Annotated in this window: 55 protein-coding genes, 1 other RNA gene and 1 pseudogene (1 of these 57 running past the window's edge); 17 read left to right on the plus strand and 40 right to left on the minus strand. The window is 54.8% G+C overall.

Annotated elements, in window-relative coordinates:
* Positions 1–301: 301 nt before the first annotated feature.
* Positions 302–1,591, plus strand: coding sequence for an MFS family transporter (locus IBT54_RS14905; RefSeq protein WP_013358807.1), 1,290 nt, complete (start codon positions 302–304; stop codon positions 1,589–1,591).
* 5 nt (positions 1,592–1,596) lie between these two features.
* On the opposite strand, the pseudogene IBT54_RS25200 reads toward IBT54_RS14905, so the two are convergent.
* The 5 genes and pseudogenes from IBT54_RS25200 to trxC all read right to left on the minus strand — a co-directional run bounded on the left by IBT54_RS25200 (position 1,597) and on the right by trxC (position 7,339).
* A pseudogene (locus IBT54_RS25200) lies at positions 1,597–1,820 on the minus strand (YfiM family protein).
* Between the two features lie 70 nt (positions 1,821–1,890).
* Positions 1,891–3,246, minus strand: coding sequence for a CDP-diacylglycerol--serine O-phosphatidyltransferase (gene pssA, locus IBT54_RS14910; RefSeq protein ID WP_201252392.1), 1,356 nt, complete (start codon positions 3,244–3,246; stop codon positions 1,891–1,893).
* Positions 3,247–3,363: 117 nt separating this feature from the next.
* The gene (locus IBT54_RS14915; RefSeq protein WP_201252393.1) at positions 3,364–6,021 is read right to left on the minus strand and encodes a bifunctional acetate--CoA ligase family protein/GNAT family N-acetyltransferase; all 2,658 of its coding nucleotides are present in this window, start codon (positions 6,019–6,021) and stop codon (positions 3,364–3,366) included.
* Positions 6,022–6,160: 139 nt separating this feature from the next.
* A complete protein-coding gene (locus IBT54_RS14920; RefSeq protein ID WP_147789554.1) occupies positions 6,161–6,838 on the minus strand; it encodes a tRNA-uridine aminocarboxypropyltransferase in 678 nt (225 codons plus the stop codon).
* Positions 6,839–6,919: 81 nt separating this feature from the next.
* A complete protein-coding gene (gene trxC, locus IBT54_RS14925; RefSeq protein ID WP_013358802.1) occupies positions 6,920–7,339 on the minus strand; it encodes a thioredoxin TrxC in 420 nt (139 codons plus the stop codon).
* Between the two features lie 159 nt (positions 7,340–7,498).
* Between trxC and IBT54_RS14930 the strand changes: the two genes are divergently transcribed.
* Positions 7,499–8,683 (plus strand): tRNA/rRNA methyltransferase, encoded by a 1,185-nt coding sequence (locus IBT54_RS14930; RefSeq protein WP_033733581.1) that lies wholly within the window; start codon positions 7,499–7,501, stop codon positions 8,681–8,683.
* A 165-nt stretch (positions 8,684–8,848) separates the two neighbouring features.
* Here the strand turns inward: IBT54_RS14930 and emrB are convergent, their stop codons facing one another.
* The 9 genes from emrB to IBT54_RS14975 form a co-directional block, all read right to left on the minus strand.
* Complete coding sequence (emrB, locus tag IBT54_RS14935; protein ID WP_201252394.1) at positions 8,849–10,384, minus strand: multidrug efflux MFS transporter permease subunit EmrB; 1,536 nt, start codon at positions 10,382–10,384, stop codon at positions 8,849–8,851.
* Positions 10,385–10,400: 16 nt separating this feature from the next.
* A complete protein-coding gene (emrA, locus tag IBT54_RS14940) occupies positions 10,401–11,573 on the minus strand; it encodes a multidrug efflux MFS transporter periplasmic adaptor subunit EmrA (protein WP_013358799.1) in 1,173 nt (390 codons plus the stop codon).
* 150 nt (positions 11,574–11,723) lie between these two features.
* Positions 11,724–12,254 (minus strand): transcriptional repressor MprA, encoded by a 531-nt coding sequence (gene mprA, locus IBT54_RS14945; RefSeq protein WP_003850381.1) that lies wholly within the window; start codon positions 12,252–12,254, stop codon positions 11,724–11,726.
* 303 nt (positions 12,255–12,557) lie between these two features.
* Positions 12,558–13,745 carry an MFS transporter gene (locus IBT54_RS14950; RefSeq protein ID WP_041457253.1) on the minus strand — a complete coding sequence of 396 codons (1,188 nt, stop codon included), beginning with the start codon at positions 13,743–13,745 and terminating at the stop codon, positions 12,558–12,560.
* Between the two features lie 294 nt (positions 13,746–14,039).
* Complete coding sequence (gene nrdF, locus IBT54_RS14955) at positions 14,040–14,999, minus strand: class 1b ribonucleoside-diphosphate reductase subunit beta (protein ID WP_201252395.1); 960 nt, start codon at positions 14,997–14,999, stop codon at positions 14,040–14,042.
* Positions 15,000–15,008: 9 nt separating this feature from the next.
* Positions 15,009–17,147, minus strand: a complete 2,139-nt coding sequence (gene nrdE / locus IBT54_RS14960) for a class 1b ribonucleoside-diphosphate reductase subunit alpha (protein WP_201252396.1) — start codon at positions 17,145–17,147, stop codon at positions 15,009–15,011.
* On the minus strand, positions 17,117–17,530 hold the full coding sequence (nrdI, locus tag IBT54_RS14965) for a class Ib ribonucleoside-diphosphate reductase assembly flavoprotein NrdI (RefSeq protein WP_013358795.1): 414 nt from the start codon (positions 17,528–17,530) through the stop codon (positions 17,117–17,119). Before nrdI ends, nrdE begins: the two co-directional genes overlap by 31 nt.
* 4 nt (positions 17,531–17,534) lie before the next feature.
* Entirely contained in the window at positions 17,535–17,777 is a 243-nt protein-coding gene (gene nrdH / locus IBT54_RS14970; RefSeq protein ID WP_033783939.1) for a glutaredoxin-like protein NrdH, read from the minus strand.
* A gap of 297 nt (positions 17,778–18,074) precedes the next feature.
* Positions 18,075–18,392, minus strand: a complete 318-nt coding sequence (locus IBT54_RS14975; protein ID WP_033733577.1) for a DUF883 family protein — start codon at positions 18,390–18,392, stop codon at positions 18,075–18,077.
* Between the two features lie 154 nt (positions 18,393–18,546).
* Between IBT54_RS14975 and IBT54_RS14980 the strand changes: the two genes are divergently transcribed.
* The 4 genes from IBT54_RS14980 to IBT54_RS14995 all read left to right on the plus strand — a co-directional run bounded on the left by IBT54_RS14980 (position 18,547) and on the right by IBT54_RS14995 (position 21,858).
* A complete protein-coding gene (locus IBT54_RS14980; RefSeq protein ID WP_003850360.1) occupies positions 18,547–18,882 on the plus strand; it encodes a DUF2002 family protein in 336 nt (111 codons plus the stop codon).
* A 136-nt stretch (positions 18,883–19,018) separates the two neighbouring features.
* Complete coding sequence (gene mmuP / locus IBT54_RS14985; RefSeq protein ID WP_013358792.1) at positions 19,019–20,428, plus strand: S-methylmethionine permease; 1,410 nt, start codon at positions 19,019–19,021, stop codon at positions 20,426–20,428.
* A complete protein-coding gene (gene mmuM / locus IBT54_RS14990; RefSeq protein WP_201252397.1) occupies positions 20,418–21,353 on the plus strand; it encodes a homocysteine S-methyltransferase in 936 nt (311 codons plus the stop codon). The genes mmuP and mmuM overlap by 11 nt, the downstream gene beginning before the upstream one ends.
* An 85-nt stretch (positions 21,354–21,438) precedes the next feature.
* Positions 21,439–21,858, plus strand: a complete 420-nt coding sequence (locus tag IBT54_RS14995) for a hypothetical protein (protein ID WP_003850357.1) — start codon at positions 21,439–21,441, stop codon at positions 21,856–21,858.
* On the opposite strand, the gene speG is transcribed toward IBT54_RS14995, so the two are convergent.
* The 6 genes from speG to IBT54_RS15025 all read right to left on the minus strand — a co-directional run bounded on the left by speG (position 21,859) and on the right by IBT54_RS15025 (position 27,581).
* On the minus strand, positions 21,859–22,404 hold the full coding sequence (gene speG, locus IBT54_RS15000; RefSeq protein WP_003850356.1) for a spermidine N1-acetyltransferase: 546 nt from the start codon (positions 22,402–22,404) through the stop codon (positions 21,859–21,861). It abuts the gene before it with no gap.
* Between the two features lie 212 nt (positions 22,405–22,616).
* On the minus strand, positions 22,617–23,294 hold the full coding sequence (locus IBT54_RS15005) for an ABC transporter ATP-binding protein (RefSeq protein WP_013358790.1): 678 nt from the start codon (positions 23,292–23,294) through the stop codon (positions 22,617–22,619).
* Complete coding sequence (locus IBT54_RS15010) at positions 23,287–24,117, minus strand: ABC transporter ATP-binding protein (RefSeq protein ID WP_061063185.1); 831 nt, start codon at positions 24,115–24,117, stop codon at positions 23,287–23,289. The genes IBT54_RS15005 and IBT54_RS15010 overlap by 8 nt, the downstream gene beginning before the upstream one ends.
* Positions 24,107–24,964 (minus strand): ABC transporter permease, encoded by an 858-nt coding sequence (locus IBT54_RS15015; protein WP_033733571.1) that lies wholly within the window; start codon positions 24,962–24,964, stop codon positions 24,107–24,109. The genes IBT54_RS15010 and IBT54_RS15015 overlap by 11 nt, the downstream gene beginning before the upstream one ends.
* Positions 24,961–26,013, minus strand: coding sequence for an ABC transporter permease (locus IBT54_RS15020; RefSeq protein WP_110330788.1), 1,053 nt, complete (start codon positions 26,011–26,013; stop codon positions 24,961–24,963). Before IBT54_RS15020 ends, IBT54_RS15015 begins: the two co-directional genes overlap by 4 nt.
* Positions 26,013–27,581: an ABC transporter substrate-binding protein gene (locus IBT54_RS15025; protein WP_201252398.1), complete on the minus strand. Its 1,569-nt coding sequence runs from the start codon at positions 27,579–27,581 to the stop codon at positions 26,013–26,015. The genes IBT54_RS15020 and IBT54_RS15025 overlap by 1 nt, the downstream gene beginning before the upstream one ends.
* A 658-nt stretch (positions 27,582–28,239) precedes the next feature.
* On the opposite strand from IBT54_RS15025, the gene mgtA reads away from it, so the two are divergent.
* The gene (mgtA, locus tag IBT54_RS15030; RefSeq protein WP_201252399.1) at positions 28,240–30,942 is read left to right on the plus strand and encodes a magnesium-translocating P-type ATPase; all 2,703 of its coding nucleotides are present in this window, start codon (positions 28,240–28,242) and stop codon (positions 30,940–30,942) included.
* A 10-nt stretch (positions 30,943–30,952) separates the two neighbouring features.
* Positions 30,953–31,039 (plus strand): magnesium transporter protection protein MgtU, encoded by an 87-nt coding sequence (gene mgtU / locus IBT54_RS25480; RefSeq protein ID WP_368656836.1) that lies wholly within the window; start codon positions 30,953–30,955, stop codon positions 31,037–31,039.
* A gap of 56 nt (positions 31,040–31,095) precedes the next feature.
* Here the strand turns inward: mgtU and IBT54_RS15035 are convergent, their stop codons facing one another.
* The 7 genes from IBT54_RS15035 to IBT54_RS15065 form a co-directional block, all read right to left on the minus strand.
* On the minus strand, positions 31,096–31,950 hold the full coding sequence (locus tag IBT54_RS15035; protein WP_013358784.1) for a PA4780 family RIO1-like protein kinase: 855 nt from the start codon (positions 31,948–31,950) through the stop codon (positions 31,096–31,098).
* A gap of 316 nt (positions 31,951–32,266) precedes the next feature.
* Positions 32,267–32,755 carry a cold-shock protein gene (locus IBT54_RS15040; protein WP_013358783.1) on the minus strand — a complete coding sequence of 163 codons (489 nt, stop codon included), beginning with the start codon at positions 32,753–32,755 and terminating at the stop codon, positions 32,267–32,269.
* Positions 32,756–32,949: 194 nt separating this feature from the next.
* Positions 32,950–33,195 carry a YmjA family protein gene (locus tag IBT54_RS15045; RefSeq protein ID WP_033783932.1) on the minus strand — a complete coding sequence of 82 codons (246 nt, stop codon included), beginning with the start codon at positions 33,193–33,195 and terminating at the stop codon, positions 32,950–32,952.
* Positions 33,196–33,309: 114 nt separating this feature from the next.
* Positions 33,310–34,038, minus strand: a complete 729-nt coding sequence (locus IBT54_RS15050; protein ID WP_201252400.1) for a proteasome-type protease — start codon at positions 34,036–34,038, stop codon at positions 33,310–33,312.
* A 73-nt stretch (positions 34,039–34,111) separates the two neighbouring features.
* Positions 34,112–34,894 (minus strand): transglutaminase family protein, encoded by a 783-nt coding sequence (locus tag IBT54_RS15055; protein WP_095706780.1) that lies wholly within the window; start codon positions 34,892–34,894, stop codon positions 34,112–34,114.
* Positions 34,891–35,817: an alpha-E domain-containing protein gene (locus IBT54_RS15060; protein WP_013358779.1), complete on the minus strand. Its 927-nt coding sequence runs from the start codon at positions 35,815–35,817 to the stop codon at positions 34,891–34,893. The genes IBT54_RS15055 and IBT54_RS15060 overlap by 4 nt, the downstream gene beginning before the upstream one ends.
* Complete coding sequence (locus IBT54_RS15065; protein ID WP_013358778.1) at positions 35,811–37,247, minus strand: circularly permuted type 2 ATP-grasp protein; 1,437 nt, start codon at positions 37,245–37,247, stop codon at positions 35,811–35,813. The genes IBT54_RS15060 and IBT54_RS15065 overlap by 7 nt, the downstream gene beginning before the upstream one ends.
* A 164-nt stretch (positions 37,248–37,411) precedes the next feature.
* Here IBT54_RS15065 and IBT54_RS15070 point away from each other — a divergent pair, with 164 nt between their 5' ends.
* Positions 37,412–37,666, plus strand: a complete 255-nt coding sequence (locus IBT54_RS15070; RefSeq protein ID WP_236263266.1) for a hypothetical protein — start codon at positions 37,412–37,414, stop codon at positions 37,664–37,666.
* Positions 37,667–38,075: 409 nt separating this feature from the next.
* On the opposite strand, the gene oxlT is transcribed toward IBT54_RS15070, so the two are convergent.
* The 7 genes from oxlT to smpB form a co-directional block, all read right to left on the minus strand.
* Entirely contained in the window at positions 38,076–39,350 is a 1,275-nt protein-coding gene (gene oxlT / locus IBT54_RS15075) for an oxalate/formate MFS antiporter (protein WP_201252402.1), read from the minus strand.
* 454 nt (positions 39,351–39,804) lie between these two features.
* Positions 39,805–40,101, minus strand: coding sequence for a contact-dependent growth inhibition system immunity protein (locus IBT54_RS15080; RefSeq protein WP_095706782.1), 297 nt, complete (start codon positions 40,099–40,101; stop codon positions 39,805–39,807).
* A gap of 7 nt (positions 40,102–40,108) precedes the next feature.
* Complete coding sequence (locus IBT54_RS15085) at positions 40,109–40,930, minus strand: RNase A-like domain-containing protein (RefSeq protein ID WP_201252403.1); 822 nt, start codon at positions 40,928–40,930, stop codon at positions 40,109–40,111.
* Positions 40,931–41,416: 486 nt separating this feature from the next.
* Positions 41,417–41,890 (minus strand): hypothetical protein, encoded by a 474-nt coding sequence (locus IBT54_RS15090; RefSeq protein WP_095706784.1) that lies wholly within the window; start codon positions 41,888–41,890, stop codon positions 41,417–41,419.
* A gap of 2 nt (positions 41,891–41,892) precedes the next feature.
* Positions 41,893–42,615, minus strand: a complete 723-nt coding sequence (locus IBT54_RS15095; RefSeq protein ID WP_201252404.1) for a hypothetical protein — start codon at positions 42,613–42,615, stop codon at positions 41,893–41,895.
* A 405-nt stretch (positions 42,616–43,020) separates the two neighbouring features.
* Positions 43,021–43,382, minus strand: a transfer-messenger RNA (tmRNA) gene (ssrA, locus tag IBT54_RS15100).
* Between the two features lie 43 nt (positions 43,383–43,425).
* Positions 43,426–43,908 (minus strand): SsrA-binding protein SmpB, encoded by a 483-nt coding sequence (gene smpB / locus IBT54_RS15105; protein ID WP_010257694.1) that lies wholly within the window; start codon positions 43,906–43,908, stop codon positions 43,426–43,428.
* Positions 43,909–44,066: 158 nt separating this feature from the next.
* On the opposite strand from smpB, the gene IBT54_RS15110 reads away from it, so the two are divergent.
* Positions 44,067–44,501 carry a type II toxin-antitoxin system RatA family toxin gene (locus tag IBT54_RS15110; protein ID WP_013358774.1) on the plus strand — a complete coding sequence of 145 codons (435 nt, stop codon included), beginning with the start codon at positions 44,067–44,069 and terminating at the stop codon, positions 44,499–44,501.
* Positions 44,494–44,787, plus strand: coding sequence for an RnfH family protein (locus tag IBT54_RS15115; protein ID WP_013358773.1), 294 nt, complete (start codon positions 44,494–44,496; stop codon positions 44,785–44,787). The genes IBT54_RS15110 and IBT54_RS15115 overlap by 8 nt, the downstream gene beginning before the upstream one ends.
* Positions 44,788–44,878: 91 nt before the next feature.
* Here IBT54_RS15115 and bamE read toward each other — a convergent pair whose 3' ends face one another.
* The 3 genes from bamE to nadK form a co-directional block, all read right to left on the minus strand.
* Positions 44,879–45,226, minus strand: a complete 348-nt coding sequence (gene bamE, locus IBT54_RS15120) for an outer membrane protein assembly factor BamE (RefSeq protein WP_013358772.1) — start codon at positions 45,224–45,226, stop codon at positions 44,879–44,881.
* Positions 45,227–45,412: 186 nt separating this feature from the next.
* The gene (recN, locus tag IBT54_RS15125; RefSeq protein ID WP_033783915.1) at positions 45,413–47,074 is read right to left on the minus strand and encodes a DNA repair protein RecN; all 1,662 of its coding nucleotides are present in this window, start codon (positions 47,072–47,074) and stop codon (positions 45,413–45,415) included.
* Between the two features lie 84 nt (positions 47,075–47,158).
* A complete protein-coding gene (gene nadK, locus IBT54_RS15130) occupies positions 47,159–48,037 on the minus strand; it encodes an NAD(+) kinase (RefSeq protein ID WP_003848582.1) in 879 nt (292 codons plus the stop codon).
* Between the two features lie 122 nt (positions 48,038–48,159).
* On the opposite strand from nadK, the gene grpE reads away from it, so the two are divergent.
* Positions 48,160–48,741: a nucleotide exchange factor GrpE gene (grpE, locus tag IBT54_RS15135; protein ID WP_003848585.1), complete on the plus strand. Its 582-nt coding sequence runs from the start codon at positions 48,160–48,162 to the stop codon at positions 48,739–48,741.
* Positions 48,742–48,798: 57 nt separating this feature from the next.
* On the opposite strand, the gene ung is transcribed toward grpE, so the two are convergent.
* A complete protein-coding gene (gene ung, locus IBT54_RS15140; protein ID WP_147789542.1) occupies positions 48,799–49,479 on the minus strand; it encodes a uracil-DNA glycosylase in 681 nt (226 codons plus the stop codon).
* 242 nt (positions 49,480–49,721) lie between these two features.
* On the opposite strand from ung, the gene grcA reads away from it, so the two are divergent.
* Positions 49,722–50,105 carry an autonomous glycyl radical cofactor GrcA gene (gene grcA, locus IBT54_RS15145; protein WP_013358769.1) on the plus strand — a complete coding sequence of 128 codons (384 nt, stop codon included), beginning with the start codon at positions 49,722–49,724 and terminating at the stop codon, positions 50,103–50,105.
* A gap of 217 nt (positions 50,106–50,322) precedes the next feature.
* Here the strand turns inward: grcA and srmB are convergent, their stop codons facing one another.
* Entirely contained in the window at positions 50,323–51,651 is a 1,329-nt protein-coding gene (srmB, locus tag IBT54_RS15150; protein ID WP_033783912.1) for an ATP-dependent RNA helicase SrmB, read from the minus strand.
* Between the two features lie 165 nt (positions 51,652–51,816).
* Between srmB and IBT54_RS15155 the strand changes: the two genes are divergently transcribed.
* A complete protein-coding gene (locus IBT54_RS15155) occupies positions 51,817–52,566 on the plus strand; it encodes a tRNA1(Val) (adenine(37)-N6)-methyltransferase (RefSeq protein ID WP_107320026.1) in 750 nt (249 codons plus the stop codon).
* On the opposite strand, the gene nadB is transcribed toward IBT54_RS15155, so the two are convergent.
* The gene (nadB, locus tag IBT54_RS15160) at positions 52,551–54,173 is read right to left on the minus strand and encodes an L-aspartate oxidase (protein ID WP_095707698.1); all 1,623 of its coding nucleotides are present in this window, start codon (positions 54,171–54,173) and stop codon (positions 52,551–52,553) included. The genes IBT54_RS15155 and nadB overlap by 16 nt on opposite strands.
* Before the next feature lie 411 nt (positions 54,174–54,584).
* On the opposite strand from nadB, the gene rpoE reads away from it, so the two are divergent.
* The 3 genes in view from rpoE to rseB are tightly spaced (at most 30 nt apart) and all read left to right on the plus strand, a layout consistent with a single transcriptional unit that may run on beyond the window.
* Positions 54,585–55,160: an RNA polymerase sigma factor RpoE gene (gene rpoE, locus IBT54_RS15165; RefSeq protein ID WP_013358764.1), complete on the plus strand. Its 576-nt coding sequence runs from the start codon at positions 54,585–54,587 to the stop codon at positions 55,158–55,160.
* Positions 55,161–55,190: 30 nt separating this feature from the next.
* On the plus strand, positions 55,191–55,844 hold the full coding sequence (gene rseA, locus IBT54_RS15170; protein ID WP_013358763.1) for an anti-sigma-E factor RseA: 654 nt from the start codon (positions 55,191–55,193) through the stop codon (positions 55,842–55,844).
* Positions 55,844–56,435: the 5' portion of a sigma-E factor regulatory protein RseB gene (gene rseB / locus IBT54_RS15175; protein ID WP_013358762.1), read on the plus strand. 365 nt of this gene lie beyond the right edge of the window; 592 of the gene's 957 nt are visible here — the first part of the coding sequence; its start codon is at positions 55,844–55,846; its stop codon lies off the right edge, out of view. Before rseA ends, rseB begins: the two co-directional genes overlap by 1 nt.

Consider the following 56,435-nt stretch of genomic DNA (forward strand, 5'->3'; position numbering starts at 1 on the left):
TGCGAGAGTAGGGAACTGCCAGGCATTAAATAAGTGAAGAAGCCCCGCACGCGAGTGCGGGGCTTTTTTACGTCAAGATTTTGCGATATTAAGTAGAAATAGTGACCGCAGTTCCACTTCCAGCAGCCCTCGTAACCCCCATGCTTCTCTCAAGAATCGCCAGCAACTCGCTGATTTTTCGCTAATTGGCGATATGGCTCACAATATTAATCTCAGATTACCCCGCCTTTACCTTCAGTAGACTTAAATGCTTTACTCAATCCTTTAAACGCTGTTGATCAGCAAGGAACAGAGGTAAGGCATGACAACAACAAATAATAAAATTCAGCCGGATGATACAAGGAAACGCATCTGGGCTATCGTCGGCGCGTCATCGGGCAACCTGGTTGAATGGTTCGACTTCTATGTCTATTCATTCTTCTCGCTCTACTTTGCGCACATCTTCTTCCCGCAGGGCGATACCACCACGCAGTTATTACAGACGGCTGGCGTTTTTGCGGCAGGATTTCTGATGCGTCCGATTGGTGGCTGGCTGTTTGGCTATATCGGCGACAAACATGGCCGAAAAAATTCGATGCTGGTTTCAGTCTGCATGATGTGTTTCGGGTCGCTGGTTATTGCCTGCCTGCCGGGTTACGCAACGATCGGCGTGGCGGCTCCCGTCATTCTGCTGCTGGCGCGTATGTTTCAGGGATTATCGGTGGGTGGGGAATATGGGACCAGCGCCACCTACATGAGCGAAGTAGCCCTGGAAGGGCGCAAAGGATTCTACGCCTCATTTCAGTATGTCACGCTGATCGGTGGCCAGTTAGCGGCGGTACTGACCGTGGTGGTGCTGCAATTTCTGCTCACTGACGCAGAGCTACGCAGCTGGGGCTGGCGAATCCCCTTCTTCCTCGGCGCACTGCTCGCGGTTGTCGCATTATGGTTACGGCGCTCTCTGGAAGAAACGTCAGACAAGACCAGCCGCGAACACCGCGATGCGGGAAGCGTAATTGGATTGTTGCGCAACCATACCCGTCCTTTCCTGATGGTGCTGGGTTTCACCGCAGGCGGTTCCCTGAGTTTTTATACCTTCACCACCTACATGCAGAAGTATCTGGTTAATACATCGGGTATGGATCCTAAAACAGCCAGCGGGCTGATGACCGGTGCGCTGCTGGTCTTTATGCTGATTCAGCCGATTATTGGTGCATTGTCAGATAAAATCGGTCGTCGCACCTCCATGATGATCTTTGGTGCGGGCGCGGCTATCTGTACCGTGCCAGTTCTGACGCTGCTCCAAAATGTGCAGAGTCCCGGCGTGGCTTTCCTGTTAATTATGCTGGCATTGCTGATTACCAGCTTCTACACGGCTATCAGCGGAATCCTTAAAGCCGAAATGTTTCCGCCGCAGGTGCGCGCACTGGGTGTCGGGCTCTCCTACGCTGTTGCGAATGCCATCTTCGGTGGTTCGGCAGAGTATGTCGCGTTGCTGATGAAGAAGCAGGGGATTGAGACCACCTTTTTCTGGTATGTCTCAGCGATGGGTGCGGTGGCGTTTCTGGTGTCGCTGTTGCTGCACAAGCGTGGTAAGGGGATTAAGCTTTAAAACAGCTACTGACTCAGATTCCACAGGGCAATGCCGCTGGCTGCACCGGCGGCATCCCAGGCGAAATCTTTCCAGCTCCAGCCGCTGCCATTCGGGCGGCTGTCATACAGCTCTTTTCCCGCCCCAGGACTTAACGAAAATAGAATGCCAGACCTGCTTTGCCTGCCAGAACTGCGGAAGCGACAACGTGTTCTGCTTTATCCCGTCCGGTCCATTGATCTTCCGCCATATGGGCACATCCACTACACAACAGCAAAGCAGCACGCTTCGCATAATGGATGCCTTCATGGCCGCAGGGATTAAAGAATACGGCTGATCAGGCGATCGATACGTATCCGGCGCAGACGACGAATCAGTTTCCGCACCTTGGCCGGATAATCAGCAATACTTTCAAGCTCACGGAAATGCGTCACTACCGTGGTGTGCTGACGGATTAGCGTCAGCTCTTTTTCACGCTGCGCTGCTAACTGCTGATGAGGATCGTGGATCAGCACCGCATTCTCCAGGTCGAGCCGCCATGCGCGTGGATTGAGGTTATTGCCGGTAATCAGCTGCCATTCATCATCGACCCACATCCCTTTAAGGTGATAACTGTTCTCGCCATCCTTCCACAGTCTTACAACCAACTGGCCGGTCGTAACGTAGTAGTGCAACCGGCTAAGGAAACGGCGCAGATTGATTTCATACAGGTATGGCAGCGCGCCGATAATTTTGAACGGCTGGTCGGGCGCAATATAGAAATCATTGGCTGTTTTATCACCGACGATAATCTCGACCTGTTTTCCCTGGCGCAGCAGGTTAATGATATTACGCACCAGCAAGGCGGGCAGGTTGAAGTAGGGCGTACAGATAATCAGCTTCTGTTCTGCACAGGGCATCAGATGAAAAATGGTTTTATTAAGCAGACTATGCTTACCCAGACCGACCAGCGGCGTGACCGCCAGCTCATCGTTGCCGGCATTCCCTTCAAAATGATAATTGAAGCCACGCAGATCCTGACGAAACTGGCGCGTCTCGTTTTTAATTTCAGGGCTGGAAGGGCGCTCAGCAAAATCGAGCCGGTTAACCGCTTCTGCTGGCTTCAGATTGAGCGTGATCCAGTCATACATGGTATCGGTCAGCTGCGAATTGCGGATAACCTGGTAGCGATCGTAGCGATACTTGTCATGCTGATGCAGGTAAACATCATTGATGCTGGCGCCGCTGTAGAGCAGCGTATCATCAATAATGAAACCTTTAAGATGGAGTACACCCAGGGCTTCGCGGGTATTAACCGGAATACCATACACCGGGATGGCAATATCGGCATAACGCGTCGCCATTTCGCAATACCAGTCGGCATTGGTTACGCCTCGTACTGCGCCAATTCGCCCACGCTGCGCACGATGCCAGTCTACCAGAATTGAGATATCCAGCTCCGGTCGCGCCTGCTTCGCATGATAAAGCGCATCCATGACGGCACGTCCGGCGTCATCGTTTTCCAGATAGAGCGCAACGATACAGATGCGGGTCTGCGCTGCCGCAATCTTCTCCAGCAACGTCTGACGAAATTCGGCCGGCGAGTAAAGTGTCGACATATCCGCAATGGATTGTGACAGTTTCGGCAGCTCTGCGAGGTGTTGTTGGTGTTTATTACGTTTAAATTTAGACAACATCACAGTGCACTTCTTCTCTGTTCATTGCATGGCCTTTTGCCATCAAATCAGGGTTATAACCATAAATAATAACATCAACTTCGTCGATTCGAACGTTTTTTACCTTTCTCTACAAGGTTAGCTGATCTCATTCTGTAAAGACAATTTCAGGCTGACAATACCGTCATCCAGTTGAATATCAACATGAAAATTGAGTTTTCGGGCCAGGGTAATCATGCCGCGGTTATGAGGCATGGTGATACCGTTTAATTGTTGCAAGCCGTGATGTCGGGTATAGCGGATCATCTTTTCCAGCAGACGACGGCCCATACCTAACCCTTTCAGGTCCGAACGGACCAGCACTGAAAACTCCGCATCAATGTTATCAGCGTCAGAGATGGCGCGTGTGACGCCAATGATTTCGGGGCGCCCCTGATGCTGACGGACCGCCACAATCGCCATCTCGCGGTCATAATCGATCTGAGTCATATTGGCGAGGTCATCATGCGTGAACTCGTTGATCTCACTGAAGTAGCGGTAGTAGAGATCCTCTTTGGTGACCTGACTGATAAAATCGCGCAGTAAAGGCTCATCCTCTGGCAGAATCGGGCGGAACAGGCAGAATTGCCCATCTTTTAACTCTACCTGCTCTTCCAGATGCTGCGGATAAGGGCGAATGGCCAGTCGTGTTTCGTTATCGCCGTGGAACGGGGCCAGCGTCAGAGTGACGTCCAGCAGGGTAAAGTCATTGCCCGCCGCCAGCAGCGGATGAATATCCAGTCGCTGGATCTCCGGGCAATCCACGACCAGATCAGAGACCTGCACCAGCAGCTGACTCAGGCCGGGGATATCCAGCGGATTCAGGGCGCTGCGGCTGCGGATTTTTCCGCTCTTGATCGCCTGAATGACCAGATAGCGTGCCAGCGTCATATTCAGCGGGGGGAGGGCAACGGCAGCCTGTTTATCAGCCTGCCATTCAACTCCGCCTTCACCCAGCATAATGATCGGGCCAAACAGAGCATCCTGTTCGACCACGACCCGCAGTTCCTGCGCGCCCGCACGGCTTGCCATGCTCTGAACCAGCAGCCCCTCAATACGTGCCTGCGGCAGCGTCTGCTTTACCCGATCAAAAATAGCTTCGGCGGCATGCTCCACTTCACTGGCATTGCGCAGGTAGAGCATCACACCCTGAACCTCTGACTTATGGGCGATATCGGGTGAACGCAGCTTCAGCGCCACCGGGTAGCCAATCTGGTCGGCAATGGCTACCGCTGCCGCACTGTCACTGGCGATCCAGGTTGGCAGCGTGGCCAGCCCATAAGCCTGCAGCACCGGCTGCACTTCGTGAGTGTCCAGTGAGGTAATGCCGCGCGCCAGCGCCTGTGACAGCAGCTGGTGAGCATGTGCACTGTCCTGGTTAAGCGTGGCGGGCAGGGCAGGCGTTTCGCGCAGCTGCTTCTGATTACGCCGGTACTCAACCTGATGCATAAAGGCGGTCACGGTGCCTTCCGGCGTACGCCAGGTCGGTATACCCGCCTGCGTAAAGGCACGACGCGCAGCCTGTGAAGAGAACTCGCCGCTCCAGTTGGTCAGCAGCGTCACCAGCTTGCCGCGCGGGTGGCGGGCCACGGTATCGATCAGATGTGCGGCTGTTTCAGTCGCGGGCGCGACCGCGCTTGGGGCATGAATGATCATTAAAGCATCAAGTTCATGGCTGTCGAGCAGGATATCCACACAGGCAGCGTAGCGCTCAGCGGTGGCGTCATCTTTTAAATCCAGCGGATTACCACGACCCGCACCGGCAGGCAAAATAGCCTCAAGCTGCCGACGCGTTTCATCGCTGAGCTGCGCCAGTTTCCCGTTGCGGGCATAAAGCTCATCCAGCGCCAGCGCGGCGGGCGCCGCACCATTACTGATGATCATCAGCCTGTCGCCGCGCAGTGGCCGCATATGACTCAGCGATTCAACGGCGGAAAACAGCTCATGGGTATCCTGTACCCGCAGCAATCCGGCGCGCTGAATGGCCGCATCCCAGGCAGCGTCCAGACCACTGTGGGTGCCAAGCAGCGCCTGCGCTTCACGGCTGCGACCACTCTTGATCACCAGAATCGGTTTATTACGGGAGGCGCTGCGTGAGGCGGAAACAAAGCGACGTGCGTCACTGAGGTGCTCCAGATAAAGGAGGATGGCGCTGGTTTTACCGTCGCGAGCCAGGAAGTCGAGCAGGTCATCAACATCGGTGTCCAGGCTGTCACCCAGTGCGATAAACCACGAAAAACCGAGGTTACGCTGCTGCGCCCAGTCGAGAATGGTATTCGACACGGCGGCGGACTGGGAGATAAACGCGATACGGCCTTTCTCTATGGGTACCGGCGAGAAGCTGGCATTGAGTCCCTGCCAGGGGGCCAGCAGACCAAGACTGTTCGGTCCCAGCAGACGTATCTGCCACTGGCTTGCGCAGGCTTTAAGTTCCGCCGACTGGCTGGCAGGCGCAGAGAGAATAATACAGGCCTTGCAGCCTTTCTCGCCGAGCTGTTGCAGCAATTCGAGGTTACGTTTTGAGTGGGTGCAGATCACCGCCAGGTCAGGCGCGAAAGGTAAGCTGTCGATAGTGGGCCAGGCGAGTACGCCGCTGACCGCTTTGTATTTTGGCGTCACCGGCAGCACCGGTCCGCTAAAACCGCCAGCCAGCAGGTTACGCATCATAAAGTAGCCGGCACGCCCGGGCGTGACCGAGGCACCAATCACTGCAATTGATTTAGGTCGTAACAGCGCTTCCAGTCCGCGTTGGCTCATCTCGCCCTCCAGAGATCGGGATTTGCGTGATTGTAAACGCTTTTTGCTGACAGTGCTTCCGGGCAGATCGCAGGCTGAACATCCGGATCCTGCAAACTGTCAGGGCAGGCTCATGCCTGCCAGCCAGAGAGGGATGCGGTTAAGCCTGCCCGGCGTGATGCGGCTTTCCTGCCAGGTAAGCCGTGCGGAACCGATCGAAATGGTGAGATAGCGCCTCTGCCGCCCGCCGATCGCCCGCCTGTGCCAGCAGCGCCGCTGCCACTTCAGCGGTACAGTGCTGACCTTCGCCGTGGGCCTCACGCAGCGTGTAGCGCGAAGGCGTGCTGACATCCAGCGACATCACCGGCAGGGCATCGAGCCAGGGACTTTTGCGAAACATCTTGCGCGCTTCGGTCCAGGTGCCATCCAGCATAATAAACAGCGGCGGCTTGCCGTTGATGGGTGGCGTTGTCAGCACCTCGCGACCGGGATCGGCATAGGAAGCCGGAAAGACGACCAGCGGCTGATAATCGGGATTACGCACGGCCGCCAGCAGTAGCGGATCCGGTTCGGTGCGTGACCAGCCAAATGCCTGGGTATCCGGCAGAATATCGGCAATCAGACGACCGGTGTTACTTGGCTTCATTGGCTCGGTATCAAACATCACCAGGCAGAAGCGACTACGGGCAGACTGCGGCACGATCTGGCTGCAGAGGCAGTTGGCCTCTGGCAGCAGGCAGCCCTGGCAGCGAATGACTCGATTTCCGCGCGCGAGGAAAGGACGGGTGGCACGGGCCAGGCGTTGGGTGCGCAAGCGCAAAACGGCATTATCAGACATGAGTATTCAGGGCAGGAAAAACGTCAGTGTAATCGAAGCGCAGATGAAAAGGAAAAGGCCAGACTGGCTGGCCTTTGAAGTTTAGAGTGATTCGTCAAGCCATTCGTTAAACGGCGCTTTGGGCATAGCACCGTTCAGCATGTCGACCCGCTCGCCATTTTTAAACAGCATAATGGTCGGGATGCTGCGAATGTTGAAACGGGCGCTCAGGGCGGGCTCCGCTTCGGTATTCACTTTAATAAAGCGGACCTTGCCGCTGCGTTCACTGGCGACATCTTTAAACACCGGCGCAAAATTGACGCAGGGGCCGCACCAGGGCGCCCAGAAATCGATCACTACCGGCAGATCATCCTGCAGATATTTGTCAAAGTTGGCGCTGGTGGCATTCACCACTTCGCCATCGAACAGCTCATTTCCGCAGCGACCACATTTCGCCACGTCGGCAAGGCGTTCGTCAGGAACGCGATTGGTTGCCTGACATGAAGCGCATACCGTATTCATAGGAACCTCTGATGTTGAAAAGTGTCAGTCTGGTAATAGTTGTCCATTATGAAAGGGGGCGGTTTTTCGCTCAATCTGGATTGCTCTATAGGTTCAATAGTTGATAGCTAAGCGCCAGCACATCAGGTAATCTGCGCGCTCTAAATGCAGGAGGAAGACATGAACGACGAATATAAAGGCAAGAGCGGCAAAGTTAAGGTGATGTACGTGCGTGGCGAGGACGATAAAAGCGCGCGCGCGCCGAATCCTCGTACAGGCAAAGGTGGTCACTCTGCTGCCCGCCAGGATGATAATCGTCGTTCATCTGGCCCCCGCACTGAACGCACTCAGGAAGGCGGTCGCTCCGCTGGTCGTCGCGGTGACGACACCGGTCGCAGCAGTTCACCGCGTCGTGATGAAGGCGGACGTGGTGCACCACGCCGTTCAGACGATGGCGCAGGTCGCCGCAACGATCGTGGTGATGACAGCCGCGGCGCCTATGGCAGCAGCGACTCCCCGTGGCGCACCGTGTCACGCGCACCATCCGCCGATCGTGCGTCATCCCCTGAGAGCGATAAGCCGGATCACGGCGGCATCAGCGGCAAGAGCTTCGTCGATCCTGAGCAGATCCGCCGTCAGCGTAATGAAGAGACCCGCGTCTATGGCGAGAACGCCTGTCAGGCGCTGTTCCAGAGCCGTCCGGAAGCGATTGTTCGCGCCTGGTTCGTGCAGGAAGTTACACCGCGTTTCCGCGAAGCGCTGCGCTGGCTGGCGGCTAACCGCAAAGCCTATCACGTGGTAGAAGATGCTGAGATCACTAAAGCATCAGGTACAGAGCATCATGGCGGCGTCTGCTTCCTTATCAAAAAGCGTATGGGCATGGCGGTGTCTGAATGGCTGAGCCAGGCAAATACGAAAGATTGCGTACTGGCACTGGAAGATGTCAGCAACCCGCATAACCTCGGCGCAATTATGCGCAGCTGCGCGCACTTTGGCGTAAAAGGTTTGCTGGTGAATGACGCTTCACTGCTGGAGTCAGGTGCAGCCGTGCGTACCGCAGAAGGCGGCGCTGAGCATGTGCAGGCGATCAGCGGCGCAACCTTCAGCGAAGGTCTGGAAGCGTTCCGTAAAGCAGGTTACACCATCGTGACCACCTCCAGCCATCAGGGCACGCCGCTGGCGCAGGCTCAGCTGCCGGAGAAAATGGTGCTGGTGTTAGGTCAGGAGCGTGAAGGTCTTTCTGACACCGCGTTCAAACAGGGTGATATGAGCCTGTCGATTGGCGGCACCGGTAACGTGGAAAGCCTCAACGTCTCTGTCGCAACCGGCGTACTGCTCGCCGAATGGTGGCGTCAGAACGCATAAAAAAACGGGCCGAAAGGCCCGTTTTTTTTGGCAGGTACGGGTCAGCGTTAAGATCGAGCCTGCGCAGGGAACAGGGTCAGCTCGGAAAGACGCAAAAAACGCCATCCCTCTGTGAACATGTCAGAAATGAAAAACGGGCCGAAAGGCCCGTTTTGCTGTGTGACATCAGTGCGCGCCACCACCACCACCGCCTGCCCCAAACGGCGGACGGGCAAACCAGATCAGCACCAGCAGGATCAAAAATACTCCCGCCGATGCCCAGAAGATCTCATTCGCTGAAACAATCAGTCCCTGATTGGTAATCTGCTGCGCGATATAAGCTGACGCCTGCTGCTGCGTCATCCCCATGCTCTCCAGCTGGCTATACATCTGCTGTGAATTGACGTTATACGGGGTAATCGACTCCGTCAGATAGCTATGATGCATCGACTCGCGATTCGTCCACATGGTGGTGGTAATCGACGTTCCCACTGAACCGGCAAAGGTTCGCATAAAGTTCGACAGGCTGGAGGCGGCGGCCATGCGCTCCGGCGGCAGTCCCGACAGCGTAATGGTGGTCAGCGGCATAAAGAAGCAGGCTACGGCAAAGCCCTGGATAAACTGCGGCCAGGCTGAGGCACCAAAGTCCATGCCCGGTTCAAACGTATACGCGCGCCAGTAGAAGCAGACGGCATACATAATGAAGCTGAACGTGACCAGCCGTCGCATGTCGAGCTTATGCGCAAAGCGACCAATAATCGGCGACAGGATTACCGGCAAAATCCCCACCGGCGCAGATGCCAGACCCGCCCAGGTTGCGGTGTAGCCGTAGACCTCCTGCAGCAGTTGCGGCAACAGGACTATCGAGCCGAAGTAAAGCATATAAGCCAGACTGATCGACAGGCAGCCAATGGTGAAGTTGCGCGATTTAAACAGCGACAGGTCGATGATAGGGTGATCGTCCGTCAGCTCCCACACCAGCAGCACTGACAGCGCAATAACCGCCACGACCCCGAGCACGATAATCTCGGACGAGTTAAACCAGTCAAGCTCCTTTCCGCGGTCCAGCATCACCTGCAGACAGCCGATCCCCACCACCAGCAGCACCAGACCGACCATATCGATCGGCCGGATTTCTGTTTTGGTTTCCCGGCCACGCAGGGTCTGCAGCGTCAGTATGACTACTGCCACACCAATGGGCACGTTGATAAAGAAGATCCAGCCCCAGTGGTAGTTATCGCTGATCCAGCCACCCAGTATCGGGCCACAGATCGGCGCAACAATCACCGTCATCGCCCACAGCGACAGCGCAACACTCCGCTTGGCCGGAGGATAGTTGTTGAGCAGAAGACTTTGCGACAGCGGAATCAACGGACCCGCGACGATCCCCTGAATGACGCGGAAAAAGATCAGCATCTCCAGACTATCTGACATGCCACATGCCCATGAGGCGATAGCAAACAGAATGGTCGACCAGGTGAAGAGCTTCACTTCACCGATGCGTTTTGCCAGCCAGCCGGTCAGGGGGATCGAGATCGCATTGGCGACGCCAAACGAAGTGATCACCCAGGTGCCCTGAGAGTTCGACGCCCCCAGGTTCCCGGCAATGGTAGGGATAGCCACGTTGGCGATGGTCGAGTCCAGAACCTGCATGAACGTCGCCAGCGACAGCGCAATGGTCATCAGGACCAGCGGCATCCCTTCAAGCGGTTTTTGTGCCATTACAGACTCCGCGTTCTCATCCGGCGTTGGCGCGGACGATATCGGTGATCAGCTGATTGACCGGCGCAAGGTCAATCGCCAGCGCGTTGCTGCTGTAAGCGGCCTGCTGACGGGCGCTGGTGGCGAGCGCGCTACCCTCTTTGCTGGTGGTATCGATTTTAACCAGCGTGGAGAGGCCGATGCGCAGCGGATGCCTGGCGATATCGTCCTGATTCAGTTCGATACGAACCGGCAGACGCTGCACCACCTTAATCCAGTTACCGGTGGCATTCTGTGCGGGCAGCAGAGAGAAGGCGCTGCCGGTGCCCATATCCAGCCCCACGACTTTACCCTGATAAACCACTTCGTCACCGTAGATGTCGGCGACCACGGTGGCAGGCTGACCGATACGAACGCCTGCCAGCTGCGTCTCTTTGAAATTCGCATCGACCCACAGATTGGTGGCAGGTACGACAGCCAGCAGCGGGGTGCTGGTAGAGATTTGCGAACCGACCTGTACGCTGCGACGGGAGACAAAGCCATCCATCGGGCTGCGAATTTCGGTGCGCTGCAGCGCCAGCCAGGCGTCACGCAGCTCAGCCGCGCTCTGTTGCACGGCAGGCTGATTCTCCAGCGAGGTGTTGAGGATCATCGCCTGATTCGCATTGTATTGCTGAATGGCTACGTCCAACTGCGCTTTGGCCGTTGCCACGGCGTCACGGGCGTGCTGCAACTCTTCACGGCCAATCAGGTTAGCCGCACCTAATGGCTCACGACGTTTCAGGTCGGCTTCTGCCTGCGCCAGCGCGGTCTGCTGCAGCGTAATGCTGGCCTGATACTGTTTGCCATTAATCATCAGCTGATGCGTCTGACGCACGCTGGTGGCCAGTGCCGTCTGCGCTTTTTCAAACGCCTGCTCGGCATCGGTCTTATCGAGTGACACCAGCACATCGCCTTTTTTGACGAAATCGGTATCTTCAAACCAGACTTTATTCACGCTACCGGAGACCTGGGCCATCACCTGCACCTGATTACCTGCAACGTAGGCGTCATCGGTTTCCTGAAAATGGCGCAGCACCAGGAACCAGTAAACGCCCCAGGCAATACCAATCAGCACAAAGATCAGCGCCAGCACAATGAGCACGCTTTTGCGCTTCTTCTTTTTGCTGGCTGACGGTTGCGGGCTTTGTGCTTCTGCCGTTGCACTCATGACTTTCTCCACGTTTTCCATTTAGTCGGGCGGCAGAAATCCTTTTCTGCCAGCGCCCGAGTCGAAAAAGCCAGCGACTGAGCGCTGGCCAGATAAAAAAGGAAATTAAAATAACGATTTCGACAGGTGATTGTGTCGCACTTATTGCTATTAGCGGGACAGCGAGGCGATCAGCTGATCTTCATCCATTTTATCAAGACGATTAAGCAACTTACGGGTAATGCCTTCGAGCTGAGACTTCTCATCGACTGACAGCGACGACCAGAGGTACTGCAGGCTCTGATGCTGAGGTGGCAGCAACTGACGCAGGAACTCCATCCCTTTATCGGTCAGATGCAGGTGCAGACAACGACGATCGTGATCGCTTTCGCGACGCTCAATCCAGCCGCGCTTTTCCAGCTCATCAGCAATGCGCGTGGCATTGGTGCGTGAAGAGCCAAGGGCAGAGCTGAGCTCAGAAGGCTGAATGCTGTGATTTTCCTGCGCATCCAGTGTAATCAACGCCATAAACAGGGTCTCATTAATACCCTGTGCTTTCAGCATCTTATTGCGGTTGTCCAGCAGTTTACCCTGCATATGCATACAGAGACGCGTCAGAATAATTTCCTGCAACGGAAAATCCTTATGGCGATTGGCACGGATGTTTAGCATCTGCTCAATGGGAGTAAACGAACTTTCCATTAAAAAAAACCTCACTAATTGCAACTTGTATAATAACTATGGTGACAGGCTAAGCGTAGTCACTTTTTGGCAGGTGGTCGCTGACAGACTCGCACGCTGCACCATCAAAGGTATTCCAGGCCATTCCCTGGCCCTGGGTCAAAAACCCGTACGCCCGGCGGCAGCCGCAGTGCCGGGACGTTATCAAAAAGGGGGCAAATTTAATAATATCGCGAGGAAAAATAACTGAAGTGAATAGGTTTGTTACTAACCATAACAAACCTAACCATTTGTGACCAGACCAATGCACTGTCCGGACAGCCTTCAGTTAATTTTTTCCGGCTCAAAGCGCGATCCGCCCGCCCAGATCAGCAGATTCACTAAAGTCAGTAACGCACCAGCGATACAGACACCATACCAGCCCGCAAGATGGTAAGCGGTAGCGGAGAGCAGCGAGCCCGCCGCACCACCGATAAAGTAGCTGGTCATGTAACCGGCATTCAGACGATTACGCGCCTCCGGCATCTGCGCATAAATCACGCTCTGATTGGTGATATGAACAGCCTGTACTGCCAGATCCAGCAGCAGGATGCCGACGATCAGCGGCACAAGCTGCTCTGCACCCCACGCAATGGCGGCCCACGACAGCAGCATCAGCAGCAGGCCCAGTCGGGTCGTCAGTTTCGCTTTGCCTTTATCCGCCAGGGAGCCCGCCTGGCGTGCGGCCAGCGCACCCGCGGCACCGACCAGACCCAGCAAGCCAATTTTGCCTTCTGAGAAGTGATAGGGCGCGCCGGAGAGCAGAAACGCCATCGAGGTCCAGAGCAGGCTGAAATTGGCAAAGGAGAGACAGCCGGTCCAGGCACGAGTGCGGATCACCCGATTACCTGCATACAGCCGAAAGATGGACGCCAGCAGTTGCGGATAGCTCATGGGCACGGATTGTTTCACGCGTGGCAGCGAGCGCCACAGTGCCAGCGCCATAATCACCATCAGCAGGCTGGCGGTCCAGTAGACGGTGCGCCAGCCGCCAAGCTGTGCCAGGCCGCCTGCCACGGTACGCGCCAGCAGAATTCCCAGCAGCAGACCGCTCATTACCGTTCCGACAATTTTACCGCGTCGCTCCGGCTCAGCCAGCGTGGCGGCCAGCGGCACCAGAATTTGTGCGGCGACCGAAAACAGGCCGGTCATGACCGTGCCCAGCAGTAAAAAGAGGAACGTGTGCGACAGGGCGATAATCACCATGCCCGTCGCAGCCAGCAGGATCATCGTCACAATCAGGCTGCGTCGTTCAAAGCGATCGCCCAGCGGCACCAGCAACAGCAGACCGCAGGCGTAGCCGAGTTGCGCCGTGGTGACAATAAACCCGGCAAGGCTCACAGAGAGATCAAACTGCTGGGCGATGGTATTGAGCAGTGGCTGAACGTAGTAATTACTGGCTACACAGAGGCCGGTAGCTACTGACATCAGCATTACTAAAGCAGGCGTCAGACCCTGGCGAGTCGCATTCATAAACAGCATCGGTCGCTAATAATCATTTTAGGTTAATAATAACTCAAAAAACTATTTCACACGCATGTTTATTAACAGGCCATACCAGTCATAACAAGAGGTTTAAACCACGGTAGAGGATTTACGGGTGACGTTATGCGAACAGGCTCAGGAAGCATACGCCTTTCGCAAAGACGCAAAAGATGCCATCAATGGCCCGCTATGCTTTGCTACAGGCGTATGCTCCCGTCGCTTTGAGTTTTGGTGCCGTCTGAATGAAGAAACGCTTTCAGATCAGGACGACCTGCCCGACTATCAGAAATTCCAGTCTTCGTCTTCGGTCTCGACTGCTTTCCCCATCACATAGGAGGAGCCTGAACCGGAGAAGAAGTCGTGGTTCTCGTCGGCGTTGGGCGACAGTGCCGACAGAATGGCCGGATTCACGGCTGTCAGCTCTGCCGGGAACAGCGCCTCATAGCCCAGATTCATTAATGCTTTGTTGGCGTTGTAGTGCAGGAAGGTTTTTACCTCTTCCACCCAGCCGACATCACCATAGAGCGCCTCGGTGTAAGCCACTTCGTTTTCATACAGCGCCAGCAGCAGATCATAGGCAAACTGCTGCAGCTCTTCGCGACGCAGATCGTCAGCGCTGGCCAGCGCCTGTTGATATTTGTAGCCGATATAGTAACCGTGCACCGCTTCATCGCGGATAATCAGGCGAATCAGGTCTGCAGTGTTGGTCAGCTTGCCCCGGCTTGACCAGTACATCGGCAGCCAGAAGCCGGAATAGAACAGGAACGACTCCAGGAAGACGCTGGCGATCTTCTTCTTCAGCGGATCATCTGCCCGGTAGTGCTCCAGGATAATGCGCGCCTTGTTCTGCAGCGGCCCATTCTCTTCGCTCCACTGGTAGGCGGCATCCACATCCTGCGTGTTGCACAGGGTTGAGAAGATCGAACTGTAGGAGCGGGCATGTACCGCTTCCATAAAGCTGATATTCGACAGTACCGCTTCTTCGTGTGGGGTAATCGAATCCTCCATCAGTCCCGGCGCGCCGATCACATTCTGGATGGTGTCGAGCAGCGTCAGGCCGGTAAAGACCCGGATGGTCAGCTGCTGCTGCTGTTTATCCAGCATCTGCCAGCCGGGCAGATCGTTGGAGAGTGGCACCTTTTCCGGCAGCCAGAAGTTGCTGGTAAGGCGATTCCACACCTCAAGATCTTTATCATCCTGAATGCGGTTCCAGTTAATGGCCTGAATCTGTTTAAGTTTCATCGTTTTTCATTACAGGGAGCATGAGACGCAGCCCTGAACCTCCGTGCCCTGAAGCGCCATCTGACGCAGTCGAATGTAATAGAGCGTTTTGATGCCTTTTTTCCACGCGTAAATCTGCGCTTTGTTGATGTCACGGGTGGTGACGTCATCGCGGAAGAACAGCGTCAGCGACAGTCCCTGATCGACGTGCTGCGTTGCTTCTGCGTAGGTATCAATAATTGCTTCCGGCCCAATCTGATACGCATCCTGATAGAGGTGAAGATTCTCATTGGTCATAAATGGCGCGGGATAGTAGACGCGGCCGGTTTTGCCCTCTTTGCGGATCTCGATAGGGGAGACAATCGGATGGATGCTGGAGGTGGCGTGGTTGATGTAGGAGATCGAACCGGTCGGCGGGATCGCCTGCAGGTTCTGATTAAACAACCCGTGCTGCATCACCGCATCACGCAGCGCCTGCCAGTCTGCCTGCGTGGGCAGCGTCAGTCCGGCATCGGCAAACAGTTGAGCTACCCGTTCAGTACGCGGCAGCCACGCGCGCTGCAGATACTTATCGAAATAAACGCCGCTGGCGTAGTCCGAATCCGCAAAGCCGTCGAAAGTCTGCTGATGCTCCTGCGCCAGCTGATTAGAGGTACGCAGCGCATAGTAGGTGATGCAATAGAAGTAGAGATTGGTGAAATCCAGCGCTTCCGGCGAACCGTAGGCGATACCTTCACGCGCCAGATAGCCGTGCAGGTTCATCTGACCCAGGCCAATGGCGTGCGAGCGGCGATTGCCTTCGGCGATGGAAGGCACCGAGCCGATCTCGCTCATCATCGACACCGACGTCAGGGCGCGAACAGCCACATCCACGGTGCGCGCCAGATCGCGCGAATCCATGGCGTGCGCAATATTCAGTGAGCCGAGATTACACGAGATATCTTTGCCGACGCGGCGATAGCTGAGATCGTCGTTGTACTCGCTGGCGCTGTTTACCTGCAGGATCTCAGAGCAGAGGTTGCTCATATTGATGCGACCGGCAATCGGGTTGCTGCGGTTCACACTGTCCTCATACATGATGTAGGGATAGCCCGACTCAAACTGAATTTCGGCCAGCGTCTGGAAAAAATCACGCGGCTGAATATAGGTTTTCCGGATGCGATCGTCCGCCAGCATCTCGTCATACTTTTCGCTGATGCTGATATCACCAAAGGCCTGACCGTAGATCCGCTCCACGTCGTAGGGCGAGAACAGCGCCATCGGTTTATTCTCTTTCGCCAGCTGGAAAGTGATATCGGGGATCACCACGCCCAGCGACAGGGTTTTGATGCGGATCTTCTCGTCGGCATTTTCGCGCTTGGTATCCAGAAAGCGAAAAATATCGGGATGGTGCGCATTGAGCCACACCGCGCCAGCGCCCTGACGTGCGCCAAGCTGATTCGCATAAGAGAAGGCATCTTCCAGCATTTTCATCACCGGAATCACGCCCGACGACTGATTTTCTATGCGCTTGATCGGCGCACCGGACTCTCGCAGATTGGACAGTAAAAAGGCGACGCCGCCGCCCCGTTTTGACAGCTGCAGTGCCGAGTTCACGGCGCGACCAATCGATTCCATATTGTCTTCGATGCGCAGCAGGAAGCAGGAGACCAGCTCACCGCGCTGCTGTTTGCCGCAGTTCAGAAAGGTGGGTGTGGCAGGCTGGAAACGGCCGCTGAGGATCTCCTCCAGCAGCGCCCGCGCCAGCGTTTCATCGCCCTGGGCCAGCGTCAGCGCCACCATACAGGCGCGCTGCTCGAAGGTTTCCAGATAGCGTTTGCCATCAAAGGTCTTCAGCGTATAGCTGGTGTAGTACTTCCAGGCACCGAGAAAGGTTTTGAACTCAAATCTCCGGTTCTCCGCCACCTCATGCAGCGCAAGCAGGAAATCAAAATCGTACTGGTTCAGCACATCCGCTTCGTAATAACTCTCCGCCACCAGATAGCGTAAACGCTCAGCGTTGCTGGCGAAGGAAACCGTATTGGGCTGCACATGCTGCAGATAAAACTGACGTGTCGCTTCGCGATCCTTGTCGAACTGGATGCGGCCATCCGCGTCATAGAGGTTCAGCATGGCATTAAGGGCGTGATAATCGAGCGTCACGCCGTTGAGGGTATCTGTTGTTGCCAAAATTGGGTTACTCCCGCTTTAACTTTCGCAATATCGTCAGGCGTTCCCATCAGCTCGAAGCGGTAGAGACAGGGAACCTGACATTTTTTTGCAATGATGCTGCCCGCCAGGCAGTAACCGGCACCGAAGTTACGGTTGCCGGCCGCGATCACGCCACGAATACCGCGCCGGTTCGCTTCATCATTAAGAAACTGAATCACCTGACGGGGCACCGCACCGCGACTGCTGCCACCGCCATAGCTGGGCACCACCAGAATATAGGGCTGGTCGATATGCAGCGCCTCCCGGGCATCCAGCGGGATGCGCCGGGCGGGCAGGCCGAGGCGTGTCACAAACCGGTGGGTGTTTTCCGACTGGCTGGAAAAATAGACCAGCGGGAACATGCGGTTAGCCTCCGACAGCGGCAAGCTGACGCAGCGTGGCGATCTTGTCCGGGCGGAAGCCGCTCCAGTGATCGTTATCTGCCATCACGACCGGTACCTGGCGGTAACCCAGTGTTTTCAGGTTATCGATAGCATCCGGCTGGCTGTCGAGATTGATCAGCTGATAGGCGAGCCCCTGACGATCCATGGCATTTTTGGTTGCCGTACACTGGACACAGTTATCTTTAGTGTAAATAATAATGCGCATGATTCGTATTTCCCTCTGTATGCGGTTCTGATGTCCGGAAATGAAGCTGATGCAGCCTGTTGCGGGCTTCATTCGGGCGGGCATCTGGTGTCGTGCTGATGAGGTAAATACTAGATGTAGTGGTTTGAGGGGTCAAGCCCACCAGATATAGGGTTTTATGATTTGCATTTGCGCAACAGAGGCAAAGCCAGCAGGGATGCGCCCTGCCGCCTGGAAAATTCTTTTGTAAATGTCGCAGGCCGGAAAAAGGGCAAAAAAAAGCCCCGCACGGGGCAGGGCTCAGGGGATTTTTTGTACTTAGCGGCGTGAAGCCAGCAGTATACCCACTACGATACCAAACGCGGCGCCGACACCTACACCGTGCCATGGTTTGTCATGCACGTAGGTATCAACCTGTGCACCGGCATCACGTGCAACCTGAGATACGCGGTTGCTGCCACCGTTCAGTTTAGAGCGGGTCTGCTTCAGCAGTTTTTCTGCCTGACTACGGGCAGAATCCACTTCGTCTTTGGCGTCACTGCCATAAGATTTCAACAGCGCTTCCAGTGAATCGGCCAGCTCATTCACATCCTGATTGATATCAATGTCATCGTTTTTTACAGTGCGATTAAACATTTTTTAGCTCCCTTTGATTTAAAAACGTAATACTAGTGTAGACGACCTTTTTGATAAACGAGACGCGGGAGTGTTCTTTAGGGAAAATTCCGAATGCCCACTCTGTCATGCTGATGTAAGGTTGCGAAGCTTTTGAAAGAGGAGAGGATCGAGCATGTATTTACGACCAGATGAGGTAGCGCGCGTACTGGAAAAAGCGGGTTTCGAAGTCGATGAAATTACCCCACGGGCCTATGGCTATCGCCGTGGTGAAAACTACGTTTATGTGAATCGCGAAGCGCGCATGGGGCGCATGGCTTTAGTGATTCACCCGACGCTGAAAGAGAAAAGCCAGCCGTTCGCTGAACCTGCTTCAGAAATGAAGACCTGCGATCACTACACCCAATTCCCTCTCTACCTGGCGGGTGATTCACAGGAACATTACGGCATCCCGCACGGATTCAGTTCCCGCATGGCGCTGGAACGCTATATTCAAAGCGTTTTCGGCTAACGCATCAGGCCCCGCCGCGACGGGGCACTGAACCACCTGACCATCCTCCCTGTTTACCCTGCCGTTGCAATTACCGGCTGTGACGCGTATAAATTTGTCCCTTATAGATGTTTAGACGTCCATACGGATAAAAGTGATGAGCGAACAGCCAACTCCCTCGCAGGAACAATTTAAACGCACCATGAAAGTGCGCCATCTGGTGATGTTATCGCTGGGCGGCGTGATCGGCACCGGCCTGTTTTTTAACACCGGCTATATCATTTCAACCACCGGCGCGGCGGGAACGCTGCTCGCCTATCTGATTGGCGCGCTGGTGGTCTGGCTGGTGATGGTCTGCCTGGGCGAACTCTCCGTAGCGATGCCGGAAACCGGCGCGTTCCACGTCTACGCCGCGCGTTATCTCAGCCCGGCAACCGGCTACACCGTGGCCTGGCTCTACTGGCTGACCTGGACGGTGGCGCTTGGCTCCAGCCTGACGGCGGCGGGTTTCTGTATGCAGTACTGGTTCCCGCAGATCCCGGTGTGGATCTGGTGCCTGGTCTTCTGCTGCGCCATCTATCTGCTCAACGTCATCTCAACCCGCTTCTTCGCGGAAGGAGAGTTCTGGTTCTCACTGATAAAAGTCGTCACGATTGTCGCCTTTATCGTGCTGGGCGGCGCGGCGATGTTTGGCTTTATCCCGATGAAAGATGGCACGCCCGCGCCGGGCCTGAGCAATCTCACCGCGCACGGCTGGCTGCCCAATGGCGTACTGCCGATTCTGATGACGATGGTAGCGGTGAACTTCGCCTTTTCCGGCACCGAGCTGATCGGGATTGCTGCCGGTGAAACTCAGCAGCCGGAGAAAGTGCTGCCGCTGGCGATCCGCACGACGGTGGCCCGACTGATTATTTTCTTTATCGGCACCGTATTTGTGCTGGCGGCGCTGATTCCGATGGATCAGGCGGGGATTGTCAAAAGTCCGTTTGTGCTGGTGTTTGAAAAGATCGGCATTCCTTATGCGGCTGACATCATTAACTTTGTGATCCTGACTGCTATCCTCTCTGCGGCCAACTCGGGCCTGTATGCCTCCGGGCGCATGCTCTGGTCGCTGGCTAATGAAAATACACTGCCGCGCGCCTTTGCCAGCGTCAACAAGCGCGGCGTGCCTCTGCTGGCCATCACCGTCAGCATGATCGGTGGCTTACTGGCGCTGGTCTCCAGCGTGGTCGCACCGGACACGGTATTTGTGGCGCTGTCGGCCATCTCCGGCTTTGCGGTGGTCGCGGTCTGGCTCAGCATCTGCGCCTCGCATTTTGTTTTCCGTCGCCGTCATCTTCAGCAGGGCAAATCGCTGGCCGAGCTGGGCTACCGTGCGCCGCTCTATCCGCTGACGCCGATTCTGGGCTTTCTGCTCTGCCTGCTGGCCTGTGTCGGGCTGGCGTTTGATCCGACCCAGCGCATTGCGCTGTGGTGTGGCATCCCGTTTGTGCTGTTCTGCTATGCCGCTTACCATCTGACCCACAAATCATCCCCGAAGCCTGAGGAGGCCAAAGATGTCGCATAACCCTGTCGCGCAGGCTTTAACGGAGTCGTCGCCGCTGATTCTGGATGGCGCGCTGGCCACCGAGCTGGAAGCCCGCGGCTGCCATCTGGCCGATGCGCTCTGGTCAGCGAAAGTGCTGATGGAAAATCCTGAGCTGATCTACCAGGTTCACTACGATTATTTTGTTGCCGGGGCGCGCTGTGCCATCACTGCCAGCTACCAGGCGACGCCGCAGGGCTTTGCCACGCGCGGTCTCGATGAGGCGCAGTCACTGGCGTTGATCGCCCAGAGCGTCGAACTGGCGCGCCGCGCCCGTCACGACTATCTGGCGGTACGGCCCGATGCGAAAACGCTGCTGGTGGCGGGATCGGTGGGACCGTATGGTGCCTTCCTGGCGGATGGTTCGGAATATCGCGGCGACTACGCGTTGCCGGAAGCGGAGATGATGGCGTTTCACCGCCCGCGCGTGCAGGCGTTGCTTGCGGCGGGTGCCGATCTGCTGGCCTGTGAAACCCTGCCTTCCTTTGCTGAAGCGCAGGCGCTGGTGAAGCTGCTGGATGAATTTCCTGAAAGCCGCGCCTGGTTCACGTTTACCCTGCGTGACGCCGGACACATCAGCGACGGCACGCCGCTGTCAGAGGTGGTGAGCTGGCTGAATCAGCAGCCACAGGTGGTGGCCATGGGGATCAACTGCGTGGCACTTGAGAGCGTGACGCCTGCGCTACACCAGTTGCAGAAGCTGACCGACAAACCGCTGGTGGTCTATCCCAACTCCGGCGAGCAGTATGATGCTGACAGCAAAACCTGGCATTCAGCGCCCTCGGGCTGCACGCTGCATGACAAGCTGGACGAGTGGCAACAGGCGGGCGCGAAGCTGATTGGCGGCTGCTGCCGTACCTCTCCCAACGACATCGCGGCTATCGCCCGCGCTTGTCAACCGCAATAAGCTGGCTGAATCGGGCGATGATAGCCCGATTGAGTCTGAAAGGGCGGTCTACACTCTGATCATTGATCACTCTGTGGACCCCTTCATGAAACAGCGAATTCTGGCTCTGGCCGCCGCGCTGCTGCTTAGCGGCTGTGCCACCATTGTCGGCACTGAAACCCAGATGGTACGCATCGACTCTCTGCCGCAGGGCGCGCGCTTTACCGTGCAGGATGAGCGTGGCTATGCAGTGGCGCAGGGTTTCACGCCGCAGACCGTTGAGCTGGCTAAATCGACCGGTCGCTACTTCGGTAAAAAGCACTACCTGCTGATGCTGGAAAGCCCGGGCTACGTGCCGGTCACGGTGCCGATTGAGGCGCGCGCTAACCTCTGGTATCTGCTGGGCAACATTCCGCTGGGTGGATTCCCCGGCTGGCTGCTGGTCGATCCTTTCTATGGCGGCATGTACGACCTCAAGCCGGAACATCCGCGTCCCTTTATGAACCCGGTTGGCGCGCGCGGCTGATTACTGCGCGGTTGGCTTCACCATTCCGCCTGGCGTTTTATGGCGTTCCAGATACTGATGCTGGAAAATGCACATGCGGATGGTGTTGCGGTACTCCCCGTTAATGAAAAACTCATGCTTAAGCACGCCTTCGATCTCGAAGCCGAGCTTGGTGTAGATGTGGATCGCTTTTTCGTTTTCCTGATCGACAATCAGGTAGAGCTTATAAAGATTCAGCACCGAAAAGCCGTAATCCATCGCCAGCTTTGCCGCCTGCGTGGCCAGCCCTTTGCCCTGATGGGCCGGATCGATAATGATCTGAAACTCAGCGCGCCGGTGCACATGGTTAATCTCGACCAGTTCCACTAATCCCGCTTTCTGCCCGCTGTGCTCCACCACAAAGCGGCGCTCGGTCTGATCGTGAATGTGTTTATTATAGAGATCGGACAGCTCTACAAACGCCTCATAAGGCTCCTCGAACCAGTAGCGCATCACGCTGGCGTTGTTATCCAACTGATGGACAAAGTGCAGATCTTCCCGCTCCAGCGGACGCAGTTTTACCGTCATTACCTGACTCCTTTTTTAAAGAAACTGCGGCGAGTATACCGCATCAGCCTGGTGCTGCGATTTGCGCAGTCGCATACGGTTGCTGGCTTCAGCGAACAGTGCGCCGTTCCGGCAGGGGAGAAGAGAGGTTAACGGCGGGCATAGAGGCGTGTTAAGACAGGCGGGAGAAAACAATAGCGCCGGACGGCAGGTGAACGCCATCCGGCTTGGTTTCAGGCAGAGATCTGTTCGATGATGCGACCCTGCGCCATACGCACCGCGCGATCGCACATGTGATCGATAACATCGGGATCGTGGCTGACCAGCACCATCGTCAGACCATCCTGTCGTTTCAGATCGTTGAGCAGATTAAGGATCTCGGCCTGCACTGACATATCCAGCGCCGACGTCGGCTCATCCAGCAGCAGGATCTTCGGCTGCAGCAGCAGGGCACGCACGATAGCGACGCGCTGACGCTGACCGCCGGAGAGCTGATGCGGATAGCGATCTGCCAGCGCAGGATCGAGTCCGACGTGACGGAAGCCCTGATCGATACGATCGTTGATATTGTCGCGTTTCAGCAGCTTCAGCGGCTCCGCCAGCGTGCGACGCAGGCGGTGACGTGGATGCAGCGAGGCATAAGGATCCTGAAACACCATCTGCACTTCCTGACGCAGTGCGCCGGTAAAGGCTTTGCCCGGCTGAACCTCGTGACCGGCAAGCTGCATCTGGCCCTGCCAGTGTGGATTGAGACCTGCCAGCACCCACAGCAGCGACGACTTGCCGCAGCCTGAAGGTCCTACCAGACCAAAACACTCGCCAGCGTTAACCTTCAGGTTGACCTCATGCACCACGGTGCGCAGTTCGTAACCCTGTTTGTGGGCGACGCTGAGATTGTGTAACTCAATCATAATTCGCCTCCAGCGCAGCGCGATCCAGCACCGGTAAAGCCTGGCCGTGAGTCGCTTTGCCCGGGCGGCAGGCCCACAGCGTGCGGGTATAGGGATGGGTCGCGCGCGGCAGATCGGCGGCGGGCAGCGTATCCAGCAACCGGCCTTTGTACATCACCATCACCCGCTCGCAATGTTCCGAGACCTGCTGCAAATCATGGCTGATCAGGAGCAGACCCATGTTGCGCGCCTCCACCAGGCCGCGGATCAGCGCCAGCACCTGATCGCGCATGGCGTGATCCAGCGCGGAGGTCGGTTCATCGGCGATCAGGAAGTCCGGATCGGTGATCAGCGCGATCGCCAGCATCACACGCTGGCCCATACCACCAGAGAGCTGATGCGGATAGTGCTGCATCAGACGACGCGGATCAGGCAGGCCGACCGCATCCAGCATCTCGCACACCTTCTCTTTGCGCTCGGCACGACTCAGACGGCGATGCAGGATCAGCGGCTCTTCTACCTGCCAGCCAATGGTGCGCGTCGGGTTAAGGGCATATTTCGGGTCCTGCATCACCATCGCCACGCGGTTACCGCGCAGCTGGTTCCAGTGGCGCTCACTCAGCGTCAGCACATTCTCACCGGCCACCTGCAGCTGGCTGGCCTGCAGATGCAGCGCGGGCGAGAGCAAGCCCATCAGGCTGCGGGCAGTGAGTGACTTGCCGGAACCGGACTCACCGACCAGCGCCACACGCTCGCGGCCCACGGAAAAACTGATGTTATCGACCAGCAGCGCATCATCGCTGCGAATGGTCAGCCCTTCGGCATGGAGCAGATTATTTTGCATGACGGGTATCCAGTCGGTCGCGCAGGCCATCGCCTGTCAGGTTAAAGGCCAGGCTGGCAAACAAAATGGCTGCGCCCGGTGCGGCAGCAACCCACCACTGATCGAAGATCACTTTACTGCCTTCGGCGACCATTGAACCCCATTCCGCCGTCGGCGGCTGAACGCCCATGCCGAGGAAGCCAAGACCGGCCGCGGCCAGGATAATCCCGCCCAGGCTCAGCGCGGCGCGGACGACCGCTGTCGGCATACAGAGCGGCAGGATATGACCAAACATCAGGCGAAAGCCCGTAATCCCCTGCATCCGCGCAGCGGCAAGGTAGTCGCTGCGGCGCAGTGCCAGCGTTTCAGCGCGCGCCTGACGGGCAAACGGCGGCCAGCTGGTCAGCGCCAGCGCCAGCGCCCCATTCATCAGGCCAGGGCCGAGAATCGCCACCAGCGCCAGCGCGATCACCAGGTTCGGCAGCGACAGAAAGATATCGGTAATGCGCATCAGCAGGCGTTCGGTCCAGCCGCCAACGTAACCGGCGGTGATGCCGATCAGCAGCCCGGCCGGAATGGTCAGCACCAGAATCAGCGACACCAGCAGCAGCGTAGGACGTGCGCCGTAAATCACGCGCGACAGCAGATCGCGGCCAAAGCCGTCGGTGCCAAACCAGTGCTGCGCCGACGGTGCCAGCAGACGGCTCGACATGGTCTGCATATTCGGATCGAATGGCGCAATCAGCGGTGCCAGCAGCGCCATCAGGATAAGAATCGCCACCAGCGTCAGCCCAACGGTTAACGAGGTCACACGTTGACGGCGACGGCGTGGTCGCAGCGTTTCGAGTTCAGAGAGTTGTTGCGTCATCGGGTTCTCGGATCGGTTAACCAGGTTAAAACATCCGCCAGGGCGTTAATCAGAATAAAGCAGCTGCCGATCAACAGGGTGGAGCCCAGAATCGCCGGCACATCGCCGGAGAACAGCGCATTGGTCATGTAGCGACCCACACCCGGCCAGGCGAAGACGGTTTCGGTCAGTACCGAACCCTCCAGCAGGGTGGCGTAGGAGAGGGCGATGACCGTGACCAGCGTGCCCAGCACGTTAGGGAAGATATGGCGCAGCAGAATGCGAACCCGACCCGCGCCTTTGGCACGCGCCAGCACCACATACTCTTTGCTGCTCTCTTCCAGCAGCGCAGCACGCAGCAGGCGGGTAATGCCCGCCATCGCCAGCAGGCCGAGGATCACCACCGGCAGCCAGAGGTGCGCAATCGCATTGCGGAACATCTCCGGTTCACCCGACAGCCAGCTGTCGATCAGCACAAAGCCGGTCTTCGGCTCCAGGGTATAAACCCAGATATCATCCAGCCGTCCCGGTCCGGCGGACCAGTGCAGCACCGCATAAAAGAGCAGCAGGCCCAGCAGGCCGAGCCAGAACACCGGCACCGAGTAGCCCAGCAGCGAGATAAAGCGGGCGAGGTTGTCGATCCAGCTGCCCGGTTTCCACGCCGCCAGCAGCGCCAGCGTGACGCCGAACACCACCGCGAAGATCATCGCGCAGGTCGCCAGCTCAATGGTGGCGGGGAAGGTGGTCATCAGGTCGCCACTCACTGACTGATTGGTCAGACGGGAGACGCCCAGATCGCCCTGCGCCAGATGTTCGATGTAGCGCCAGAACTGCATCAGCACCGGCTGGTCGAGCCCCAGGTCGTGACGCACCTGTTGATAGGTTGCTTCACTGGCGTGATCGCCGGCAATCTGCTGCACCGGGTCAATCGGCGAGAGATGCGACAGCATAAAGGTGAAGGCGAGCAGGCCAAGCAGCGTGACCAGCAGCGACAACACGCTACCGATCAGCCGTCCGCCACGCTGCCAAAAAAGCCGGGCGAACCCGGCTGAAGAAACAGACTGTGCCATTACTTAGTGACCTGCGAGTAATACACCATGTCAGGGTTAATGCCCTGGACATAGCCTTTCAGGTTGTCGCGCAGAGCAATAAGGTTCTTCGCCTGCATGCCAATCACGTAAGGGGAGTTCTTCATCACTTCACGCTGCATCGCTTCATACAGCGCGATGCGTTTCTTCGGATCGCTTTCCGCCGTCGCCGCAATCACCTGCTTGTTCAGCTCAGGAATATGCCAGTCTGAACGGTAAGCGATGGTTTTACTGCCATCTTCCGGGTTGTAAGCAAATGAGGCGGCGTTAGTGTTGGGATCGAAGTAGTCGGAGCCCCAGGCATTCAGCGTCGCTTCATATTTATGCGCTTTCACGTTGGTTGAGACTTCGGAGCTCAGGCCCGGCACCACTTCCACTTTCACGCCAGCTTTGGCGAAACTGCCCTGCAGCGCCTGCGCAATATCCAGATAAGGCGGCTGGTTGCTGGTGGAAAGCTTGAAGGTGACGTTGCTCAGGCCCGCTTTCTTCAGAATCGCTTTGGCTTTTTCCGGGTCGTAGCTGTAAGGCGTGTCGTTGATTGCGCCCAGGAAGCCCTTAGGCAGGAAGCTCTGATGCACGTCGAACTGACCTTTCAGCAGCTCGTTGGCAATACCTTTGTAATCCCACAGGTAGCGTGCCGCTTCCCAGAAGGCCGGGTTCTTCATCGTGTCGTTCGCGCCAATGTTGAACTGGATGTAGTAGAGCGACGCCATTGGAATCGCTTCTGTCTTCACGCCAGGTTTGCCGTTTAGCGCAGCAATCTGATCGGCACCCAGGTTACGGGCGATATCGGCATCACCCTGTTCCAGTAGCAGACGACGCGCCGCCGGTTCCGGTACGTTCTTGATCAGGATGTTCTTCATTTTTGGTGCGCCCGCCGGTGAGGTCGGGTTGGCGCTGAGCAGCACCACCTGATGCATCACCACTTTGCGGATCTGATACGGACCACTGCCCGCTGAGTGGGTTGCCAGCCAGGCGTTACCGAAGTCGCCGTTCTTCGCATTCGCCATCGCCGTTTTTTCATCGACAATGGACGAGACCGGCGCAGAGAGCAGGCTCAGTACGTAAGTCGGGCTGACGTTAGCGGTCCAGCTGATCTGTACATGATTGTCGTCAACCTTCTTCAGGAAGCCATCGACGTTATCTTTGGTCCAGCCGAGCTGCGTCAGGATGAAAGAGGGATCGAGGTTCAGTTTCACCACGCGGCCCAGCGAGAAGATCACATCTTCCGGACGCAGCGGGTTACCGGTGGAGAATTTCGCATCTTTGCGCAGTTCAAAGGTCAGGCTGCGGTTATCGCTGCCGGGCTGCCACGAAGTGGCCAGTGTCGGTTTCAGGTCCACCGGATTCTGCGGGTCAGACTGTACCAGACGCTGATAGATATTCGTAAAAGCCTGAACGCTGGTCAGTTCAAACCCTTTGGCCGGGTCGAAGCTGTCGGCGTCGTCGGTAGATTGGGCAATCACCAGCGTATCTTTTGGTGTTGCGGCCTGTGCTGTGAAGGCGGCAGCCAGCGTCAGCGCCAGCAGTGATGGAATTATAGTTTTCATGAAATTTCCTTGCCTCTAAAAAGTTACGCGAGTTTACGAAAGGGCCGATGCGAAGAATAGTCTAATATAGGCTAAACATATGCCAAAAGGTTATAAGTGTTAGGTTGTGGTTATAAGAAGATCGCCATGTTGTTACCGAAGCGGCAACCTGAGCAGAAACAAATCCTCAACGAAGCGGTTATTTATTTCTGAATCGCTTTACCCCAATATTCCTCTCTCTATAATAGCGGTAAATAACTTCAGGAGAATTCAGTTGGACAGTCACCCTAGATTAATTTTAATTCTGGCAAGCTGAATTTTCTCTGCTGCTTGCCAACCGGCGAGCAGCGATCCCCGCTTTAATTAACGATCGCGCTCCTTGTTTTTAATCCTGTCAGCTACAGGAGTGCACGTTATGCTGCTGTTTATCTTAGCCCTTTTTCCTCCACCCCGACTGGCGTAGCTCAGGCTGCGCCCGAACGCCGATATCAGACCTTTAAAACGCAGCGCTTAACAGGCGTTACGTCACCCTGCGCGCGTCATTATTTTTCACGCAGGCGGAATAACGTCATTATTTCCAAAGGTCACCTTATTAAATAACCCGGCCACGCCAGGTTTTATCCATGCACCTTATTTTGCGTGCAGGACAACTATTGCTTTAAATCAGGGAGATGTCGAAATGAGCGACATGAAACTGGAACAGGTTGCGATCACCTCATCCGGCAACCGTAACGATAAAAAAAGTAAAAAAATATTTGCTGTCGCACAGCAGGCAGGCCAGCACGTCGAGATGACGCTGGCGAACCTGCGCAGTCAGCGTCAGGGTCTGACTCAGGCTGAAGCGGCGAAACGACTGGCTCTGTATGGCCGCAATGAAGTGGCACATGAGAAAGCACCACCGACGCTGATTCAGCTGCTGATGGCGTTTAATAACCCGTTTATCTACGTCCTGCTGGTCCTGGCGCTGGTGAGCTTCTTTACCGACTATATATTGCCGCTGCGCGCCGGTCAGGAGACCGATCTCTCAGGCGTCATCATCATCTGCACTATGGTGATGCTGAGCGGGCTGCTGCGCTTCTGGCAGGAGTTTCGGACCAACCGTGCCGCGCAGGCGCTGCAGTCACTGGTTCGCAGCCAGGTCACCGTGCTGCGGCGGGAATCGGGCAGTGAAACCGCGCAGCGTCAGGATGTGGATATGAGTGAGCTGGTGCCGGGCGACATTATTCTGCTCAGCACCGGCGATCAGGTGCCTGCCGATGTGCGCCTGCTGAGCTCACGTAATCTGTTTATCAGTGAAGCGGTGCTGACTGGCGAGTCGCTGCCGGTTGAAAAACACAGCAGCGATGCGGGTATTGATGCTGAAGAGCAGACTGCCCAGGAGCTGCTGGCGTCACCGAACATCTGCCTGATGGGCACCAGCGTGGCCAGCGGCACAGCCAGCGCCGTCGTCGTTGCGACCGGAGGCGAAACCTGGTTTGGTTCACTGGCCTCATCGCTGACCGGAAGTCGTCCACAGACTGCGTTTGACCGTGGGGTGAACAGCGTCAGTAAACTGCTGATCCGCTTTATGCTGGTGATGGTTCCGGTGGTGCTGCTGATTAACGGCTTCACCAAAGGGGACTGGATGGATGCCACGCTGTTTGCTCTGGCGGTCGCGGTCGGGCTGACCCCGGAAATGCTGCCGATGATTGTCAGCGCTAATCTGGCCAAAGGCGCCATTGCGATGTCCCGGCGCAAAGTGATCGTCAAAAAGCTCAATGCCATTCAGAACCTTGGCGCGATGGATGTGCTCTGCACCGATAAAACCGGCACGCTGACCCAGGACACTATCCTGCTGGCGCATCATCTGGATGCGCAGGGCAGTGAAGATGAGCAGGTCCTGCTGCTGGCCTGGCTTAACAGTGGCAGCCAGAGTGGCGCAAAAAACCTGATGGATCGCGCCGTGCTCTGCGCAGGCGATAAAGTCATTTCACAGACTCAGCGCAGCCAGTATCAGCTGGTTGATGAGCTGCCGTTTGATTTTACCCGCCGTCGTGTGTCGGTGCTGGTGGAAGATCTGACTCAGCATCGCTCGCATCTGATCTGCAAAGGCGCAGTTGAAGAGATGCTGGCAGTCAGCGTTGCCGTGCGGCAGGGTGATGCGGTCGTTGCACTGGATGCGGCACAGCGTGCGGCGTTGCTGGCGCAGACCGAACGCTATCATCAGCAGGGTTATCGCGTGCTGCTGGTGGCAACCCGTGATGGCGAGCTGCACGCGCCGCTCAGCGACAGTGATGAGCGCGATCTGGTTATTCAGGGCATGCTGACCTTCCGCGATCCACCAAAAGCCAGTGCCGGTAAGGCGATTAAAGCCCTGCGCGACAGTGGTGTAACGGTGAAAGTGCTGACCGGTGACAATCCGCTGGTGACGCTGCGGGTCTGTGCCGATGTCGGGCTGACCGATCCGGCCATGCTGACCGGCGATCAGATTGAGGCGATGAACGATGATGAGCTGGCACTGGAAGCAGAGCGCTGCACCCTGTTTGCCCAGCTGACGCCGTTGCAGAAATCACGTCTGGTACGGCTGATGCAGCAGAACGGTCACACCGTGGGATTCCTCGGCGATGGTATCAATGACGCGCCTGCACTGCGTGCGGCTGACACCGGTATTTCTGTGGACAGCGCGGCGGATGTGGCGAAAGCCTCATCGGACATCATCCTGCTGGAGAAAGATCTTCAGGTGCTGAATGAGGGGGTACTCAAAGGACGCGAGACCTTCGGCAACATCATCAAGTATCTCAACATGACCGCCAGCTCCAACTTCGGCAACGTGTTCTCGCTGCTGGTGGCCAGTGCCTTTATTCCGTTTCTGCCGATGCTGTCGATTCATCTGCTGATTCAGAACCTGATGTATGACGTCTCCCAGCTGGCGCTGCCGTGGGATAAGGTTGACCGTGAGTTTCTGAATAAGCCGCGTAAATGGGATGCCGGCAACATTAAACGCTTCATGCTTTGGATGGGTCCGACGTCATCAATTTTTGACGTGACCACCTTTGCGCTGATGTGGTTCGTTTTCAGCGCTAACCATGCAGGCGTGCAATCGCTGTTCCAGTCTGGCTGGTTTATCGAGGGACTGCTGTCACAGACGCTGGTGGTACATATGCTGCGTACCCGGAGGATTCCGTTTATCCAGAGTCGTGCCACCTTACCGGTGATGCTGACCACGCTGGCGGTAATGGCGCTGGGCATCCTGATTCCATTCTCTCCGCTGGGTGCGATGGTCGGTCTGGTGCCGCTGCCATGGCAATATTTCCCGTGGCTGGTGCTGACGCTGTTCAGCTACTGTCTGGTGGCGCAGGGCATGAAACGTTTCTATATCCGTCGGTTTGGTCAGTGGTTCTAGGGAGGCAAAGATGAAAAAAGGCAGGCTTGATACGGTATTTGTCGGCGTGATGATCATCGGCTTAACTCTGATTGCGCTGACGGTCATCGTTAGATGAAAGGATTGTGATAGTGCGATAGTACAGAGGCAGCGAGGTAGCTCGCTGCCTTTTTTCTAATCTTCGTCGCGCTCACGGCTGGCGCGCTGGCGCTCGTAGTATTCATCTTCTGCGGTGATGATCTCATCCATCAGCGAATCCATATCCACCACGCGCTCCTCTTCAACAAACTGTCCGGTCAGCGGCGTTTCCGGGGTCAGCTTGCCATCTTCATAAAGTTGCCAGATCTCTTTGGCATAGCGCGTCTTCAGCAGCGCCGGAGCGAACTGACCGTAGTAGGAGGTAATGTTGTCTACGTCACGTTCGAACATCGACTCAGCATGGTTATTGGCTGCCGCATCGACCGCCTGTGGCAGGTCAATAATCACCGGGCCCTGATCGTCCAGCAGTACGTTGAACTCGGATAAGTCACCATGGACGATACCGGCACAGAGCATACGCACGATGTTGCGAATCATGGTGTGGAAGTCGGTGATCGCCTCCTCTTCGGAGAGCGTGACGTCGCTGAGGCGCGGCGCGACAGAGCCATTGGCGTCGGTCACCAGCTCCATCAGTAACACGCCGTCAATGCAGAGATAAGGCTGGGGCACGCGAACACCGGCATTAGCCAGGCGGAACAGGGCGTCTACTTCGGCAGTCTGCCAGGACTCCTCCTGCTGCTTACGGCCAAACTTCGTGCCTTTCTGCATGGCGCGGGCGTTACGGCTGTTGCGGGTTTTACGTCCTTCCTGATACTGCACCGCCTGCTTGAAGCTACGCTGGGTCGCTTCTTTATAAACTTTGGCGCACTGCACTTTACCGCCGCAAAGCACGGTATAGACGTCTGCTTCTTTGCCGCTTTTCAGCCGCTGCAGCACATCGTCAATGAGGCCGTCATCGACCAGGGGCTGGATTCTGTTTGGGATTTTCATGCGGCTTTATACCTTATTTCACCCGCTTTTCGTATCACTTTGCGATGATGGAAAACATTGGCAATGACTGAACAAAGTATCTGATTCTACCCTAGAAAGATGCGTTGTGGGGATGAACCTTGATGCGTTGCGCTTTTGACCTTTGTTTTATCATAAACAACGGATTAGGCGGGAGAGCAGGGCGGTTTTATCTGCCAGAGATTCGCTTTTTCACGGCATCGGGCAGCATCATGTCAGAGAGATGTGCCTGAATAGCAGGCGGATGCGGGCATAAAGGCCGAAATCCTGCTCACAGAATCCCGGCCTGCCTGCGGGATTACTTCAGACCTTTAAGCACTTTAACCGTGCTTTCGATGTCGATCTCATCTTCGGAGAAGATCAGCGTCGTTCCCTGGAAAGTGGTCACCGCCAGCTTTTTCAGCGAGCGCATCTCACTGGCGTTCGGGTCAGACTTCGGACGGATATTATTCAGCAACAGGCCTACTGAAAGCACCGCGTTCTCTTTATCGACACCAGCATCAACCGGGACGTCTTCGTTGTAAACCAGGTAAGACTTAATCGAAGTGATCTTCAGCCGCTCACCTGCGATATAGATGTATTTGCTGGTCGGCGCGACCTTCACCGCATAGGCGGATAAGCCTTTGTTGTTGGTGGTGGGTTCAAATGTCACCGCCGCATCTTTCTTAATCAGATCAGGATTGGCGACTTTAATCACATGAAAATAGCGGTTATCACCGTTTTCATCTTTGATAAAGCCAAAACCTTTATCTTCAAACCAGGTTGTGATCGTTCCGTTCATCGCCATTTTTGCCTGCTTAATCTACTCAGTTTTTTACAGCGCGCAGTGTAAAACACAATGCCTGCGCAGACTATATAAGTCTGGATGATAATTTACGGCCGGGCAAGAGGCTGGGGCGGATGCCCGACGCGGAGGTGAATGCGGTAGTCAGAAAGGTTAACCGGCGGACTGCGCAACGCTCGTCTGCCGGTGCGTATCTCTTACTCGTTGCCCCAGCGGTTCAGGAACTCGGCGATATCATCAATACGCTGCTCATCGATACCCGCTTCGCGCGCCATATCCTGCTGAGACTCTTCACTGATCTCTTCGTTGTTCATCAGACGGGTAATAAGCAGCTGGAAGTAATGCGCTAGCGGAGTACGCTCTGCTTCGCTGACCGGCTTAGCCGCCTCCGTCGCGTACTCATCTGCGACATCATAATATTTGAGAGAAATTTCGTTATTCATAAGGGGATCCGCAGAGTTGAGAATTAGTAGCGACCGGATTCTGACCCGGCTTGTGGAGGTATTATTTCGTGTTTAGGTTGGGGCTGTAAAGGAGAACAGGATGCCCGATTCTGACTAGAGAACCAGCGGCGGAAGCTGTCTGAAGGTGTTGACTAAGCCTTCTCCCCAGCCTTTACGGATAGTACTGAAGTACGGATGGTCTTCGGTAATGCGGTATTGCCGGGCATCGCTGTAGCTGTCACAAGGGTAGATCATCACGTCGAGCGGCAGGCCGACGGACAGATTACTGCGCAGGGTCGAATCCAGTGAAATCAGCGCGCATTGCATCGCCTGATCCAGAGACATGTCGTAGTGCAGCACCCGGTCAATAATCGGTTTGCCGTACTTGCTTTCACCAATCTGGAAATAGGGCGTATCGCGGGTGGCTTCGATGAAATTACCCTGTGGGTAAATATGGAACAGGCCAATATCATCCCCGTTGATTTGCCCGCCGAGCAGCAGGTTGCAACTGAAGTCTGTCGTGCTGCCATTCTGTTGCGCCTCACTGTCACGCTGGATCACCTCACGAACCGTTGCGCCTATCAGCGACGCGGCCTCATAGAGGCTGGAGACATTCAGCAGATTGGGACAATCGGCATTCCTGCTGCGGTGTCGCAGCAAGCTGATGATACTTTGCGTGGTCGCCAGATTACCGGCAGTCTGAAGCACCAGCGTACGGTCGCCGTCCTGATGAAACACGTGCAGTTTACGGAAGGTGGAAATATGATCCACGCCAGCATTAGTCCGTGAATCGGATGCAAAGACCAGCCCGGATGACAGGCGCATGGCCACACAATAGGTCATACCATACTTCCTTCAAAAAAAGATTTGCACGCCATCAGCGTGCATGAAGTTTTCACCATCAGCAAGTCGCGATTTACATCATTTGTACGGCAGCAATCGCGCACATATCTTCGTATCCACCGCCAATCCGTAAACCGCGCACCGGACAGGCATCCAGGTAATCAATGCCGACGGCAAGCTTAAGATGTTGATCAGGCATGCGAGTATTGTTGGTGACGTCAAAGCAGTGCCAGCGGTCTTCCACCCAGACTTCGGCCCAGGCATGGGTCGCGACATGGGTAGAATCTTTGCTGTGCAGGTAACCGCTGACGTAGCGTGCCGGTATATTCAGGCTACGACAGCAGCTCAGAAAGACATGCGTATGATCCTGGCAGACGCCGGTACGGGCGGCGAAAGCCTCAGCGGCACTGTCGGTCACCAGGGTAGAACCTGGGGTGTAAGGCATCCTGAGCAGCAGGTCTCCCATCAGGTTTTCCAGGGCGGCCAGCATCGCCTGAGGCTGATGATAACGCAGGGCAAACGCCCGAATCGCCGCATCGGGCTGGGTCAGCGGACTGTGGCGCAGGAAAACCAGCGGCGATAGATGTCCCTGAGCCTGATCTTCAATGCCGTGTTCAATCTCTACCACGCCATGTGCCTGAATGGTGATGGACTCATGCGGTTCATCGAGTGTCAGCACATGCATGATGTTGCCGAAGGCATCCGTGGTGCAGACCGCCTTCTCCGGCAAGGTCAGTTGCCAGGAAAGTATGCGTTGATGAGGCGATTCCTGAGGCGTCAGACGCAGGTACTGAATACTCCGTTGCACTGCCTGGTCGTAGCGATAGTGCGTGTTGTGCTCAATGCTAAGTTTCATTGCGCCTCCAGATACGTGTGATGAATACTTTCGGCGATCTCGTTGACCTGAGCGAGAAAGGCTTCCAGCCAATTGTTCAGCCCGATTCTGTTCAGGTCTTTCATGGAACTGAAACGCAGCTCGGCGTGCAGGATGTGCGCCAGGCGGCGTGGCGGATTTGCACGGCCCCCAATCAGCTCCAGTTGCTGAACCATATCGTTGATACACGCCAGCAACGAACGCGGCAGCTCGTTGCGCAGGATCATCAGTTCGGCGATGGTCTCCCGGCTCAGGGGCTGCTTATAAATACTATGGTAGGCTTCGCGCGCACTTACTGCCTGCAGCAGTGTGTCCATGCGGTAATATTCGCGCACCGGGTCGTCGTCAATGTCCATCAGTCGGTTTTTCACCTCCAGCAGACGGGCGGTGCCATCAGCCCGCTCCAGCAGCGTCCCCAGGCGGATAAAGTGCATCGCATCGCTGCGGAGCAGGGTACCGAACATGGCACCGCGGAACAGATGAGAGCGCTCTTTCACCCAGTCAAAGAAGGCGTCGGCACCGTCTGAGCCGATGCCCTGACGGCGAATCGATTTCATCCCGATCCAGGTGGCATTGATACATTCCCAGACTTCGGATGACAGGCTGCCACGCACCGCATGCGCGTTGTTCCAGCCCATCTGCAGGCAACTGAAGATGCTGCTGTGATTCCGGTTATCCAGGGCGAAAAAACTGACCAGATTGGGCATTGTCAGTGTCGGGTAGGTCTCAGCATACAGCCCGCTGGTGCTGGTCAGATTGAGCGGTACCAGCAGATCATGCGTACCCCCGTTACGGATTGGCATCATCGACAGCTTGTTGGTGACGTCCAGCACCCGGGCGATATTTTCTGCCCGCTCCAGATAGCGGGCCATCCAATAGAGTTCACTGGCTGTCCGGCTCAGCATAGATCATCCTCCAGTACCCAGGTGTCCTTGGTTCCGCCGCCCTGTGATGAATTGACGACCAGCGATCCTTCCGTCAACGCGACGCGGGTAAGCCCGCCGGGAACCAGTCGGATCTCTGCACCACTGAGCGCAAAGGGCCGGAGATCGATATGACGTGGTGCCAGGCCGTCGTTGACAAACGTGGGACAGGTGGACAATGCCAGCGTGTTTTGCGCGATGTAATTCTGCGGGCGCGCCAGCAACAGGTCACGGAAGTGGGCAAGCTCAGCTTTGCTCGCGGCAGGGCCAATCAACATGCCGTAGCCCCCAGCGCCATGAACTTCTTTCACCACCATTTTTTCGAGGTTGGCCAGCACATACGACAGCTCATTTTTATGTCTGCACTGCCAGGTTGGTACGTTGTTGAGGATCGGTTCTTCCTGCAGATAAAAGCGCACCATATCCGGTACGTAGGGGTAGATAGATTTGTCATCAGCCACGCCCGTGCCGATGGCATTGGCCAGGACAACATTGCCAGCCCGATAAACTGACAGCAGTCCTGGTACGCCGAGCATGGAGTCCGGGCGGAATGCCAGCGGATCGAGGAAGGCGTCGTCAACCCGACGATAGATCACATGTACTCTGCATGGCCCGGCGGTCGTGCGCATAAACAGCATGCCGTCCTTCACAAACAAATCGGCGCTTTCCACCAGCTCAACGCCCATTTGCTGGGCCAGGAAGCTGTGTTCGAAGTAAGCGCTGTTAAAGCGGCCTGGGGTTAATACCACCACGGTGGGATCGTTGACGGGCGAGCTTTCGCGCAGCGTTTGCAGCAGATGCGACGGATAGCGTTCTACGGGAGCAATGCGTTGCTGTGCAAACAGTTCCGGATAGAGCCGCATCATCATCTTACGGTTCTCCAGCATATAGGAGACGCCGGAGGGGGTACGCAGGTTATCTTCCAGGACGTAATATTCGCCATCACTGTTGCGCACCATATCCACGCCGATAATGTGTGCGTAGATGTTACGGTGGAGATCAACACCCTGCATGCAGGGCTGATACTGTTCGTTAGCCAGAACCTGTTCTGCCGGAATGACGCCCGCTTTCAGAATGTGTTGTTCATGGTAGATATCGTAGAGAAAGGCATTGAGCGCCTGCACACGCTGACGAATACCGGCATCGAGCATGGCCCACTCGGCAGCCGGGATAATACGGGGCACGCTGTCGAACGGGATCAACCGTTCAGCGCCATTGTCGTCATCGTAGACATTGAAGGTAATTCCTACCCGGTGAAACAGGAGGGCGGCTTCTTCACGCTTGCGCTGTACCGCCTGGTGATCGGCCTGCTGCAGCCATTGCCAGTAGGCGGCGTAGTGGTCACGGTGTTCACCTTCAGCCAGAAGCATCTCATCAAAAAAGGGTGAAGCGGAGAGATTGATATTCAGCATCGTCACCTCGCAGACGTTAAAGGCTGTCACTCTATCCAAGCATAAAGTGTGCCAGCCTCAGAAGAAGCGGAACGGTGCAACGCCGTGATAGTGCAAGGGTTAAAGCACTTTTTTGGTGCAGGCGCAGAGCAGCAATGTCTTAATATGGCGCTTAGTGTGGCGTGGTGAACAACAAAATGGCCATGGCTCAGGCGTCTTCAGCCCATGAATACTGTCGCTCAGACGGTAACGTTAATATGCGGGATTTAATCGATCTGCCGGGCGTGCTCGGGCTGGTGAATCTGGACAAAGTTATCGACGCGCAGTCGGATGTCTATCCGGTCGGCGGTGGCGCCAGGAAGCCGAAAGCGGTCGTCCGCTACCCGCCGGTTAAGTGCTGGGCGCGCAGACTACTGCAGAACAGGCGAGTGCCAGCCTGAAGCCGCTGCTTGCGCGTAAAGGCATCAGCACGCTGAAGCCGGTCGCAGTTTTGGCATCTGGTTCCATTCCTCCTGTAACGTGCTGGCCGTGCAGTTCTTCGCCAGGGGGTTTTATCCGCAGAAGTTTGCCGCTCCCGATGCGTAGCAAACACAAAAACAACGCTATAAACCGTTCCTTGCCGTCGAACCGACCGGCACTTACTGGACAAAATAAAAGGGACTTTGCCCCGACTGCCGGGGCGTTTTAATTCACGGAGAGAAGAGAATGAAGATCAGCGGATGGTCACTGTCTCCGCTATCGAACAGAGTCTTAACGATGCGCCCGGAGTTCTGACAGGCGAAGCCTTTTCAATGGCAATACACGCAGTCGGGGGACGCTGTTTTAAGCGCTTTATTCACTACCTGATAATCAGCGTGAAAGAGTATCTTGCGCCTGCATAAATCGCGCACGCCAGGGCTTGAGAACCCACAACGCCAGACCAGCGGTGATGAAGTCGAAGGTAATCGCGCAGCCAAAGACCAGGTGCCAGTTATGGGTGTGCTGATACATCAGCGCCGCCAGCGGACCACCAAAAATTGCGCCGATACCCTGCGAGATATAGAGCCAGCCATAGTTCGCTGAAGCATTTTCACTGCCAAAGGTGTCAGTCAGTGTGGAGGGGAACAGTGAGAAGATTTCGCCCCAGCCAAAGAACACAACGCCTGAAAGCAGTACGAAGAGCAACGGATCTTCGCGGCAGGCAAGCCACAGCGTCATCGCTACACCTTCCAGCGCGAAGGCAATAAACATGGTATTTTCGCGGCCGTAGCGGTCAGAAATAAAACCAAATAAGGGACGCGTTAAACCGTTAGTAAAACGATCAATGGTCAGCGCAAGCGGCAGGGCGGCCATACCGAAAATTACCGCCTTGCTGATGCCGAAGTCTTCGGCAAAAATCGCCATCTGCGAAGTCACCATCAGCCCTGAAGTCGACATCATGGTCATCATCATGAACATCAGCCAGAACAGCGGCTGGCGCAGCATTTCCCCGGATTTAAACTGGCGCTGGCCCAGCACGGGAGACGGTGTTTTGCTGACCGGTATCATCCTGCTGGTTTCAGGCAGTCTCAGGTTCTGGCTGGCGAGAAGACCCGCAGCGGCGAAGATGAGGCCAAATGTCGTCATCGTCTGTTCCAGCCCGTAGCTATTAAGAGAAATAGAAATCGGGAAGGTGGTGAAAATGGCCCCCATGCCGTAGCCCGCCGCCACGGTTCCGGCGGCAAAACCGCGCTGCTGTGGAAACCACTTCATCACCAGCCCCACCACGCCGATGTAAACAATACCCGTACCCAGTCCGCCAAGGCAGCCGTAGGCCAGATACAGTGAGGTGAGGCTGTTGACCCGGGCGGCGATCACCCAGCTGAAACCCGCCATCAGTGTACCGATGGAGATCAGCAGACGTGGTCCAAAGCGCTCGACCAGCCGACCCTGAAAAGGTGAGAAAAAGGTCTGCAGAATAATCAGCAGCGAGAATGTGACCTGAAGTTCCGCCAGCCCGACGCCGAGTTTAGCAATCATCGGTTTGGTCAACAGCGTCCAGACATATTGCGGGCTGGAAATGGCTGCCATGCAAAGTAATCCAAGCAGAAGCTGTACCCACTTGCTATGTTTCGCTATTACTACCGGTTCACTTATCGAGGTCATTGTCTGTCTCCATAATTACGCTTTGCTCTGCTTAACCACTTTTTTGTCGTCGCACCTATTCAAACCATTGCCTTCAAATGCTCCTTCTCCGAAACCATCCCGATACGCGGATATGTACGTAAAGCGATAAAGCAGGATGTGTGCCAATTTAAAAAAATGATTAAATTCAATTAGTAATTGAATTACGGGCGGAATAAATGTGATGAGGTGTAAAAAATGAGTGCGCTGAGATGGTGCGTAGGAGATGGTTGATTGCCAGTCAGAAAGGCCATCGGGTACATTCTGATATTCGAGGTGATGCAGCGAAAGGCGTTATTGGAAAAAGATGACCAGGCGTTTGAAATGTTCGAATTGAGGACACAAAAAAGCCCGCAAAGCTTTCACCTTGCGGGCTCTCAGGACTTCGATGATGGTTCTGGTAACCATCAACCAGGAAAATATCCTCCCGGAAACCTCATTTCTCTGACGAGACCTGACGTACTGTCATCAGGAATTCATGAGCAGTGGTTTCCCAAAGTTCAGGCGAAAAATCAAACCCGTATCGTTTCCTGAACTCCTCTTCGACACCGTCACCATAGGCGGAGATAAAATCATCAACTTCTTCGGCGAGATCTTTGAGCATCCAGTCTGGTACTGACTTTTTGAATAGCCGTACTATGCCTTCGACCGTATCCTCGCCATCATTGATGATGTCCGCGTCCTGGTTGAAATAACCGAAAATAAGTTGGTCAAGGAAGTGGAATTTTTGCATTTTGTACCTATAGATCCGGGAATGCTGTGAGAATGTAATAGGGTTTGCCGTTATATTGCTGAAACTCGATAACAATTCTCACATTTGTCATGACTATTCGCTGGTTACTCCCGCGCCGGAAACCGTAGCCAATTGCTTTGCCAGATGCATTTCGAATAGTTAACCTGGCTCCCTGTCTGCCTCCGCCAAGGACCGATTTTATAACGTCCCGATTAGCAAAAATCGCTTTCGATATGGCTTCTTCGGCTATCTGCACGTTGGTAAAGGTAGTGGAATAATGCAAACGCTTATTGGCTTCAAAGCGGGATAATAGTTCTGCATCGCTTTTGCCAACATGTGTGGAAAGCGTATGCCCGCCGGGTTTCAAACCTGTTACTGACTCATGCTCAGTAAGTTTAATACGGCCAGCTCTTACTGCTGCTACACGACTTGCGCCGATGCCAAGTGCAAATCCTAGTGGAACAGCGATATCGACAGTCAGTCCGATTTTCATCGCCGTATCTTCATCTGCTCCAAAGGATTTAGCAATTGCTGTTGCTGCCTCGTATGTTGCTGTGCGAGTGTCTCTACCCACAATGAGCTGATTTGCAGCTGCGTGAATGCTATCGAGACTATGTGCGCCGACAACTACACATCCTGCTTTTGTTAATCCGGTAGGTTCAGGTGCGATACACAGAGCGGTGGCGCCTGCAAGCTCAAGTGAACCCATGACAAGCCCTAGCCCTCCGAGAAGGCGGTTACTCATCGTTTCCGCCTCTGTCACTGTCTTATCAGAGAGTGCGGCAGCAAGCTGAACAGGGGACATCGCGATCTTTATGCCATCATCCATAATGTGACCTTATGTGTTTAAAAGGCAAACAGCATAATTGTATGCTTTTTTCAGGTGCAGCCAACCATTTCAGTGCCATAAATTAAGTTAGTGAAAGCTATTCATTTCTCACAGGTGGTTGAAAGGAGCTGGCGCTGGATAAACAGGAGAAAATGCTGAAATGATGTGGCAGCGGCAAAAAGTAAATTGGATCACACGGTGCGGCGTTTACCGAACTTGCAGATCCTAATTGGCAGTCAGCCCTGCGAAAAGTGAGCCCGTAGCTGCTATGTTTCATTAACTTGCGTATATGTCGTGAAAAGCTTTCTCCGACGTTTGACAGTGTTGTCCTTAACCGGGTTAAGTACGTAGCGAGATTAACTGGCTAAGCAATAATGCGGGCAGCATTCGCACATTTAACTAATATTCCTAAGCTTACATCTATGCCGTTTTGTTCGCTGCCTTATCGCCTGATCAACTAATAGGGAAAAGGGTCTTCAGGTTGCCCTATCGACTACCATCTGCTTTGGCTGGTGCAGGGTTAGCATTGATATCAATGTATTTTCTCAATCCCATTGTGCGGCTTACTCCGGGAGGATCGGAAAAGGGGAGTTTAAACGTTGGAGATGCTGATACTTTTACTGTCCACGTGGTATCACCGATGAAGCGGAAGCTCGCAGAATGAGGTGAAACTTTCAAAGCCTCGAAATGACCTGAAGTATAGATACCCCCAATAGTCAGTTTCTCTAAAATTCCCTGAGAGAGATCTAACAGCAGGAGCGTCAGCATCTCTTCAAAAAGAACGTCATCTGTTATGAATAAAAGATAGCGGCGCTCATCAATTATTATCGCACCCTCAAGCACTTTTCCAGGGATGATAATTCCCGTTGAGATGCCGTCAATCAAAACTTCGGAACGAGCCTGGGCGGTATCTGTTGCCTCATTAACTTCCGACAGCGATAGTGTAGTGACTTCTTCCATTTCTATTTCCACCAGTTGCCCATTTCCCACGCCGCTAAAGCACCGCCGACAAATCCGCCTAATAGCACGCATACGGGGGCGCCAGGTCCACACATTAAACCAGCAAAGGCACCGCCAGCCCAACCGCCCGCAATACCAGCTCCGTTAATAGCAACCTGCCTGCCGGTTTCTGAGGCTTTGTTGTCTGACATATATATTTCATACATTGATATCCCGATAGAAAGAACTATCAAGCCTTTAGCTGCACGGGATAGTTTCATCATTCTCAGGTTGACCTGAGGATTTGATTTACCCGCTGACTCTATAATCGCGGCATAAACCTGATTTTTTTGCGTTTCAGATAAGCTGTAAAAATTAGCCTTTGGCCCGAACATAGCGGCAGTTTTTTTGGCGACTAACTCATTAAGCGTTACGCCTGAAGTCTTCATCCTTTCTGCCATTGCCCTGCCAAGTGGCGTACTCCGGGTGCGCACCATATCCATTATCAGATTTCTGGTTTCCTGTGCCTCCATTGCAGCTTTATCCCAGCTAATAATGCCACTACTCGCTTTTGCTCTGAGATCCTCGGCCATTTCTTTAATGCGTTTAGAGTACTCAAGACGCAGTCGGGGATCGACCGAGAGCCTTGCTGCTGCCGCAGATACATCGCCTTGTAATGCGTTCACCGCACTTTCAAATTTCGTTTTGCCGTCTGAGTCCAGCGCACTAAGTAAGGCCGTATCCATTTTCAGTCCCTGTTAGATGAGCAACTCCACGAATATAACAAATGTGCTAATGAAATTGAAAATAGCCTCGTTATGCTATGCGGCGACTTTTTATGATGAGCGGATTCTTGAGGCTGCTGGCTTCCATTCAGTCAATCTGTCGTAGTAGAGGTAATGCCTGGCCTGACGCGTACTGATACTGACATTCCCCATATAGAGTTCATTGGCTCCGACATGTGCAGGATCACCCTGCGGCTCAATATGCTGCCGATGATGGCATTGATGCGGGCACCGTCACCGCTCCACAATTACCAAGTTTGTTTGGAGCTATTCAGCCGATTACAGACACAAAAAAGCCCGCAAAGCTTTCACCTTGCGGGCTCTCAGGACTTCGATGAGGGTTCTGGTAACCCTCAACCAAGAATTTGGTGGAGCTGGCGGGAGTTGAACCCGCGTCCGAAATTACTACACCGTCGGCACTACATGCTTAGTCAGTTTTTACATTCGCCGGTTAGCTGCGAACAGACACGCCACTAACAGACTATCCTGATTGGATTTAACGCTTCAACCCCAGGCAAGGCATCCACGCGATCTCTTTTGGGTTTGACTTCTCTTGATCCCCGTCTTAAGAGCGGAAGCTAGGGAGAGAAGGCTAAGAGCAGGTTATTAAGCTGCTAAAGCGTAGTTTTCGTCGTTTGCGACTATTTTTTTGCGGCTTTTTACGAGGCAAACCGCCCCTCGGCATGCTCCTAAGGCTTCACAATCCCGTCGAGTCCAGAATCAGCCCCAGAACTTCAAATACTAGCAACAATACAAATGAAAATCCAGTGCTTAACGCTTTGAATTCTTCATGATACGTGCTTTGTCTAACTGCCATTCGCGGTCTTTGATATCGTCGCGCTTGTCGTGCTCTTTCTTACCGCGTGCAACACCAATCTTCAGTTTGCACCAGGCATTCTTCCAGTACAGCGACAGTGCCACGATGGTGTAGCCTTCGCGGTTAACGCGGCCATACAGGGAGTCGAGTTCACGTTGCTTCAGCAGCAGCTTACGGCTGCGCGTTGGGTCACAGACCACGTGGCTGGAGGCAACGGCTAAGGGTTGAAAGGTTGAACCGAACAGAAAGGCTTCGCCATCGCGCAGCAGAATATAGCTGTCGCTGATGTTGGCTTTACCGGCACGAAGTGACTTAACTTCCCATCCTTGTAACGACAATCCCGCTTCATACTCCTCTTCAATGAAGTACTCGTGGCGGGCGCGTTTGTTCATGGCAACAGTGGCAGAACCGGGTTTGTGTGCTTTTTTCTTTGTCATAGTGCGGCGTATTTTACATCACTTAGTCGGTTATCGCATCCCCAGTCCAGCGGGGCAGCAGGAAACGGGATATTCTAGCACACCCTCACTCGGGGACATTTTTGTTTAATCGCTGAAAATGCTATTATTCAGCGGTTTTGTGATGAACAGGAACCATTATGGCTCAGATTAGTCGTTCGGCGCTGGTCCCGTTTAGTGCCGGGCAGATGTACCAACTTGTAAATGACGTGGATGCCTATCCGCAATTCCTGCCGGGTTGTACCGGAAGCCGCGTGCTGGATGCGTCTGATAATCAAATGACGGCATCCGTGGATGTGTCGAAAGCGGGCATCAGCAAAACGTTTACCACCCGCAATACCCTGACGGATAACCAGAGCATCCATATGCAACTGGTTGATGGGCCGTTCCGCAAACTGACTGGCGGCTGGACGTTCGTCTCGCTGGGCGATGATGCCTGCAAGGTTGAATTAAGCCTGGAGTTCGAATTCACCAACATGCTGGTAGAGATGGCCTTTGGACGTATCTTCAAAGAGCTGGCCAACAGCATGGTGCAGGCCTTCACTCAGCGTGCCAAAGAGGTTTATCGTGCCTGATATCTCCGTCGAGGTGGTCTATGCCTTGCCTGAAAAGCAGTATCAGCTTTACGTGAAAGTGGAGCAGGGCAGCACGGTAGAGCAGGCCATCCTGAAGTCAGGCCTGCTGGAACTGCGTCGGGAAATTGATCTCGCCAGCAACAAAGTCGGCGTCTACAGTCGACCAGTGAAGCTGGATGATGTGGTTCAGGAGGGTGATCGTATTGAGATCTATCGTCCGCTGATTGCCGATCCTAAAGAGTTGCGTCGTCAGCGCGCAGAGCGAGCGGCAGAAAGTAAAAAATAAGTCGTTATATCGCCTGAAATAGCGAATAACAGGCATAAAAAAGGCGCTCAATGCGCCTTTTTTGCTGTCTTTAAAACGGCCTGTTGTGAAATCAGTCGTTGTTCTTTGACAGATTCTGCTTGTTATCGATGTTGGTCAGAACACCGTTGCCATCAAAGGTCAGCGTCAGCGTCTGCTGCTTCACGCTCTCATGGCCTGGCTCCTGACGGAAAACGTAATACCAGACGTTGCTGCCAAACGGATCTTTCATCATCGGCGTACCGAGCGTGTAAGCCACCTGCTGCTGTGTCATACCGGTATGGATCTTGGCCACATCGTTGGCAACCAGATAGTTACCCTGGTTGATATCAGGACGATAGACCACGCGCTCTAAGGTGGAACATCCGGCGGTCATCATCAACATTACCACTGCCGCGGCAGTCAGCGTTTTACAGCGCATCTATACATTCCTTTTCCGGGGCCAAACGCCTTTAACAGGCGGCTTTCTTGCCATCAAAATCTGAACTCTGCCTGCGGCAGGCTTTATTACTCTGACAACATAAGTGCCGATGATAATAAACCTTTTCGCCGTTGGAAACCTCTACAGAGCAAGCATATGACCACGGTACGTTAAAAAAGTGCGCTGCTATGCGGCTAAAAGTTCTTTTGCGTTGGCCAGGGTATTACGTGTCACCTCGCTGCCGCCCAGCAGTCTCGCCAGTTCCTGCAGACGCGCTCGCTTGTCCAGCGGCTGCATATGGGTTTCGGTCATCGCGCCATCGGTCTCTTTGCTGACATAGAAGTGCTGATGTCCGCAACCGGCAACCTGCGGCAGGTGGGTGACACACATGACCTGGGTCGATTCACCCAGCTGACGCAGCAGTTTACCGACGACGGCAGCAGTCGGGCCGCTGATCCCGACATCCACTTCATCGAAAATCATCGCCGGTGTTTCCATTTTCTTCGCGGTGATTACCTGAATCGCCAGCGCGATACGTGACAGTTCACCGCCCGAAGCAACTTTGCCCAGCGGCTGCAGTGGCTGGCCTGGGTTGGTCGTCACCTGGAAATCGACGCGGCTCGCGCCATCTGCCGTCAGCTGATCCGGGTTAAAGGTCAGCGCGATTTTAAACTGGCCATGCGGCATTGAGAGCAGATGCATACTCTGGGTAATCAGCTGCTGCAACTCATCGGCATAGTGGCTGCGTTGCTGATGCAGCTGCTCTGCACTTTGCAGTGCCGCCTGGTAATGTTCACCCACCAGCGATTGCAGGCTTTCCTGATCGCTTTCGTGCTGTGACAGCAACTCCGCTTCCGCCAGCAGTTGCTGATGCAGTTCAGGCAGCGCTTCTGGCGTGACGTGATGCTTACGCGCCAGCGCAATCTGGCGGGAAATACGCTTTTCCAGTTCGTACAGGCGATTAGGGTCCAGATCAAGGCTGTCGCAGTAGTGACGCAGTTCGTCGCTGGCTTCGCTCAGCTGAATCGCCGCCTCTTCCAGCAGGTTATGAACGCCGTTCAGTTTCTCATCCAGCGAGGTCAGTTCTGAAATCATCTCACGCGCGGTGTAGAGCAGGCTGTTGAGATTATTGTCATCGCTGTCTGCTAACAGCTGCAGCGCCTGCTGGCTGGTCGACAGCAGCTGTCCGCTGTTGGCCAGACGCTTGTACTCTTCGTCAATCTGCTCATATTCGCCCTGCTGCGGTGCGAACTCGTTCAGCTCTTTGAGCTGATACTGCAACAGCTCGCGGCGTGATTCGCGTTCCTGCGCCTGCTGCTGATGCAGCGCGAGGGTGCGACAGCTCTGGTGCCAGGTCTGATAACTGGCGCGCATTTGTTGCAGGAGATCGTCGTGACCGGCATAGGCATCCAGCAGATGCTTCTGATGATCGGGTTTGAGCAAAAGCTGATGGGCATGCTGACCGTGGATCTGGATAAGCAGCTGGCCGAGATCGCGCAGCTGAGAAAGTGGCACCGCTGTACCATTGATAAAGCCACGGGAACGACCATCAGCGCTGATCACCCGACGTAGCAGACACTCGTTGCCGTCGTCGAGTTGATTTTCCATCAGCCAGTGCTGAGCAGAAGGGGAGGACTTAAGCTGGAAACGGGCGCAGATATCGGCCCGGCTGGCACCCTGACGCACCATGTCGGCATCGGCACGGCCGCCCAGACATAATCCCAGCGCATCAATCGCGATAGACTTACCGGCACCGGTTTCACCAGTGATTGCCGTCATGCCGCGTTGGAAATCAATGTCGAGCTCACGAACGATAGCGAAATTACTGATGGTCAGTTGGGCCAGCATAGGTTCACCTGTACGAATAAACACATATGGTTTTTCATACAGTATAAACTGGTTTTTTATCCAGTAAAGAGGTGAGGCCGGTTTTCAGAACAATTTTTTTGACCAGCCCAGTTTTGAACTCAGCGTATTGAAATAGCTGTAGTTTTTAGGATGAATTAAATCAAGATGACCGGCACTGCGCCGAATCAGTACATCCTCACCTTCCTGAATTGGCAGCGCAATCTGGCTGTCACAGCTGATTTCCAGGTCGCTACGGCGTGAAGAAAAGCGCAGACGGATGGTACTGCTGCTGTTAATGACCAGTGGCCGCGCTGACAGCGTATGCGGGAACATTGGCACCAGCACAATCGCTTCGAGTGATGGCGTCAGAATCGGTCCACCCGCAGAGAGGGAATAGGCGGTAGAGCCGGTGGGGGTCGAAATAATCAGCCCATCAGAGCGCTGGGAAAAGGCGAAAACTTCATCAATGTAGACTTCAAATTCGATCATGTGCGCGACTTTACCGGGATGCAGCACCACTTCGTTGATGGCGGAGCCAATACGCGGTGAGCAGTCGGATTTGCACACCTGCGCTTCCAGCAGAAAGCGGCTCTCGACGAAATAGTTACCCTGCAGCACCTCATCCAGCTGTTGCTGCGCATTGTCCGGGTCAAGGTCGGTGAGAAAACCGAGGTTACCGCGGTTAATGCCAATCACTTTGATATCATAGCGCGCCAGCACTCGCGCTGCGCCCAGCATGTTACCGTCACCGCCCACGACGACCGCTAAATCAGCCTGCTGACCAATCTCCGCCAGCGTGCCGGTCTGCACGTCGTGAAGCGACAGCTCCTGCGCAATCTGCTTCTCAACGATCACTTGATAACCTTTGGCTGTCAGCCAGCGCCAGAGCATCTCATGCGTGGTTAACGCGGTGGGATGGCGCGGATGACCCACGATACCAATGCAGTTAAAGTGTTTGTTCATCTGGTCGGTGTTCCTTATAAGCCAAAACGGCAAGGCAATGTGATAGGTTCCCTTGAATCCGTCATACCAATCCCCATAATAAGCCAACCAGCGAAATGAATGTGCAAAACGCGGAGAAATTCATGAGTAGTAAAGAACAGAACACCCCAAACGAGCAAGTCTCAGACGAAATTCAGCAGGATCAGCAGCAACCTCAGGAAGCGGAGACAGCAGCAGAGGTGGATCCGCGTGATGAGCGTATTGCTCAGCTCGAAGCTGAATTAGCGCAGTCGCAGACCGGTGTACGCGATGCCCAATTGCGTGCGCAGGCTGAGGTTGAGAACATTCGTCGTCGTGCCGAGATGGACGTTGAGAAGGCGCACAAGTTTGCGCTGGAGAAGTTTGCCAATGAACTGCTCCCGGTCATCGACAGCCTGGAACGTGCGCTGGAAGTGGCCAATAAAGAGGACCCACAGCTGGCATCCATGATCGAAGGGATTGAACTGACGCTGAAGGGCCTGCTCGGTGCCGTGCGTAAGTTCGGTGTTGAAGTGGTCGGCGAAACCGGCGTGCCATTCAACCCTGAAGTCCATCAGGCGATGTCGATGATGGAGTCTGAAGAATTTGAACCTAACCATGTGATGCTGGTGATGCAGCGTGGCTATACGCTGAATGGTCGCCTGCTGCGCCCGGCGATGGTTGCGGTTTCTAAAGCTAAAAGCTGATTCAACCTGAATCCTGTTACACGGCCGCGCACTGACGCGGCCGTGTGCGTTTGGGCGCTATTCAGGTAAGACCGGCGTCCAGTCCACCGGCTTTTTACCGGCAGCGCTCAGCAGTTCATTAGTCGTTGAGAAGTGTTTGCTGCCGAAAAATCCACGGTGCGCGGAGAGCGGCGAGGGATGCGGCGCCTGCAGCACATGATGGCGCTTGCGATCGATAATGCTGCCTTTCTTCTGCGCATGTGAGCCCCACAGCAGGAAAATTACCCCTTCACAGTGCTGGTTAATCGCCGCAATCACGTTGTCCGTAAAGGTCTCCCAGCCAAAACGAGCATGGGAATGGGCTTTACCCGCCTCAACCGTTAACACCGTGTTCAGCAACATCACCCCCTGTTTTGCCCAGCTATCAAGAAAGCCGTGATCGGGTTTCCGGAAGCCGGGAATATCCTGCATCAACTCTTTATAGATATTCTGCAGTGAGGGCGGTACCTGAACGCCCGGCAGCACCGAGAAAGCCAGCCCGTGCGCCTGATTTGGCCCGTGATAGGGATCCTGCCCCAGAATCACGACGTTGACGTCACCGAGTTCCGTCAGGCGAAACGCATTGAACACATCTTTCTGCGGTGGATAGACGGTTATGCCCGCGGCGCGTTCATCGGCGACCTGCTTCAGCGTCTCAATAAAATAGGGTTTCTCTTTCTCTTCAGCCAGCACGTCGTGCCAGGTCAGCTTTTCAGCCATGTTTAACTCCCTTAACGTTAGTGGAGTAAGCTTAGCCGTTCCTGCCGCTGACCTGAAGGCAAAAATAATTTGAAAAATAAAAATTATTTTTAGCTGGCAGGCATTTTGAGATCAATGGGTTAGCTAAAAACCGCGCTGAATGGCTGATTAATATTGATACAGGTCAAGGCTGTGTCGAATGAATGATGGTATACCGGGGCCTCAAATTTGATTTATTCACGTATTATCCGGGAGACGCAATCATGATCACTGGTATCCAGATCACTCAAACTAACAATTCACAACTTCTGAACTCTTTCTGGCTGCTGGATGAAGAGAAAGCTGAAGCGCGTTGCCTGTGTGCAAAAGCGGGCTATGAAGAAGATCAGGTTGTCGCCATCAGCGAACTGGGCGAATTCGCTTACCGTGAAGTGCCGGTTGAAATCAAACCTCAGGTACGCGTTGAAGGCGGACAGCATCTGAACGTCAACGTTCTGCGTCGCGAAACACTGGAAGATGCGGTAAAACATCCTGAAAACTACCCGCAGCTGACCATTCGTGTTTCAGGCTATGCCGTGCGTTTTAACTCACTGACGCCAGAGCAACAACGCGACGTGATCACCCGTACCTTTACCGAAAGTCTGTAAGCCGCCTGAATTATCGGGTGCTGAAAATTAGCGCAAAGCGCACACAGCAATTTTTATTAATATTATGAAAGAGATAAGCAGTTAATTACCCGGCATGCGGATGCCAGTGTTGTGAAGAAAGGACACTGGCAGAAAAAACATTCTGAAAAGGCCGTAACTGATTATCAGATAAAAAAAATCGCCTCCTGTGAGGCGATTTTTTTATGCGTGTGATGTTTTATTCCGCATTCTCATTAGCTGGCGTCGTGCCGCTTGCCTTGCGGCGTTTGCCGACGTTTTTGGCATCACGATGGCGTTTTTTCACGCGCGGTTTTTCTGTTTCGCTCGCTTTCTTCTCAGCACGCTTTGCCAGCACCTTTTTCGACGGTTTACCCGTGGTTTTAGCACCAGGCGCACGCGTCTCAGGACGCAGCTCATCAATCACACGCGCTTTGATCGGCTCGTTCACGTAGCGTGTGATTTTGCCCAGCAGAACGAAGTCGTGCGCTTCAACCAGTGAAATGGCGATGCCTTTGCGGCCCGCACGACCGGTACGACCGATGCGGTGCAGATAGGTATCGGCGGTACGCGGCATGTCATAGTTGAAGACGTGGCTGACATCTTCAACATCAATACCACGGGCGGCGATATCCGTTGCTACCAGCACGTTAACGCGTCCTTCACTCAGACGCTTAATCGCTTCGTTACGCTTGGCCTGCACCATTTCACCTTCAAGATAGCTGCTACGAATCCCCGCTTCGTGCAGCCAGCTCACCAGTTCATGCAGACGTTCACGCTTACGTACGAACACAATGCTGCGCGTTACATCCGGCTGCTTCAGCAGATGAATCAGTAATTTGGTTTTATGCTGCAGATCATCAGCGCGGTAGTACCACTGCTGGATTTTTTTGCGCTCGCGACGGCTCGGATCCGCTTCCAGTTCAACCGGTTCGTTCAGCAGACGTTCGGCGAAGTCACGGATATTGTCGCCTTCCAGCGTGGCGGAAAACAGCATGGTTTGCTTGCGCCAGCGCGTTTCAGCCGCGATGGTTTCGATATCCTGAGCAAAGCCCATATCAAGCATGCGGTCCGCTTCATCCAGCACCAGCGTTTCTACGGCGCGGCAGTCAAAGTTCTCTTCTTTGATGTACTGCAGCAGACGTCCGGTGGTCGCGACCACGATATCCTGGTTTTCGCTGAAGACTTCGGCATGGTTCATGTAAGCCACGCCGCCGGTGATCGTGGCGATGTCCAGATGCGTATGTTTCGCCAGCTCACGCGCATGATCGGCAACCTGCATCGCCAGTTCACGGGTCGGGGTCACAATGAGGATGCGTGGCGGCCCGGATTTCTTGCGCGGAAAATCAAGCAGGTGCTGCAGCGCCGGTAACAGATACGCGGCGGTTTTCCCGGTTCCTGTAGGTGCCGAACCCAGAACGTCACGGCCCTCCAGCGCGGGCGGAATTGCAGCAGCCTGGATCACTGTTGGGCGCGTAAAGCCTTTTTCCTGCAACGCTTGTAGCAGGCTTTCGTCGAGTTCGAGTTCGGAAAATGTGGTTACTGTCATGGTCTACCTCAGTTTGGGGCGCTGATTATAGACAGATCAGACTGAATCTTCATCTGTTAATCCGTTTCCGCTGCGCCTGGGGTTGTCTGCTGCGTGAATTCCCACTGTCGTCACGTTACACTCATGCGCTGCCGTGCGGCAGGAAAAAAACGATGGTAGTGACGAATGATGCAGGATAAGCCGCGTGAACGGCCTCAGTTAAACAAGAACGGATTTACCTTTAAACAATTTTTTGTTGCCCACGATCGCTGTGCGATGAAAGTGGGCACCGATGCCATTCTGCTTGGTGCCTGGGCGCCGGTCGCCGGAGTCAGACGCATTCTGGATATTGGCAGCGGCAGCGGGTTAATCGCGCTGATGCTGGCGCAGCGCACGCCGTCACTGGTCCAAATCGATGCGGTGGAGTTAGAACCTGAAGCCGCACAGCAGGCGCAGGAGAATGTGCAGCAGTCGCCGTGGCCTGAACGTATTCAGGTTCATCAGCAGGATATCGCCAGCTGGGCTGAGCAGTGCGATAAACGTTACTCGCTGATTGTCAGCAATCCCCCTTATTTTACGCCGGGCGTAGCCTGTTCTACCGTGGCACGGGACAATGCACGCGCGACAGCCTCGCTCGATCATCAGACGCTGTTACGCAGTGCAGCCTTATTAATTGAAGAAGAGGGGATGTTCTGCGTGGTGCTGCCCGTCGATATTGGGCAGACGTTTATCACCCTGGCGCAGGCCGATGGCTGGCATCTTCGTTTCCGGCTGGACGTGGCGGAATATGCCCATCGTCCGCCACACCGCGTCGTACTGGGTCTGTCGCCGCAGGCTGGGGAAACGCTGCTGGAGCGTCTCGCAATCCGAGCACCAGACACCCGCTATTCCGATGAGTGGTGTAGCCTGACGCAGGACTTTTACCTCTTCATGTAACCCGGTGGGGTCAGAATAGTCGGCAGCGCTTCTGGCAGTAAGTCCGGATAGTCACGGATATAGTGCAGGCCGCGACTCTCTTTTCGCTCCAGCGCGCAGCGCACCATCAGGTCAGCGACCTGCACCAGATTCCGCAGCTCCAGCAGATTATTGGAGAGGCGGAAGTGGTGATAATACTCATCGATCTCCTGCTGAAGCAGATTGATGCGGCGTAACGCCCGTTCCAGCCGCCGGGTGGTGCGGACGATTCCCATGTAATCCCACATGAATAACCGTAACTCGTGCCAGTTATGCTGGATTACTACGCGTTCATCGGCGTCATCAACCTGACTCTCATCCCATGCAGGAAGGGCAGTGACGGCTTCAATGCCGGGCAGGGTACGCATCAGCTCCTCTGACGCGGACCAGCCATACACCAGACACTCCAGCAGCGAATTGGAGGCCATGCGGTTAGCGCCATGCAGGCCGGTATAACTCACTTCACCAATGGCATACAGGCCACTGACGTCGGTCTGACCGTGCTGATCGACGACGACGCCACCGCAGGTGTAGTGCGCGGCAGGCACAATCGGAATCGGCTCTTTGGTCAGGTCAAAGCCAAAAGTCAGCAACTTCTCATAGATCATCGGGAAATGTGCGCGCACAAATTCTTCAGGCTGGTGGCTGATATCCAGATACATACAGTCAACGCCCAGCCGTTTCATCTCGTGGTCGATAGCGCGGGCAACAATATCGCGCGGGGCCAGTTCGGCGCGTTCATCGAAGTCGGGCATAAAACGACTGCCATCGGGACGTAACAGCCAGGCGCCTTCTCCGCGTAACGCTTCGGTTAACAGGAAATTCTGCGCCTGCGGATGAAACAGGCAGGTCGGATGAAACTGGTTAAATTCCAGATTGGCTACCCGGCAACCCGCGCGCCACGCCATCGCGATGCCATCACCGGAGGCGATGTCAGGGTTAGTAGTATATTGATAGACTTTGGCGGCCCCGCCCGTTGCAACGACGACGGCCCGTGCCCGACAGGTTTCGACCTGCTCGCGATTGCGATTCCAGATCCACGCACCCACCACTCGCCGAGCGCCAGGCAGGCCGATTTTATCTGAAAGAATCAGATCGACCGCGTTGGTGCGCTCCAGAATCCGGATGTTAGGGTGGCTTAATGCCTGGCTCACCAGCGTGGTTTCTACCGCATGGCCGGTGGCGTCAGCACTGTGCAGAATGCGGCGATGACTGTGGCCGCCTTCGCGCGTCAGGTGATAGCGCATGTCACCCGCCGCCTGCGGATCGAGATCAAACGCAACGCCGTTGTCGATCAGCCACTGCACACAATGCCGGGCATTACTGGCAATAAACGATACGGCCTCACGGTCGCATAATCCCGCGCCGGCAATCAGCGTGTCTTCGATATGTGACTCAATGCTGTCCGTCTCATCAAACACCGCAGCAATACCGCCCTGCGCATAAAGGGTTGACCCTTCATTGACCTGCGCTTTACTGAGAACGGTCACCTGATACTGTTTTGCCAGCCGTAACGCCAGCGACAGTCCAGCCGCACCGCTGCCCACAATCAACACATCACACTGATAATCCGGGTTTGCATTCTTCATAATGTTTAATTTACTAAACAAGGTCAGGCCTGAGCATAAGCCTAACAGGGATTTCTGTGAAGTATTTTAAACATCAGATGCGCGCGTTAATCTGACAATTATCTAAAGTCACCTATAATCAGTAAGTTAAAAACAGGCCGTTTCAGCCGTGGTTTTTTATAGCAAACTTATTAAACCTAAAGGATTTAATGATGAAAAAGCTGTTGTCATAGGTTACTCTGCCTGCGATTTACGCTCCTGACACTGAACGAAAACGAACAACCTGTGTTATCTCCATCGGAGCGGTAAATATCACGGCGGGAAGTGAACTTCGCACCACATCACAACTCTAAGCGCATGCTTGCTCAGAAACATGAGATGTGCTGGCAGTTACTTTATGCATATGAAAAATTTGGGGAGACATTACCTCGGATGAGCGAGCAGTTAACGGATCAGGTCCTTGTCGAGCGGGTACAGAAGGGAGATCAAAAAGCGTTCAACTTACTGGTGATTCGTTACCAGCATAAAGTGGCGAGTTTGGTTTCACGCTATGTTCCCTCGGGCGACGTGCCTGATGTAGTACAGGAATCGTTTATTAAAGCGTATCGCGCACTGGACTCTTTCCGGGGCGATAGCGCGTTTTATACCTGGCTGTACCGCATTGCGGTAAACACAGCGAAAAATTACCTGGTTGCTCAGGGGCGTCGTCCGCCATCCAGCGATGTGGATGCGATTGACGCAGAAAATTTCGAAAGTGCGGGTGCATTAAAAGAAATTTCGAACCCTGAGAACTTAATGTTGTCTGACGAATTGAAACAAATTGTCTTTCGTACCATCGAGGCGCTACCCGAGGACTTGCGTATGGCAATCACCCTCAGGGAACTGGACGGTCTGAGTTATGAAGAGATCGCCGTCATTATGGATTGCCCGGTAGGCACTGTTCGATCACGTATCTTTCGTGCGCGAGAGGCCATTGATAACAAAGTTCAACCGCTTATCCAACGTTAGTGATAACGGCTACTGGAAGGGTACATAGGCATGCAGAAAGAAAAACTTTCCGCTTTAATGGATGGTGAGACCTTAGATAACGAGCTGTTTTCCGCCTTGTCTAAGGACGCAGAACTACAGAAAAGCTGGGCGAGCTATCATCTTATTCGCGATACCATGCGCGGTGATGTGGGCGATGTCCTGCATTTTGATATCTCTGCGCGCGTCGCTGCTGCTATCGAAAAAGAACCGTTGCGTACGGTTACCACGCTGATCCCTGAAGCTCAGCCAGAACCTTCCCGCTGGGAAAAAATGCCGTTCTGGAAAAAAGCGCGCCCGTGGGCTGCGCAACTGACTCAGGTGGGCGTAGCTGCCTGTGTGTCACTGGCCGTGATCGTGGGTGTTCAGCACTACAACCAGCCGCAGGGTAGCGCCACGCAGACCTCTGACTCTCCGGTGTTTAATACGCTGCCGATGATGGGTAAAGCTTCACCGGTGAGCCTGGGTGTGCCGTCAGATGCCTTTGACACCAACAGCTCAAATCAGCAGGTTCAGGATCAGCGTCGTCGCGTGAACGCCATGCTGCAGGACTATGAACTGCAACGTCGTCTGCATGCTGATCAGCTGCAGTTTGAAACCGATGCGCCAAAACAGGCGCAGGTTGATGTTCCCGGAAACCAGTCATTAGGACAGCAGCAGCAGTAATGAAGCCGTTTTGGTATGCTGTTAGCCTGCTGACAGGCAGCCTGTTGTGGTCATCTGCCGCCCCGGCGCAAACTACTGCGTCCGGGGCGCTATTGCAGCAGATGGAGCAGGCAAGTCAGAACCTTAACTACGAATTTGCCTATATCAACGTCTCGCGCATCGGTATTGAATCGCTGCGTTATCGTCATGCTGTGATCGATAACCGGATATTCGCGCAGCTGTTGCAGATGGACGGACCACGTCGGGAAGTGATCCAGCGTGGCAACGATATCAGCTACTTCGAACCCGGCCTCGATCCTTTCTCGCTTCCTGGCAATCACATTATCGACGCTTTGCCGTCAGTGATTTTTGCTGACTTCACCAAACTCGCCACTGCCTACGATTTTATTACCGTGGGACGCTCGCGCATTGCCGATCAGATGTGTGATGTATTGCGCATCGTGTCACGCGATGGTACGCGTTACAGCTATGTGGTCTGGCTGGATGTCGATACCAAGCTGCCGCTGCGCATCGACCTGCTCGATCGTGACGGTGAAACGCTGGAGCAGTTCCGCGTTATCAGCTTTGCGGTGGATGAAGGGGTGCGCAATC

The sequence above is a fragment of the Pantoea sp. S62 genome, from assembly GCF_016658625.1.
Lineage (GTDB): Bacteria > Pseudomonadota > Gammaproteobacteria > Enterobacterales > Enterobacteriaceae > Pantoea > Pantoea vagans.

What these genes read in the sequence shown, in the direction of transcription:
- IBT54_RS14905 (WP_013358807.1), top strand. Translation starts at nt 302, where the DNA reads ATGACAACAACAAATAATAAAATTCAGCCGGATGATACAAGGAAACGC.
- pssA (WP_201252392.1), bottom strand. Translation starts at nt 3,246, where the DNA reads ATGTTGTCTAAATTTAAACGTAATAAACACCAACAACACCTCGCAGAG.
- IBT54_RS14915 (WP_201252393.1), bottom strand. Translation starts at nt 6,021, where the DNA reads ATGAGCCAACGCGGACTGGAAGCGCTGTTACGACCTAAATCAATTGCA.
- IBT54_RS14920 (WP_147789554.1), bottom strand. Translation starts at nt 6,838, where the DNA reads ATGTCTGATAATGCCGTTTTGCGCTTGCGCACCCAACGCCTGGCCCGT.
- trxC (WP_013358802.1), bottom strand. Translation starts at nt 7,339, where the DNA reads ATGAATACGGTATGCGCTTCATGTCAGGCAACCAATCGCGTTCCTGAC.
- IBT54_RS14930 (WP_033733581.1), top strand. Translation starts at nt 7,499, where the DNA reads ATGAACGACGAATATAAAGGCAAGAGCGGCAAAGTTAAGGTGATGTAC.
- emrB (WP_201252394.1), bottom strand. Translation starts at nt 10,384, where the DNA reads ATGGCACAAAAACCGCTTGAAGGGATGCCGCTGGTCCTGATGACCATT.
- emrA (WP_013358799.1), bottom strand. Translation starts at nt 11,573, where the DNA reads ATGAGTGCAACGGCAGAAGCACAAAGCCCGCAACCGTCAGCCAGCAAA.
- mprA (WP_003850381.1), bottom strand. Translation starts at nt 12,254, where the DNA reads ATGGAAAGTTCGTTTACTCCCATTGAGCAGATGCTAAACATCCGTGCC.
- IBT54_RS14950 (WP_041457253.1), bottom strand. Translation starts at nt 13,745, where the DNA reads ATGAATGCGACTCGCCAGGGTCTGACGCCTGCTTTAGTAATGCTGATG.
- nrdF (WP_201252395.1), bottom strand. Translation starts at nt 14,999, where the DNA reads ATGAAACTTAAACAGATTCAGGCCATTAACTGGAACCGCATTCAGGAT.
- nrdI (WP_013358795.1), bottom strand. Translation starts at nt 17,530, where the DNA reads ATGTTCCCGCTGGTCTATTTTTCCAGCCAGTCGGAAAACACCCACCGG.
- nrdH (WP_033783939.1), bottom strand. Translation starts at nt 17,777, where the DNA reads ATGCGCATTATTATTTACACTAAAGATAACTGTGTCCAGTGTACGGCA.
- IBT54_RS14975 (WP_033733577.1), bottom strand. Translation starts at nt 18,392, where the DNA reads ATGTTTAATCGCACTGTAAAAAACGATGACATTGATATCAATCAGGAT.
- IBT54_RS14980 (WP_003850360.1), top strand. Translation starts at nt 18,547, where the DNA reads ATGTATTTACGACCAGATGAGGTAGCGCGCGTACTGGAAAAAGCGGGT.
- mmuP (WP_013358792.1), top strand. Translation starts at nt 19,019, where the DNA reads ATGAGCGAACAGCCAACTCCCTCGCAGGAACAATTTAAACGCACCATG.
- mmuM (WP_201252397.1), top strand. Translation starts at nt 20,418, where the DNA reads ATGTCGCATAACCCTGTCGCGCAGGCTTTAACGGAGTCGTCGCCGCTG.
- IBT54_RS14995 (WP_003850357.1), top strand. Translation starts at nt 21,439, where the DNA reads ATGAAACAGCGAATTCTGGCTCTGGCCGCCGCGCTGCTGCTTAGCGGC.
- speG (WP_003850356.1), bottom strand. Translation starts at nt 22,404, where the DNA reads ATGACGGTAAAACTGCGTCCGCTGGAGCGGGAAGATCTGCACTTTGTC.
- IBT54_RS15005 (WP_013358790.1), bottom strand. Translation starts at nt 23,294, where the DNA reads ATGATTGAGTTACACAATCTCAGCGTCGCCCACAAACAGGGTTACGAA.
- IBT54_RS15010 (WP_061063185.1), bottom strand. Translation starts at nt 24,117, where the DNA reads ATGCAAAATAATCTGCTCCATGCCGAAGGGCTGACCATTCGCAGCGAT.
- IBT54_RS15015 (WP_033733571.1), bottom strand. Translation starts at nt 24,964, where the DNA reads ATGACGCAACAACTCTCTGAACTCGAAACGCTGCGACCACGCCGTCGC.
- IBT54_RS15020 (WP_110330788.1), bottom strand. Translation starts at nt 26,013, where the DNA reads ATGGCACAGTCTGTTTCTTCAGCCGGGTTCGCCCGGCTTTTTTGGCAG.
- IBT54_RS15025 (WP_201252398.1), bottom strand. Translation starts at nt 27,581, where the DNA reads ATGAAAACTATAATTCCATCACTGCTGGCGCTGACGCTGGCTGCCGCC.
- mgtA (WP_201252399.1), top strand. Translation starts at nt 28,240, where the DNA reads ATGAGCGACATGAAACTGGAACAGGTTGCGATCACCTCATCCGGCAAC.
- mgtU (WP_368656836.1), top strand. Translation starts at nt 30,953, where the DNA reads ATGAAAAAAGGCAGGCTTGATACGGTATTTGTCGGCGTGATGATCATC.
- IBT54_RS15035 (WP_013358784.1), bottom strand. Translation starts at nt 31,950, where the DNA reads ATGAAAATCCCAAACAGAATCCAGCCCCTGGTCGATGACGGCCTCATT.
- IBT54_RS15040 (WP_013358783.1), bottom strand. Translation starts at nt 32,755, where the DNA reads ATGGCGATGAACGGAACGATCACAACCTGGTTTGAAGATAAAGGTTTT.
- IBT54_RS15045 (WP_033783932.1), bottom strand. Translation starts at nt 33,195, where the DNA reads ATGAATAACGAAATTTCTCTCAAATATTATGATGTCGCAGATGAGTAC.
- IBT54_RS15050 (WP_201252400.1), bottom strand. Translation starts at nt 34,038, where the DNA reads ATGACCTATTGTGTGGCCATGCGCCTGTCATCCGGGCTGGTCTTTGCA.
- IBT54_RS15055 (WP_095706780.1), bottom strand. Translation starts at nt 34,894, where the DNA reads ATGAAACTTAGCATTGAGCACAACACGCACTATCGCTACGACCAGGCA.
- IBT54_RS15060 (WP_013358779.1), bottom strand. Translation starts at nt 35,817, where the DNA reads ATGCTGAGCCGGACAGCCAGTGAACTCTATTGGATGGCCCGCTATCTG.
- IBT54_RS15065 (WP_013358778.1), bottom strand. Translation starts at nt 37,247, where the DNA reads ATGCTGAATATCAATCTCTCCGCTTCACCCTTTTTTGATGAGATGCTT.
- oxlT (WP_201252402.1), bottom strand. Translation starts at nt 39,350, where the DNA reads ATGACCTCGATAAGTGAACCGGTAGTAATAGCGAAACATAGCAAGTGG.
- IBT54_RS15080 (WP_095706782.1), bottom strand. Translation starts at nt 40,101, where the DNA reads ATGCAAAAATTCCACTTCCTTGACCAACTTATTTTCGGTTATTTCAAC.
- IBT54_RS15085 (WP_201252403.1), bottom strand. Translation starts at nt 40,930, where the DNA reads ATGGATGATGGCATAAAGATCGCGATGTCCCCTGTTCAGCTTGCTGCC.
- IBT54_RS15090 (WP_095706784.1), bottom strand. Translation starts at nt 41,890, where the DNA reads ATGGAAGAAGTCACTACACTATCGCTGTCGGAAGTTAATGAGGCAACA.
- IBT54_RS15095 (WP_201252404.1), bottom strand. Translation starts at nt 42,615, where the DNA reads ATGGATACGGCCTTACTTAGTGCGCTGGACTCAGACGGCAAAACGAAA.
- smpB (WP_010257694.1), bottom strand. Translation starts at nt 43,908, where the DNA reads ATGACAAAGAAAAAAGCACACAAACCCGGTTCTGCCACTGTTGCCATG.
- IBT54_RS15110 (WP_013358774.1), top strand. Translation starts at nt 44,067, where the DNA reads ATGGCTCAGATTAGTCGTTCGGCGCTGGTCCCGTTTAGTGCCGGGCAG.
- bamE (WP_013358772.1), bottom strand. Translation starts at nt 45,226, where the DNA reads ATGCGCTGTAAAACGCTGACTGCCGCGGCAGTGGTAATGTTGATGATG.
- recN (WP_033783915.1), bottom strand. Translation starts at nt 47,074, where the DNA reads ATGCTGGCCCAACTGACCATCAGTAATTTCGCTATCGTTCGTGAGCTC.
- nadK (WP_003848582.1), bottom strand. Translation starts at nt 48,037, where the DNA reads ATGAACAAACACTTTAACTGCATTGGTATCGTGGGTCATCCGCGCCAT.
- grpE (WP_003848585.1), top strand. Translation starts at nt 48,160, where the DNA reads ATGAGTAGTAAAGAACAGAACACCCCAAACGAGCAAGTCTCAGACGAA.
- ung (WP_147789542.1), bottom strand. Translation starts at nt 49,479, where the DNA reads ATGGCTGAAAAGCTGACCTGGCACGACGTGCTGGCTGAAGAGAAAGAG.
- grcA (WP_013358769.1), top strand. Translation starts at nt 49,722, where the DNA reads ATGATCACTGGTATCCAGATCACTCAAACTAACAATTCACAACTTCTG.
- srmB (WP_033783912.1), bottom strand. Translation starts at nt 51,651, where the DNA reads ATGACAGTAACCACATTTTCCGAACTCGAACTCGACGAAAGCCTGCTA.
- IBT54_RS15155 (WP_107320026.1), top strand. Translation starts at nt 51,817, where the DNA reads ATGATGCAGGATAAGCCGCGTGAACGGCCTCAGTTAAACAAGAACGGA.
- nadB (WP_095707698.1), bottom strand. Translation starts at nt 54,173, where the DNA reads ATGAAGAATGCAAACCCGGATTATCAGTGTGATGTGTTGATTGTGGGC.
- rpoE (WP_013358764.1), top strand. Translation starts at nt 54,585, where the DNA reads ATGAGCGAGCAGTTAACGGATCAGGTCCTTGTCGAGCGGGTACAGAAG.
- rseA (WP_013358763.1), top strand. Translation starts at nt 55,191, where the DNA reads ATGCAGAAAGAAAAACTTTCCGCTTTAATGGATGGTGAGACCTTAGAT.